This window comes from Lagierella sp. ICN-221743, from assembly GCF_037890055.1.
Classification (GTDB): domain Bacteria; phylum Bacillota; class Clostridia; order Tissierellales; family Peptoniphilaceae; genus Mediannikoviicoccus.
Window position 1 is genome coordinate 1 of record NZ_JBBKBD010000017.1, and the last position, 43,650, is coordinate 43,650.

46 protein-coding genes and 3 pseudogenes are annotated in these 43,650 nt (G+C 32.2%); all 49 read right to left on the minus strand.

Translation table 11 applies throughout. The annotated features are described in order from the left end of the window. A partial coding sequence (locus WKS98_RS07640) for a Maff2 family mobile element protein (protein ID WP_498918324.1) occupies positions 1-129 on the minus strand: 129 nt, incomplete at its 3' end. Then, positions 116-427 (minus strand): hypothetical protein, encoded by a 312-nt coding sequence (locus WKS98_RS07645; protein WP_002836679.1) that lies wholly within the window; start codon positions 425-427, stop codon positions 116-118. The genes WKS98_RS07645 and WKS98_RS07640, both read right to left, overlap by 14 nt. Before the next feature lie 238 nt (positions 428-665). Further along, positions 666-986 carry a DUF2651 family protein gene (locus WKS98_RS07650; protein ID WP_489610877.1) on the minus strand — a complete coding sequence of 107 codons (321 nt, stop codon included), beginning with the start codon at positions 984-986 and terminating at the stop codon, positions 666-668. An 81-nt stretch (positions 987-1,067) separates the two neighbouring features. Beyond that, positions 1,068-1,537, minus strand: a pseudogene (locus WKS98_RS07655) (TraM recognition domain-containing protein); the annotation flags it as partial. A 37-nt stretch (positions 1,538-1,574) separates the two neighbouring features. Continuing rightward, positions 1,575-1,850, minus strand: coding sequence for a hypothetical protein (locus WKS98_RS07660; RefSeq protein ID WP_498918265.1), 276 nt, complete (start codon positions 1,848-1,850; stop codon positions 1,575-1,577). Between the two features lie 18 nt (positions 1,851-1,868). Further along, positions 1,869-2,684 (minus strand): annotated as a pseudogene (locus tag WKS98_RS07665) (VirD4-like conjugal transfer protein, CD1115 family); the annotation flags it as partial. Between the two features lie 11 nt (positions 2,685-2,695). Further along, positions 2,696-2,881, minus strand: coding sequence for a transposon-encoded TnpW family protein (locus WKS98_RS07670; protein ID WP_156702901.1), 186 nt, complete (start codon positions 2,879-2,881; stop codon positions 2,696-2,698). Positions 2,882-3,039: 158 nt separating this feature from the next. Continuing rightward, positions 3,040-3,753: a replisome organizer gene (locus WKS98_RS07675; protein WP_498918267.1), complete on the minus strand. Its 714-nt coding sequence runs from the start codon at positions 3,751-3,753 to the stop codon at positions 3,040-3,042. A 106-nt stretch (positions 3,754-3,859) separates the two neighbouring features. Further along, positions 3,860-4,933 carry a PDDEXK nuclease domain-containing protein gene (locus WKS98_RS07680; protein WP_498918269.1) on the minus strand — a complete coding sequence of 358 codons (1,074 nt, stop codon included), beginning with the start codon at positions 4,931-4,933 and terminating at the stop codon, positions 3,860-3,862. Positions 4,934-5,084: 151 nt separating this feature from the next. Then, complete coding sequence (locus tag WKS98_RS07685) at positions 5,085-5,228, minus strand: hypothetical protein (protein WP_498918271.1); 144 nt, start codon at positions 5,226-5,228, stop codon at positions 5,085-5,087. Between the two features lie 148 nt (positions 5,229-5,376). Further along, entirely contained in the window at positions 5,377-5,904 is a 528-nt protein-coding gene (locus WKS98_RS07690; protein WP_498918273.1) for a PcfB family protein, read from the minus strand. A gap of 180 nt (positions 5,905-6,084) precedes the next feature. Continuing rightward, entirely contained in the window at positions 6,085-6,258 is a 174-nt protein-coding gene (locus tag WKS98_RS07695) for a hypothetical protein (RefSeq protein ID WP_498918275.1), read from the minus strand. Between the two features lie 73 nt (positions 6,259-6,331). After that, positions 6,332-7,972, minus strand: coding sequence for a MobQ family relaxase (mobQ, locus tag WKS98_RS07700; protein ID WP_498918277.1), 1,641 nt, complete (start codon positions 7,970-7,972; stop codon positions 6,332-6,334). 344 nt (positions 7,973-8,316) lie between these two features. Then, entirely contained in the window at positions 8,317-8,607 is a 291-nt protein-coding gene (locus WKS98_RS07705) for a DUF3847 domain-containing protein (RefSeq protein ID WP_498918279.1), read from the minus strand. 265 nt (positions 8,608-8,872) lie between these two features. Next, positions 8,873-9,289 carry a sigma factor-like helix-turn-helix DNA-binding protein gene (locus WKS98_RS07710; RefSeq protein WP_316716328.1) on the minus strand — a complete coding sequence of 139 codons (417 nt, stop codon included), beginning with the start codon at positions 9,287-9,289 and terminating at the stop codon, positions 8,873-8,875. Positions 9,290-9,571: 282 nt separating this feature from the next. Beyond that, positions 9,572-10,954, minus strand: a complete 1,383-nt coding sequence (locus WKS98_RS07715; RefSeq protein WP_498918281.1) for an MATE family efflux transporter — start codon at positions 10,952-10,954, stop codon at positions 9,572-9,574. 1 nt (position 10,955) lies between these two features. Next, entirely contained in the window at positions 10,956-13,430 is a 2,475-nt protein-coding gene (locus WKS98_RS07720) for a PEP/pyruvate-binding domain-containing protein (protein WP_498918283.1), read from the minus strand. Between the two features lie 23 nt (positions 13,431-13,453). Then, positions 13,454-14,050: a TetR/AcrR family transcriptional regulator gene (locus WKS98_RS07725; RefSeq protein WP_498918285.1), complete on the minus strand. Its 597-nt coding sequence runs from the start codon at positions 14,048-14,050 to the stop codon at positions 13,454-13,456. A gap of 126 nt (positions 14,051-14,176) precedes the next feature. Then, complete coding sequence (locus WKS98_RS07730) at positions 14,177-16,018, minus strand: DUF4368 domain-containing protein (protein WP_498918287.1); 1,842 nt, start codon at positions 16,016-16,018, stop codon at positions 14,177-14,179. Between the two features lie 96 nt (positions 16,019-16,114). After that, positions 16,115-17,110 (minus strand): annotated as a pseudogene (locus tag WKS98_RS07735) (type IV secretory system conjugative DNA transfer family protein); the annotation flags it as partial. Then, positions 17,103-17,837: a BRO family protein gene (locus WKS98_RS07740; RefSeq protein WP_498918289.1), complete on the minus strand. Its 735-nt coding sequence runs from the start codon at positions 17,835-17,837 to the stop codon at positions 17,103-17,105. The pseudogene WKS98_RS07735 and the gene WKS98_RS07740, both read right to left, overlap by 8 nt. Further along, positions 17,834-18,319 (minus strand): PcfB family protein, encoded by a 486-nt coding sequence (locus WKS98_RS07745; RefSeq protein ID WP_000606600.1) that lies wholly within the window; start codon positions 18,317-18,319, stop codon positions 17,834-17,836. Before WKS98_RS07745 ends, WKS98_RS07740 begins: the two co-directional genes overlap by 4 nt. Beyond that, positions 18,312-19,139, minus strand: coding sequence for an ATP-binding protein (locus WKS98_RS07750; RefSeq protein WP_498918291.1), 828 nt, complete (start codon positions 19,137-19,139; stop codon positions 18,312-18,314). Before WKS98_RS07750 ends, WKS98_RS07745 begins: the two co-directional genes overlap by 8 nt. Further along, positions 19,136-19,909, minus strand: a complete 774-nt coding sequence (locus WKS98_RS07755) for a replication initiator protein A (RefSeq protein ID WP_498918293.1) — start codon at positions 19,907-19,909, stop codon at positions 19,136-19,138. Before WKS98_RS07755 ends, WKS98_RS07750 begins: the two co-directional genes overlap by 4 nt. A gap of 378 nt (positions 19,910-20,287) precedes the next feature. Next, complete coding sequence (locus WKS98_RS07760; RefSeq protein WP_019124342.1) at positions 20,288-20,980, minus strand: MBL fold metallo-hydrolase; 693 nt, start codon at positions 20,978-20,980, stop codon at positions 20,288-20,290. Then, positions 20,971-21,360, minus strand: a complete 390-nt coding sequence (locus WKS98_RS07765) for a cytidine deaminase family protein (protein ID WP_001041171.1) — start codon at positions 21,358-21,360, stop codon at positions 20,971-20,973. The genes WKS98_RS07760 and WKS98_RS07765 overlap by 10 nt, the downstream gene beginning before the upstream one ends. A gap of 45 nt (positions 21,361-21,405) precedes the next feature. Continuing rightward, positions 21,406-21,930 (minus strand): phosphotransferase, encoded by a 525-nt coding sequence (locus tag WKS98_RS07770; RefSeq protein ID WP_001176020.1) that lies wholly within the window; start codon positions 21,928-21,930, stop codon positions 21,406-21,408. A 216-nt stretch (positions 21,931-22,146) separates the two neighbouring features. Beyond that, a complete protein-coding gene (erm(A), locus tag WKS98_RS07775) occupies positions 22,147-22,878 on the minus strand; it encodes a 23S rRNA (adenine(2058)-N(6))-methyltransferase Erm(A) (RefSeq protein WP_094398249.1) in 732 nt (243 codons plus the stop codon). Between the two features lie 57 nt (positions 22,879-22,935). Continuing rightward, the gene (locus tag WKS98_RS07780; RefSeq protein WP_017771940.1) at positions 22,936-23,061 is read right to left on the minus strand and encodes an erythromycin resistance leader peptide; all 126 of its coding nucleotides are present in this window, start codon (positions 23,059-23,061) and stop codon (positions 22,936-22,938) included. An 809-nt stretch (positions 23,062-23,870) separates the two neighbouring features. Beyond that, positions 23,871-24,530 (minus strand): dihydrofolate reductase family protein, encoded by a 660-nt coding sequence (locus tag WKS98_RS07785; RefSeq protein WP_000802831.1) that lies wholly within the window; start codon positions 24,528-24,530, stop codon positions 23,871-23,873. 110 nt (positions 24,531-24,640) lie between these two features. Continuing rightward, positions 24,641-24,997, minus strand: coding sequence for a WYL domain-containing protein (locus tag WKS98_RS07790; RefSeq protein WP_000374054.1), 357 nt, complete (start codon positions 24,995-24,997; stop codon positions 24,641-24,643). A gap of 23 nt (positions 24,998-25,020) precedes the next feature. Continuing rightward, positions 25,021-25,593 (minus strand): helix-turn-helix transcriptional regulator, encoded by a 573-nt coding sequence (locus WKS98_RS07795; protein WP_001079938.1) that lies wholly within the window; start codon positions 25,591-25,593, stop codon positions 25,021-25,023. Between the two features lie 242 nt (positions 25,594-25,835). Continuing rightward, positions 25,836-26,630 (minus strand): aminoglycoside O-phosphotransferase APH(3')-IIIa, encoded by a 795-nt coding sequence (gene aph(3')-IIIa / locus WKS98_RS07800; RefSeq protein ID WP_001096887.1) that lies wholly within the window; start codon positions 26,628-26,630, stop codon positions 25,836-25,838. A 92-nt stretch (positions 26,631-26,722) separates the two neighbouring features. Continuing rightward, positions 26,723-27,265: a streptothricin N-acetyltransferase Sat4 gene (gene sat4 / locus WKS98_RS07805; protein WP_000627290.1), complete on the minus strand. Its 543-nt coding sequence runs from the start codon at positions 27,263-27,265 to the stop codon at positions 26,723-26,725. After that, a complete protein-coding gene (locus WKS98_RS07810; protein WP_001255866.1) occupies positions 27,262-28,170 on the minus strand; it encodes an aminoglycoside nucleotidyltransferase ANT(6)-Ia in 909 nt (302 codons plus the stop codon). The genes sat4 and WKS98_RS07810 overlap by 4 nt, the downstream gene beginning before the upstream one ends. 32 nt (positions 28,171-28,202) lie before the next feature. Then, a complete protein-coding gene (locus tag WKS98_RS07815; RefSeq protein WP_012775604.1) occupies positions 28,203-28,886 on the minus strand; it encodes a class I SAM-dependent methyltransferase in 684 nt (227 codons plus the stop codon). Positions 28,887-28,917: 31 nt separating this feature from the next. After that, a complete protein-coding gene (locus WKS98_RS07820; RefSeq protein WP_498918302.1) occupies positions 28,918-29,787 on the minus strand; it encodes a nucleotidyltransferase domain-containing protein in 870 nt (289 codons plus the stop codon). A 703-nt stretch (positions 29,788-30,490) separates the two neighbouring features. Beyond that, positions 30,491-32,062 carry a recombinase family protein gene (locus WKS98_RS07825; RefSeq protein WP_498918325.1) on the minus strand — a complete coding sequence of 524 codons (1,572 nt, stop codon included), beginning with the start codon at positions 32,060-32,062 and terminating at the stop codon, positions 30,491-30,493. Then, complete coding sequence (locus WKS98_RS07830; RefSeq protein ID WP_498918304.1) at positions 32,055-32,471, minus strand: recombinase family protein; 417 nt, start codon at positions 32,469-32,471, stop codon at positions 32,055-32,057. Before WKS98_RS07830 ends, WKS98_RS07825 begins: the two co-directional genes overlap by 8 nt. Further along, positions 32,464-34,026 (minus strand): recombinase family protein, encoded by a 1,563-nt coding sequence (locus WKS98_RS07835; RefSeq protein ID WP_498918305.1) that lies wholly within the window; start codon positions 34,024-34,026, stop codon positions 32,464-32,466. The genes WKS98_RS07830 and WKS98_RS07835 overlap by 8 nt, the downstream gene beginning before the upstream one ends. A gap of 59 nt (positions 34,027-34,085) precedes the next feature. After that, on the minus strand, positions 34,086-34,295 hold the full coding sequence (locus WKS98_RS07840) for an SHOCT domain-containing protein (RefSeq protein ID WP_498918307.1): 210 nt from the start codon (positions 34,293-34,295) through the stop codon (positions 34,086-34,088). Between the two features lie 364 nt (positions 34,296-34,659). Further along, positions 34,660-36,396: an ABC transporter ATP-binding protein gene (locus WKS98_RS07845; protein WP_498918309.1), complete on the minus strand. Its 1,737-nt coding sequence runs from the start codon at positions 36,394-36,396 to the stop codon at positions 34,660-34,662. Further along, a complete protein-coding gene (locus tag WKS98_RS07850) occupies positions 36,389-38,107 on the minus strand; it encodes an ABC transporter ATP-binding protein (RefSeq protein ID WP_498918311.1) in 1,719 nt (572 codons plus the stop codon). The genes WKS98_RS07845 and WKS98_RS07850 overlap by 8 nt, the downstream gene beginning before the upstream one ends. Before the next feature lie 4 nt (positions 38,108-38,111). Next, on the minus strand, positions 38,112-38,702 hold the full coding sequence (locus tag WKS98_RS07855; RefSeq protein WP_035109033.1) for a TetR/AcrR family transcriptional regulator: 591 nt from the start codon (positions 38,700-38,702) through the stop codon (positions 38,112-38,114). A gap of 176 nt (positions 38,703-38,878) precedes the next feature. Continuing rightward, positions 38,879-39,688: an N-acetylmuramoyl-L-alanine amidase gene (locus WKS98_RS07860; protein WP_498918314.1), complete on the minus strand. Its 810-nt coding sequence runs from the start codon at positions 39,686-39,688 to the stop codon at positions 38,879-38,881. Then, positions 39,689-40,090 carry a phage holin family protein gene (locus WKS98_RS07865; protein ID WP_498918316.1) on the minus strand — a complete coding sequence of 134 codons (402 nt, stop codon included), beginning with the start codon at positions 40,088-40,090 and terminating at the stop codon, positions 39,689-39,691. A gap of 1 nt (position 40,091) precedes the next feature. After that, positions 40,092-41,471: a hypothetical protein gene (locus WKS98_RS07870; protein WP_498918318.1), complete on the minus strand. Its 1,380-nt coding sequence runs from the start codon at positions 41,469-41,471 to the stop codon at positions 40,092-40,094. Continuing rightward, a complete protein-coding gene (locus tag WKS98_RS07875) occupies positions 41,458-43,329 on the minus strand; it encodes a hypothetical protein (protein ID WP_498918320.1) in 1,872 nt (623 codons plus the stop codon). The genes WKS98_RS07870 and WKS98_RS07875 overlap by 14 nt, the downstream gene beginning before the upstream one ends. Further along, positions 43,329-43,650, minus strand: a 322-nt coding sequence (locus WKS98_RS07880) for a hypothetical protein (protein WP_498918322.1), incomplete at its 5' end; no start/stop codon positions are given. The genes WKS98_RS07875 and WKS98_RS07880, both read right to left, overlap by 1 nt.

Here is a 43,650-nt window from a genome sequence, read left to right on the forward strand (position 1 = left end):
GTTATCATTACCATAACCTTCCATTAAGTTAATAACTCCCCATGCTCCTAAACCTGCACCAATTGCAGTTACAAGTGTCTTTAAAACTCCAACTCCAGCTGTAAAAAATTCCATATTATTCCTCCTCATTTTCTTTCTTATTTTCTATTTTGTTTAGTGATTTAACTATAAAATTCTTGTAGACCTTATCTCCTTTTTTATTTTCTTTGAAATATCCAAAGACATGGATTAGATCTCCTTTTTCAAATTCTTTTGCAATTTCTACCTTTTCTCCATATACTGAACAATTTGTATATTCTTTGCCCTTTCCATAATTTTTAACAAGAGCAAAATTTGCTACTTGAACATTTTCTCCATCTTTTTCAAATTCTGAAAATTCAGCTTCCTTAACTAAATTTGCATTAATATTTATCATTTCTCTATCCATTGATTTCTTCTCCTTAATCTAAAAATTTCAATTAAAAAAGCGACTGAACTTATATTTCAATCGCTAAATGTCTTATATATTAAATTGTTTTAAGTGGGACTTCTTATCCTTACCATCTTAACCTCCTAATTTTGAGTATAAAAAAAGACGATAGAATAACTTTACGCTTTTCTATCATCTATTGTGTTTATTGAACGTTTATTTAATTGTTTAACTCTGCAAGCTGGAATTTTTTAATCTATTGATTTTTCTCAAAAAGCAAACTTCCTATAAAGTTACCAATTACTGAAATTATCCCATATGCCAATATATAAATAGCTGCACTATCGTTGTAAAAGATAAATATAGTCGGTATAAATAACAACATAACAAACAAAGAAAATAACCAATTAAACGAATTTTTCATTCCATAAATCAATGAAACAATTAAGCATATAATTGGAGTTGCAATTAATAAAATGAACATACCACTTCCAGTATCTATAATAAGAAATGGCGCTAGATAAAATGCAAGACTGATTATAATCAAATATATTAACATTTTTCTAAATTTTTCCATAAAAACACCCTCATAAATTCTAACTTATATAGCTCTATTATATTAAATATACCCTCGTCCGTGTAGTTATAACAGTAAATATTACAATCTTGTAATCACTGTATTTCCATTTAATTCAGTCCTACCTTTTTGCTTTAAATTACTCTTCCACATCAAATAAGTTTCTCTTATCATAATCTTCCAATAACTTGTAATTCTTATGCTTTGTAATATCAAATTTATCAGACAAGAAAGGTATTACTTCTCTTAGCTGGTATTATACACTTACCACCATCCATTACAGTTATTTCATCTTGGCTCATAAGTTCCTTACCAGTCTTTTGGTAATTGAGTCCAAAAGATTTTTGATTTGACCTTGTTTCTGATGTGTTATACAAGTCTATGGTTTCTTTTCCTAATGTTTCTGATAATTCTTTTACTGTTGTTTTTTCTTTTCCTCCTAGAAAAAGTATGGAATCACAGTTCCCAACTATTGTATCTGCATGGTCTTTGTAGATTGCTTTTAATTGAGATTGTGCTTGTAGTACTATGCTTGCTGATTTTTCTCTTGAGAGTTTTTAATTTATATCGCCTATTAATACCTTATTTCTAGTCTTCTAAAATCGATACTTCAAGGTCTATCGCTTTAAACGTAACAGTTATTCCTACTTCGTCCCTTACTGTTTTTTCAAATAGCTCAGCTATATCATATGGGGACATATCGTATATATCTTCATACCATTCATTACTTTCATCGTACATTGTCTCACATATTGCTTCAATATAATTTTTCTTATCCCTTGTGAGTTCTGTATCACTTTCCAAAATAAACTGCTCACCGTTTATATTTAATATAATTAAAGATGATTTTCTATTTTCACACATTTTGCTTTCTCCATATACTCAAATGTTTAACCTATTTATTTTATAACTTGATTTTAACTTTACCTTATCTCTATTTGTTAGATACTCTTCCACATCAAACAAGTTTTTCTTATCATAATCTTCCAACAACTTGTAATTTTTATGCTTTGTAATATCGAATTTATCGGATAAAAAAGGTCTTACTCCTCTTAACTGATAAATACACTTACCACCATCCATTACAGTTATTTCATCTTGGCTCATAAGTTCCTTACCAGTCTTTTGATAATTTAGTCCAAAAGATTTCTGGTTGGATCTTGTTTCTGATGTGTTATATAGGTCTATGGTTTCTTTTCCTAAGGTTTCTGATAATTCTTTTACTGTTGTTTTTTCTTTTCCTCCTAGAAAAAGTGTTGAGTCACAGTTACCAACTATTGTATCTGCATGGTCTTTATAGATTGCCTTTAATTGAGATTGTGCTTGCAGTATTATACTTGCTGATATTTCTCTTGAACGAATTGTCGCTATTAGTTTCTCAAATTTAGGAATTAAGCCAATATTTGCAAACTCATCAAGTAGACACCTAACATGAACTGGAAGTCTTCCACCGTAAACATCATCTGCCTTATCACATAGAAGATTAAATAGTTGAGAATACATTATTGAGACTACAAAGTTAAAGGTATCATCAGTATCTGATATTATTACGAATAGAGCAGTTTTCCTATCTCCAATTTTATCGAGTTCTAATTCATCTTCGCTCATTAGTTCTCTAAGCTCTCTTATATCGAAAGGTGCAAGTCTTGCTCCACATGATATTAGAATTGACTTTGCAGTTTTTCCTGTAACAACTTGTCAAGGACTTTCTAATCATTTTTATCGACTTTTTGATGTTTTTCTCTCTCCATTTCTCTAAGAATTATGCGTTTTAATTTGTCTTGCATTGTTTCTGTTGCATTTTCATTAAAGTGAACAACAACCTCATAGGTTGCTTTACCAATTTTCTTGATAGTTTTTGTTCCTGTATTCTGTTCATTTTTATTTTCGTGCATATATTTTTTCTCCTGTTTGTTTCAATAAAAAAGGCGATTAGATTTTTAATTTTCTAATCGCCTTTTAAGTGTCATATTTACATTTTTATTATATCTTGCATACTTTGATACCTTTTTAGACTTAAAGTCTTTAATAGTGGCTTTCCACCTCTTTTTACCTATAAAGATTCTCCTACGTCATAATTCATTTTTTTATTTAAACCTCTCTGTGTTAGTTTTTCTTTATCTTCTTCATACCATTTTAAGATTGTCGCATAGTGGTTTTGATAGGTCTTACCACTGCTTTCCATGTATCTTGATAGTTTATTTATCATTATTTCTGCGTGTGAGTTTAATTTTTCTTTAAGGTTTTTATATTCTTCTTTGCTTAACCTTACATTTTTGAATTCTCCATAAAAAGAAACTGGGGCTGTTTGGTTTTCTTTTTCTCCTCTCCCCTTATCTATACTAACCTTATCTAATCTATCCTTACCTATACTATGCGGACAAATGGTTGACACTTGGTTGTCATTTGGTATACCAAGATTTTCAAGTTTTATATATGCTCCATTTTCTGTTTGTGTTAAGCTTTGTTTTTCTGTAATATACATCGTTTCTTTTCGCCTGTCATTCCTGATGTAGTTATTTATCTTCCAATGAGTAATTACAATAATTCCCCTTTCAAAGACAATTACAAAGCCTTTTGTTATTAGGATTTTTAGGTCATCTTCATTTGCTCCTATGATTTTTATTATCTTCTTTGGATTGTCCACAAAACCATCATCATCTGCCCTCATTGATAAATGAAAATATAGGCATTGACTACTTAGTGGCATATCCAAAAATAAGTCGCTATCTACTATCTTTAGTGAAAACATTCTTTTATCTGCCATGCTTTCCTACCTTTCTTCAAATAAAAAAGACGATAGTTTTTACTTCTACCGCCTTTTGTAAGTGTATATGGCTATTTATTTAATAACTATTTGCCATTTTCATATTTTATTTTTCTGAATCTAATTCTTTTATAGACTCTTCTATTTCTTCAATAGATGGTAAGCTACTTTTATATTCCTGCTCAAGTAGTTTGCTAATTTCATACTTACTTATTCCTATTGGCTGTGAGATATTTTCAAGCGAATATTCAGCAACTACATTATCTTTATCTCTGCAAATTAGTATTCCTATGGTTTGATTATCACTATTTGATTTCATATTCTTATTTACAGCTGTTACATAAAAATTGAGTTGACCTGCAAATTCCGGCTTAAATTTTTCTGTCTTTAATTCTACTACAACATAGGAGTGTAGTTTAACATGATAGAAAAGTAAGTCCATATAAAAATCACTTTCTCCAACCTTGATATGGACTTGCCTACCCATGTAAGAAAATCCTGTCCCAAGTTCCAAAAGAAAAGAAGTTATTTGATTTACTAATGCTTCTTCCAACTCTCTTTCATCATATTTATCCCTTATTGTTAGAAAATCAAAGTTGTATGGATCTTTTATTGTTTGCTTAGCTAATTCAGATTGGACAGCCGGTAATCTATTATCAAAATTAGTAACTGCATTCCCAACCCTTTTATATAAATCTCCATCAATCTGATGTTCCAAAACCGTCCTGCTCCAACCATTTTCAATAGTCTTATCTATATAAAACAAAGCCTCTTTGACATCTTTACACTTATACATAATCCTTTGATTATGTCCCCAAGGAATACTTTTTATCCTTCTTTCAATATCCGATAATTGGGTTACAGCTTGTAACCCAATTAGATAATCATTATAAAAGTTATACCAATATCTTATGTGTTTTAAGTTTACGGCTGAAAATCCTCTCATGTCTGGAAATTCTTTTCTTAAATCACTACTCAATAATTTTAGAAAACTATCACCCCACGAATATTGCTTTTGTTTTTCAACAATTTCTTTCCCCAAGTTCCAATACAAATCAAGCAACTCATAATTAACTTTTACTGCTGCTTTTAATTGACTGCGTCTAACTTTTTCTTTTAAATCTAAAAGTAGTTTTTTATATTCACTATCTCCTATAAGAGATAAATCTTTTTTATCCATTCTCATCACTCCAATCTGATTTTCTTTATTTTATTCTATTTCTTGCACCAATGGTGGGAGTTTTAATCTTTTTATCACAATCAGCTTACGGTAAACAAGCTCATTTTATCATTATACATTTAGTTTAATTAATGTGATTATACCAAAAATGTTAAATCTTTTCTATCTCTCCCTCTCTCTCTCTATCTATCTCTATATCTATCTCTATCTCTTGTCGGACATGGGTTGGACTCATTAAGGACAATGTCCTCTGTTTATTTTGTCTGTGAAAAATTCTTCTTTTAATTTTATCCAATAATATCTTTTGTTTGTTGTCATATCTGCTCCTTTCTTGATTTTCGATAATCGAAATTCTTGATTTCCGATTTTCGGAAGTCTGGACTTCTGCTTTTCGGAAGTCTTGTTATTATGGTTATTTAAGGGTGTAACTTTTCGTTACTCCCTTAGATTTCTCTGGTCATATCTTTTTTATTTGGTTTTACTTTTTCTTTTACTTTCCTTTTTACTTTCTCTTTTGTTTTATCCTTGTTCTTGGATAAATCTTTGTATTTCTTTATTTGTTTTAGGATACTTTCTTTTTCTTTTTTATTTTCCTTGGCTATGACTTGTTTAAAGGCATATTCCATTACTTTTATGTCTTTGGCTTGGAAAAATACTTCATAGTTTTTGCTTTCTTTGTTTTTCATTACTGAGAAACTTACTCCAAGTTTGTTTAGTTCTTTTTTTAAGTCTTTGAGGTTGCTTTGATCTATGCTTATATTTTCTAGTTGTCCTTTTTTGTAGAGGTCTTTTAGTTTCATTTCATCGCCCATAAGACTTTTTAGGTTTCCATTTGCTTTTTCTAAAGTTTCATTCATCTTTTTTCTTATTTCTTTGTCTAAGTTGATTGATTCTTTTGCTGCCTTTATTGTGTATGTTATTATGGTTTGTGCTGCTTGACCTGCTTCTTTGCTTATTTCTTCGTTTATCATGTTTTATCTCCTTTGTTTGAATTAAAAAAAGGGAAGTATAGGCTTTAATTTTTCTATACTTCCCTTTGATTGTTTTTATTTGGTTGTTGGTGGTGGAATACTTTATTTTGATGTTTTTATATATTTCTTAGGTATTTGTACCTTTTATACTTTAAAATAGCTTACAATACCTTTCCACCTTTAGTAGTTTATGTGTGTTTTTTTGTCTGATAGATAGTTTTTCATGTTGGAATATATTATCTGTATTTCTTCATTGTTCATTGCTTTTATTTCTTCTGTGCTTTTATATGTTTTGTATGTTCCATCTTGATCTGCTTTTATGAGTTCATCTATTAGCTCTTGTCTTTTATTCATCTCTATTACCTCCTAGAACGGTCTTTATTTTCTTGGTCATATTATAGCTTGGATAAGATATTTTTACCAGGTCTTATCTTTCTTGATCCATTTTCTTGTTTTTCATCATTTCTCTGTATTCATTATCTTTATTAACTTGGTCTTGGAATTTTTTAATCTGTGCTATTACACTTGGTTTTTCTCCTTGTTTTATTAGCTTATCTATTTCTATGGATAAATCTATACCTAATTCTTTGTTTACAAAATCTACTGAATATTTTATATGATTAATTTCCTGGTATTCATCTTTTATCTTGTCTTTTTCTTTATTTATTTCTTCAAGATTTGCCATTAAAAGATTTTTTTCTTCATTCCACTTTTTAGGACTTAGTTTTTCCTTATCTGATAGGAGTTTTTTTAATTTCCCACTTACTACTTTATATTGGTCTATGTCTTTCTTGTGTTTGTTATAGAATGTGTCTTTTGTGAATACATTTTTCTTTTGATATTCTTCATAAACTTCTTTTTTGGCTTTGTAGATTTCATAGTATAGAATTTTCTTTTCTACATCTTCTATTTCTTTATGGATTGTCTTTGCTTTTTTATTTAGCCTATAGCTATTAGACTTTAAACTTTCTATTTTTGTTTGTAACTGACCTATGGTTTCTATGTCATTTTTTCTTAAATAACTATATGCACTTGTTAGCTTTTTGAAGTCATATTTTTCTTTATTGGTTTTGGCATATCCTTTTAGGTATTTACTTTTTTCTTTTTGAATTTCTGAATAAGTTAATAGATAATTTGTTAGATTGAAAAGTTTAGGGTTGTCTATTATCTTATCTCTTTCTATCTCCTTAAATTTTTCATAAGCAGTAGATAGGTTATCTAATAAATTCCCTATCCAACCCTTTAATGTTTTTATCTCTTCTTTTATTGTTTTTACAAGGTTATTATATTTTCTTATTTCTCTATTATAGTTTCCTTTGTCAGTTTCTATTCCTTTTCTTTCCATTGCACTTGCTGCTGATCCTAAATGGATTGTCGGTAGATAATCTGAATTTTGTCTTTTAAAACTCCTATGGTCTACTCTTTTTTCTATCTTGTTTTTTGCTAGATATTCGTTGCAAAGGTCTGAAAAATTTTCTCTCCATTTTTCTACATTGCCTTTATCGTTCCAGCTTGTTAGTTCTACTTTTCTTGTTTTAGGTTTTCCATTTTTGTTTAAAATCTTTTCTCCTTTTTCATCTAGGATATATTCTTTTTTTGACTTTGCTAAGAACTCTCCTTTTTCGTTTATGGGTCGCATTATGGTCATGATATGACAATGAATATTTCCATTTTTATCTTGACTCTCATCATGAATTGCATAATCTACTATCATTCCTTGTGATGTTAGATTTTCTTTTATAAATCTTTCAACTAGGTTTTTATTTTCACTTAAAGTTAATTCTTTTGGTAGTCCTATTATGAATTGTCTTGCTAGTTGTGCATTAGAATTTTTTTCTGCCATTTCTACTTTATTCCATAAGGTAGACCTATCATTAAATTCTTTTGGTATATGATCAGGCAATATTATATTTTTTACTAATACTTTTTCTTTTCTTGTATAGTCATGGGTTACTCCGTCCCATTCATTTTTTATTTTTTCTCCACTTATATATGCTGCACTTGCTACTGCACTTTTGCCTTTTCCTCTTGATATTATGTTTACTGAAAAATGAAAACTGTCTGCCATTTTTATCACTTCCTTTCTTTCTTGTTGTTTTAGGTGGAGGCTTAATAGTTTTTTATATCCACTTTGTGAATGAGCGTTTTGAAATGATAGAATAGAAAAAGCCGACTACTGAATTAATTTTTGTTGTTTCAGTATGTCGGCTTAATTGTTTTATTCATTTCAAATTTTAAAAGTCAAGGGCGAGCGTTAGCGAGTTTATTTACCCTTGACTTTTAAAAAGCGAATGGTTGTTGCTCCCTGCAAGGGTTTGGCTCCGCAGGACGCAAGCACCCTTTAGGGTGTATAATTGCGCCCTTAGAAAATCTAAGGGAGATTTGGTTATTTACAACCCCCTTTATTTTTTCTTAATTTCCTCTTATTATTTTTAGTGTTTCTTTAAATTCTTTTGTCTTTGTTGCTTCTTCTAGTAGGATTTTTATTTCTTCATCTGTTAGTTCTTCTGCATTTTCTATAAGGCTTTCTAAGATTGCTCCTCTTGTTATGAGCCTACGAGTTCTTTCTTTTCTTTTTTTCACTATGTCTTGTTTTAATATCTTTTTTTCTTGATTTTTTAGTTGCCTTAATCTTTCTTCTGTATCATCAATTTTATCTTTTATTTCTTTTGATTCTTGTCTTATTTGTTCTAGTTTTTTCATACAAAACTCCTTTCTTGCAATATAAAAAGAGATAACATTTCTGCTATCCCTTTTACAGTTTCATTATTAGAATTTTATGTCTTTTGAAATATCATTTATGTTTCTATAATGATTTTCTATTTCTTCTTGCTTCTTTCTTTTTAATTGTTCTTCTCTTCTTCTAAATTGTTTTTCTTCTTCATTTTATGTTCCTCCATCTAATATTTTTCTGTTCTCTAAAGAAAGGCTAAGCACCTTTCTTTGATATTTAACCTTTCATCATTTTTTAGATTTTATCTTCTAAAATCTTTCTTAGTTTTTCTAAAATTTTATCCCTCCTTTGTCCGATTGCCTGATGTGTAACTTTCTCTTTCCTGCTAATAAATCTTAGAGTTTCTTCTCTGTAGAAGATGGCTTCCATTAACTCTCTTTCTTCTTTTGTCAGTGTAGCTAATGCCTTATGCAGTTCTTCAATTTGCATTTTGACTTCTACAATTTTTTCTAAGTCTATTTTTTCATCTATGATGTTATCTACAAAGTATCCGTCATGGTCTAATGCTGAAAATAGTGTTACATTGTTCCTCCAATCTTTCTTAATAATATACTTTTCATGCTCTGTTATCTTCCAGTAGGCTTTGTAGACTTCTTCACTTACGGGTATAGCTTTCCCTTTGACATAAAGGTAATATTCCTTATTAGCCATTGTGTTATCCTCCTTTTTATTTCTCTGTTTTGGTTTTCTGAGAATAAAAAGGAGGACTTCTACACTTTGGCGTAAAAAGTCCTCTCGGCTCAAAAACTAATGTTTTATATGATTTATTATTTTGTTGATTTCGATAAAGAGTTATTGCTATGTGTAAGCAATTCCAACCATAAAAAAGGATAAATGTATCTTATGTGAATAACAGAATTTAGCGTTCCCATTATTTATCCCTCCATTACTTAGCTTACATATTTTTCCTCCTGAATAAATCTTTTATAAACTTTAAATGCCATCTTTTTTGCATTTATCATTAGCAAATTTTATTTTTACAACTACGATAACAGCTAAACCAAATGATAAAACATCTGCCACTGGTTGAAGCAAATATATCCCAAATTTCCCATATAAATTAGTAAGTAAATATAATAACGGTATGTAGAAGATACCTTGCCTCGAAATCGAAATTATCAACGACCAAAAATATTTACCTGTGTTTTGCATCAACATGCTACTTATCGCATAATAGGCTAAAAATGGAATTGTTATACATTGCATTCTAAGTATTTGCACTCCTATAGAAATAACTTCACTATCTTTAGACATTGCAATAACAAAATGTTCCGAAAAAATATATAGCACCATTGCTGATATAATCAAAAATATAGTTCCAACAACAACTGTCAAATTAAATGCCGATCTAACTCTGCCATATTTTTTTGCACCATAATTCATTGCACAAATAGGTTGAAACCCTTGCCCCCATCCAATCATAATCATATAAGCTATGGCAACTATTCTTGAACTTACGGTTAATGCTGCAATAACACTGTCCCCAAAGCTTGCTGCAACTCTATTCAATAAAATGAGGGAAACACTTGTAATTGCTTGCCTTGAAAAGTTAGGCATTCCTCCTACAAGAATATGGTATATACGTTCTTTACTACATTTGACATTTTTCAAAGAAACAGGAATATTACCATTTCTGTTCGCCAATATAGTAAGTGAAATACAAGCAATTATTTGCCCTGTCAAAGTTGCAAATCCAGCTCCAACAAACCCGAACTTGAATATAAACATAAATACAGGATCAAGAATCATATTGCTAAACATTCCTAAAAGCAAACCTATCATTCCATCTTTTACATTTCCACAAAGTCGTAATTGATTATAAATAGTAATTGAATACAGACTAAACGGAACGCTTATTATAATCACCTTTAAATACTGAGTAGTAAATTCAAATAAGTTAACAGAAGCATTCCCACCAATGAACTTTGTCAAGTCTGATATAAAAATCCATGACATTATAGCTATCAAAAATCCACTTATAATAGAAAATGCCATTCCTATGGAAGAAATAATTGTCGCCTCTTCTTCATCTTGTTCTCCAAGTTTTTTAGACATAATATTACCGCTACCATATCCAAACCAAAAACCAATAGCCTGAATAATACTCACGAAGCTAAAAACAACACCAATAGCGGCTGTCATCGATTTATCATTTAAAAGTCCGACAAAAAATGTGTCTGTCAAATTATAAATAACCATAATTAGCATACCAACAATTGTTGGAACAGACATTTTTACTATCAAAGGTAAAAGTGGTTCACTTAAAATCTTTTGCCTTCTCAATTCTTTTTGATCTATTTGATTTTTTGATTTCATATCAGCAACCTTTGACCTCGCCGGTATTACCATCTACTTGTATGGTATCTCCATCTTTGAATTTGGTAGTTGCAAGACCAACTCCAAGAACTGCCGGTATATTATATTCTCTTGCAACAATTGCAGCATGGCTCAAAGCAGAACCTGTATCTGCCACAACAGCACTCGCTAGCTTAAATAATGGAGTCCATTCAGGATCTGTAAGATGACAAACTAATATATCTCCTTTTTTCATTTTATAAAATTCTTTGGGACTATTTATTAGACACACCTTTCCAACTGCAATGCCAGTGCTTCCACTTACTCCCTTTAAGACATCACCATCTGTTTTAAAAATCAATAACTTTGAAGCTTCCCATACTTTCACTGCTAAAGGAAATTTTTCGTTTCTCCTTTTTATTTTTTCCTTATCTGACTCATTTAGATTACCTCTGTTAATTGCTTTAAGCAGTTCTTTATGAAAAAGATTAGCCACTCCAGTTTCTATGTTTTCATCACCCAAGAGTATAAAGTTAATTCTTCTAACACACTTTCTCACATAATAAAATAGTGTTTCCCACAAATATTGACTTTCTTCACGAACCACATGAAAATATCTAAAATATTTTATCTGTTTTTCTACATCCTGATACTTTCTACCATAGATTTCCTTTACGCTCTCCATAAGTTTAGAAAAATCCTTTATATCGTTACTTTCATTACTATTTTCATTTAATATAGGTCGTAATATATTTATAAGCCTATCAGGATCCTCAAGAAATGTTTTTGCAGATAAACAATAACAGTTATAATCCGATTTAAAGCCATTATCTTTCATAAACTCATCTGATATATTCTTAAAATCATTATACTTTTTATATAATTCCTTAAAATTATTTCCGGAAATTATTGCTTGTTTTAAAGCTTCATTTTTTCTTATCTCACGAGCCATTTTATAGACATCATTTGTAACCACTGATGTTTTATTATCTAAGTCCCAATAAAAATCAAATGATGAATAATTGCTATTTACTTTTTTTATTATTTTGGTAAATTTCTTGCTATTTAAAACTGATGGAAATAATGCATATTTGAATCTATCATAAGCAAGCTTTTGCAAAAGAACATAACTTTCTTCTAAGAAATTTCCACACTCCGTTAATGTCATATTTTCAAAATTTAAGTGCTTGATTTCTTCTATTTCAACTTCATATATATTCATAAAATCTTTGCACTTCTTATAACAGAACTCAAAATCTTTCATGTTCTTTAAAATATTAAAAAAATTAAAAATATTCTTTCCAATTCGCTTTCCGTCATCAGAAAAAGTTTGTATACCATCATCATCTATAATTGGATTTCTTGGTAAAATAATTCCACCTTCTGATAAAATGTTTACTTTCTGATCATTAATTGCCATCAAATAATCGAAATCAAGGACTCTATGGGCAAAAGGCATTTTTTCTAAAAAGAATGACATTACTTCTCGTGTATCCTTTTTGATTTTTTTACCCTTTATATACTTCTCTATTAAATCATTGCCAGTTATATCATTTTCAGAATTTTTTAATGTGGTGATCGCTCTCGCCTGTAAAATATAGACAATATCATTTTTGATAGCCCATTCAATATCCATAGGCATACCATAGTGTTTTTCTATCTCTAAACCGCACTTCATAAGTTCAAGTATTTCTCTATCATTTAATGCACGAGTTTTTCTTTTATCAGAGTTTACCGATACTTCAACAGTTTCCTTATCCCCGTATATAATCTGAGTTTCCTTGCTTCCAATATTTACTTCAATTATATTTCCTGATTTGTCAATAATGTAGCTATCCGCTGTAACTCTTCCGCTTACAACGCTTTCTCCTAAGCCAAAGCTTGCATTTATTTGCATCTCATTTTCTTTTTTGTTTACTGGGTTTACAGTAAATAAAACTCCTGATTTTTCACTCTCTATCATTTCTTGAATAACAACTGCAATAGAAACTGAAGTTTGATCATAACCTTGATGAAATCTATAGCTTACAGCTCTATTCCCCCAAAGTGAAGCATAACAATTGCGCACCCCATTTAATACACTTTCAATACCTTGAACATTTAAATAAGTTTCTTGTTGCCCTGCAAAACTGGCATCCGGTAAATCTTCTGCCGTTGCTGAAGAACGCACTGCAACTCTTGTATTATTTCCAAGATTAAAATATTTTTCTCTTATTGCATTTTCCAATTGCTCAGGAAATTTCCCAGACTTTATCTTTCCTCTAAAATACTCAGCTTCATTTAGAAGTGTTTTTTCATCATCTGCTGATTTTTTAATTCCATTTTCAATGAGGCTATCAATATCATTTACTTTTAAAAAATCTCTATATGCGTCTGCTGTTATAACAAAACCACTTGGAACATTTATTTTAGCCGAAGTCATTTCTCCAAGATTAGCTCCCTTACCTCCAACAATTAATACATCTTCCTTTTTTATCTCATTAAAATCCAGAATCATTTCTATCACCTTCCTTTTTACAATTAAATTTCTATATATTTAAAAACAATGCTTTGTATATAAATATTAAGTACTTCCTCAAATGTATCTTCATTAAAATGGAAATAATTTGAACATAGAACAAAGCTTCCAACAAAGGCATTTGATAAACCTTGCTTATCTACACTTTTTACTACATTGTTTTTGTACCAATAATCTATTAACCTATCCAAAAAATCCCCATATAGATTTTCTACTCTATTCACTTTCTTTGAATCTTCACTCGCAAATATTCTAAATGCCTCTTGATAAATTTCCTGATTTTTAATTTTCTCAGTCATGTCTATTGAATACTTGAAAATTACCTCTGAAAGGTATTTTTTAGGATTCGTAAGTGAATTTGAAAATTCTTTTTCAATGTTCTCCAATTTTTGTATTGATCTATATGCCATTAAATCAATGACAAGAGATTCTTTATCTTTCCAAAAATTATAGAAACTCCCTTGAGCTATTCCGACTCTTTTTGTCAATACCGAAATGCTAAGTGATTTTGTCCCTTTATCATGAAATAAATCAAGAGCAGTTTCCATAATACTTTCTTTAATTTTTATCTTTTCTTCTTCTGTAAATGCTTTTGCCATTTTAAGCCTCCAAATATTATAAATATATCTATGAATTTTCTATTTTTTATTCATAGATATCATAGCATAAGCAAACACAGAAGTCAATGAATATTTTATTTTTTATTCATTGACTTCCGCGATATATTATTTAATTAAAATGTTCTGCATTTCACATACCGGTATCCCCGCTCTTTTCAAAACCTTTAACTTCTCCTGTTTTTTCTGCTTTCGCCTTGCTTTATACCTTTCCTCATATTCCTGTTGTTTTCCATTTGCTTTACGCTTTAGATAATTTTGATGAAGCCTGTCCCTTCTCTCATTAATTTTTCGTTCTTCTTCCTCAAGTTTTGATTGTTCTTCTTCGCTTAATTCTTCTTTTGGCACTTCATAATTCCCTATGAAGTTAAAATATATTTCTATCTTTTGCTTTGATGTTTGACTGCCTTTCCTATCTCTTTCATGAATTATTATCTTCTCTACAAACTCATTTATCATTGTGTTTGTAAGTTCATCAAAGTTTTCATAGCGACTAATAAGGGATATGAATTTTCTTGTCTTGTCTGTTTCTTTTTCATATCTTGATATTGCAAGATCTAAGTCTTCAATCTCTTTGCTTAGGACTCTTTGCTCTGTTTCGTATTGGCTATTAAGTATCTCATATCTACTACTTGGTATTTTTTCTAGTATCATATCCTCGTAAATACGGCACATAAGCCTTTCTAACTCTTGTATCCTCGACTTATTATTAATTAGCCTTACTCTTTGTTTTTCTATCTCTACTTTTTCCTTTTCTTCCATTTCATTTTGAATGGAGTGAATAAATGCTTCATTATCCTCATTAAGATAATTTTTTATATCTTTTAATGTTTCTTGGATAAGGTTTATGACTACTTCTGCATTTATCCTGTGAGCTGATGGACATAGCGTTCCGCAAGGCACTTTCTTGTAATTACTACAAACATAATAGGGGATATTCTTATAGTTATTTGTCCTATGAACATACATCTTGCTTCCACAATCTGCACAATACATCAGTCCTGTTAGTGGGTGATATTCTCCCCAGCCATCAGGATACCTTTTTACATTTTCTCTTATCCTTTGCACATTATCAAAGGTTTCTTGGTCTATGATGGCTTCGTGAGTATTTTCAAAGATGAGCCAATTATCTTCGGATACATATTTACTTTTCTTATCCTTGAAATGCTTTCTTGTTTTAAAGTTAACTGTATGCCCTAAGTATTCTTTTTTCTTTAAGATACTTGCAATGGTAGAACTGCACCAACGATAAGGATGTTCAAAATTTTTGCTTTGATGTAGTCCATATCCCAATTTCTGTTGATGATAAGAGGGTATATCTATCTTGTCAGCTTCCAATATTTTTGCTATTCGATACGGACCATTACCTTGCATGGTCAGGTTAAATATTCGTCTTACTATCTCGGCTGCTTTTTCATCTACAACCCACTTATCTTTGTCTTTTTCATCTTTGATGTAGCCATAAGGCGGAGTGCTTGCCGTATGCTTTCCGCTTTCTCCTTTTGATCTGAATGTGGATTGTATTTTTCTTGAAGTATCTCTTGCATACCATTCATTCATAATATTTCTAAAGGGGGTAAAATCATCTTCTCTGTAAAAGCTGTCTACATTATCATTGATAGCAATCAGTCTTACGCCCTTTTGTCTTAATATCTCCATACATTGACCGACTTTGAGATAATCTCTGCCGAGTCTACTCATATCCTTTACGATGATACAACCGATATTTCCAGTATTTACTCCATTCATCATTGCCATAAAGCCTGGTCTATCAAACTGTGTCCCGCTTATTCCGTCATCTGTAAAATGGATAATGTTGGTTAAATTATTCTTACTTGCATATTCTTCAAGTATTTTCTTTTGATTAACGATTGAGTTACTTTCTCCTTCAAGTTCATCATCTCGACTTAATCTCTCATAGAGTGCTGTTATCTTTTCAAAATTCCTCACTTTTTCCTCCTTCCTCTTAATTTCTTAAATAAAAAAGAATTAAGAAGTACATATTTCACTAAAACAGTGATTAAGTGTTCTCCTTAATTCTATTACTCCTGCTGCAAGCTTATATTTCTTGTATTGCTTAACTGCAAAATGACTTGGATCTTTCTTTTCAAGAGCTTCAAAAAGCCTATCAATTGGGTTCATATAGGTTTCGTCATCTTCTCTAACCTCACTTGCGTCAATCATATCTAAGAGTGTTTTAAAATTCTTTTCTTCTTCAGGTGCTTCATAATAAATATACCCAATAAGAGCAGTGTAATATAACTTTTCAGCCTTTACCCAAAAATCTTCTCCTGCCTTTTCTCCATCTCCCTTGGTGTTAGCAATTATGGTTTGGACAAGCTTTAAAATATCTTTTTCACTTCTCAAGTATGCAAAGGGATTGTATTTCATAGATTTTTTAAAGTTTATTGTGTTTAATATCTTTATGTCGTAACCATTTTCATAAAGCATTTTTCCACATTCTAACACAAGTGTGCCTTTAGGGTCTGTTACTACATAGGAAGAATGCATTTGCATTAGATTTGGCTTTACATAAAATCTCGTTTTACCTGATCCAGAACCACCTATTACTAATACATTTTTATTTCTGGCATATTTAGGGTTTTTAGGTCTTGAGTTCATTGTTAGTCTTTCGGTATTAGTTATGAGAACATTGTTTTCAAACTTAGGGTCAATATATGGAGCAATATCCTTACTTTCTCCCCATCTTGCAGATCCATATTCCTTGCCTTGCCTATATTTCTTTTTGTTTTTACCTTTGCTGTAAACAATTAACTTAACAAGACCAGCAACTGAAATACCTACTAACAAGTCCCTTGGATTAAGGCTTGGTATATAAGATAAAGTTCCTATATCAGAAATTCCCACCATTATTTTATCAATAATATCTCCTCCTACATAAGAATTGATGTGCTTAGAAAAGATATTTCCAATGTAGAAGAATGATAGATAGGGAATGTTTGATAATATAAATTTCTTTGGGTTGTCTATTTTAATTAAGTTTTTAATATCAGAAAGAATGGCTTCTAATATATTATTCATCGTAGAAACCTTCACTATCTAATAAAATTAGTAGGTAGTGCCTTCCTTTTGGTGTTATAAAAGTTTTTATTCCTACAAGTGTACCTAGTGGATCAACCCATTCTTTTACTTCAAAATATCCTTTGTTCTTACCAGCATAAGGTAAGAGTTTCTTTTTCTTATCTCTGTAAATTAGTCCCTTATCCATTAGAAAACTTATAAACTGATTTTGTGGTATTCCTAATTCTTTGGCAGTATTTCTAAAGTTTGTAAGTAGGTTGTAATCTACTAATTTGTCATAATAATCTGCCTTTGGTCTTAATTCTTCAATCTCTTCTTCTCTTTCGGCAATAATTCTATTGGCTACAAGAATTGCATCTGCAAGTAGCTCTTCGTTAGTTTTCTTTTCTTGACCAGCTATATATCCTCCATTTTTTCTAATACTTGGTAAGACTTCTCTAGTTACCCAAGCTTTGAATATCTTTGCTTGTGGTAGTTTTGATGAGAGGATAAGTGAATACAATCCTGACTCATTAATTATTGAAATATTCTGTATTCCTCCAGGGGTCTTCCATTTCGTTACACCCTTATCTTCTTCGTCTACATGGTCATAAATAGCTTTTCTGGGATTGACATATCCTAGCATAGTTGCTACTTCATTTGCTATAAAGAAAAACTCACCATCTTTTTCAATAACAGTGAGTTTCCCAAAATTCTTATTTTCAAATGTTTTTAAATTACTTATCATAAGCTTTGCTCCTTATGTTTATTTTTAACTTTATCTTTGCTAATGGTATCCTTAGCCATATCTTTAAACTTATTTATAGTCTTAGTTATTGAATCTTTTCTATCGGCCTTTCTTTCAGAAGCCTTAACTGCTTTTTTAAAGGCATGTTCCATTACCTTTATATCCTTAGATTGAAAAAACACAGAGTGGTTGCCAGTTTCCTTATCTTTCATAACAGAAAACTTCACTCCGTGTTTGTTTAAAATTTTCTTTAGTTCTTTTAACTCAGGATCTTTTAGATTAATTTCTTCTAACTGTCCCTTTTTAACCATATCTTTTAGCTTTACTTCTTCTCCGTTATTTTTTATTACATTTTTCAAGCCTCCTTGTTCTTCTATTTGCTTGTGTACTTTCTTTAAGGCATCAAGAATTGCTTTACTTGTTGCTTTTGCAAGCCTTACTTCAAGATTAAGGCTCGACCTAGATACTTCTTCATTAATCATCTATTCCACCTCCATATAAAAGTAACTCTTTGTATTTTCTTAACTTCTCTTGATGGATTTTTCTTCTAAAATCTTCTCCCGTAACTTTAACTGGTATTGTCATTTCAAGTATTCTTGAATATATCCTCTGATACTCAAGGTCTATATTAGGATTTTGAATAATTTCCAATGATAAGTTTGTAGTAAAAATTGTCGGCCTGCCTTTTAAGTATCTTGAGTTTATAATGTTATATACTTGTTCTCTTGCATAAGATGTATCCCTCTCAATTCCAAGGTCATCTAATATTAACAATGGAATATTTGATAGGTTATCTATAATTTCGTTTGAATCAACCTTAAATGCAGATTTTTGTATTTGATTTATTACCTGAGATAAATTCAAAATCTTAACTCTAACTTGTTCTCTTTCAATTAATTCATTTGCTATTGCACAAGCAAGGTAAGTTTTCCCACTACCAACATCTCCATAAAATAAAAGTCCAACATTGTCTTTTTTCATTTGTTCAAAGCTTTTAGCATAGTTGTAAGCAACCTTATAGGCTTGACCTTTTTCATTTAAGTATTTCTCAAAATTATATTTGTGTTGGATAGGTGATGAGAAGCAATCTCTTTTAAGTGTTGATATTTTCATTAATCTTTCTCTTTCTTCGTTTTCCTTATCTCTTTTTATTTCACATTCGCATTTAATTCTGGGAATAAACTTTGTAAATCCAAGGTCAAGTAATTCTCCATCGACTCTTTTACCGCATACCTTGCAATAGATATGTCCATTTCTTTCAATATCATTTTCTCTTAATACAAAATCTTTTAAGCTTTTCATAAACTCTCTCCTATATCGTAATTCATTTTTCTTGTTGAATTGTCATTAATGTTTTTTGCCTGATCATTAAGATACCAATTGATTATCGTTGCCTTGTGATCTTGATACACTCTGTTATTTGCTTTCATATATGACGACAATCTATCAATGTATTCATTAATTCTACTTCCTAACTCATTTGTTAAGTCCTTGTATTCTTCATCAGTCAAAAATATATTTTTATATATTCCATAAGACTTTTGTCCCTTACTAAAATCATTCTTTCTTAACTCATTATTACTAATATTGTTATAGTTACCTTCCGATTTTCGGAAATCTTGAAGTCTGTTATTCGGAGTTCTTGAATTCCGATTATCGGAAGTCTGGACTTCTGCTTTTCGGAAATCTGGATTTCTATTATTTGAATCATAGAAAACACTCATAAAATCTTTAACATATATCCTATTTGGTTTTCCAAGTCCTTGTCTTTTCTTTTCTATCAATCCAATTCCTGATTTTGTATCAAGCTCATTTATAATCTTTAAGGCTTTATCATTAGCACAGTTAAATTGCTCTTTAATAGCATCCATTGTGTAGTAAATAAAGACTTTTCCGTCTTCATCTATCCAGCCATTTTTATATGAAAGACCCATTCGATTAAGCATATATGAATACAAAACTTTAGCTTCAATAGAAATGCTCTCAAAAATTTCATCTTCCATTAATACCATAGGTAACCTAATGAAGTTATACATTTCAGATTGCCTATTATAAAAATAATCAAAATTCATCCCTACCTCCTTTCTTTGAAATAAAAAAAGAGCAGCCTTATTTAAGCTACTCTTGTAGAAAGTATAAAATGGGTTTTATCTTATTATATTTTTCTTTGTGTCTCCTCATACCAGTTGCAAAACTACTCTTACGTCCATGTAGTTTTTTTGGGTCTTTTTGATGTATCCTTCTTCATCTTTATCGAAGACAAAATGCTTATAAAACTGCTTAAAATGCAGGATTTCTAAATTTATATCTTTTGTATCAACGCTATAGTCTCCACATGGCTTGAGAGGATAGAATGAATGTCATTTGAGTGTGTCCGTTCTCGGGAACATATCCACTGCGTTTTTGGGGCTATCGGTAGACGGGAACATATCAATACACCTCATGGATTATTATTTTAGAATGGATTTTAAGTAATCTAATAAATCTGATTTAGTTAGAGGCTCTGCATGACTTAAAATACAATACTTACAGTCGAAACTTTCTATCAAATTTGTTAATGACATTAATTTTTCTTTATCCATATACCCATCATCGTAGAAATCCTCGCTTGTTGAATCTCCCAAGAACAATATTTTTTCCTCAGGAATATAGATAAGCACCGTATCTTCCGAATGGGGTGAAACCGTATGAAAAATCATTGCGGTTATTCCACCGAGATTAAGGGTAAGCTCTTTTTCAAATTGGATATCCGATAGAACGGCAATAATTCTTTTATTATCTACATATTCTCTAGCTAGGCACTCATCATCATTTATCAAAAATTTTATATATGCACTGTCAGATAGTTTGGCTCTTTCCTGTTTCAAAAACTCGTTGGTTTTATGGTGTGCAATGGACAATCCGTGAATTTTATGCATTCCAAAGGTATGGTCCCAGTGCCAATGAGTGATGACAGTAAAATCTGGCTTCTTTAGGTCCTCGATTTCTAGGGATTTATAAAATTCATCAACATGGTCTGCTGAATTTCCTGCATCAATGGCAAGTGCAATTTTATCTCCATTTAAGTATGCCAACATAGGCCTATCAGTTTCTGGTTGATGTGGATAATAAAAGACCCTGCTAGTTATCTTTTTCAGTTCCATTTGCCATCCCACCTTTCTGGTAATAAATCTTTCAGCAACACTTCTTCCATTTCAGGTAATACAATTTGGGTCTCTATATTTTGATTATCTATCTGTGCAATAAACTCTCTGCACCTTCCACATGGTGGAAGTATACTCCCATCTTCAAATACAGCGATAATCCTTTTGATTGCAGTTTCATTGTTCTTTACCATTTCAGCAATAGCTGACTGTTCAGCGCATAAGCCAATAGAACAGGGCAAGTCAATGCATATTCCTGTAAAGATGTTACCGCTATTTGTCTCCAACGCGCACGCAACATGCCCTGAAGTTCCAAAGTTCCGTAACTTTTTATGATTAATTATACTGAAAGCAATTTGATATAATTCTTGTTTATTCATTTTCTTCTCCAATATTATTTAGCTTAATAATACGTTATTCTTTTTTCAAAACACTAAGTTATTCAGTTCACCATCAAGAACTTTTATAGTTTCATTTCTTTCCTTATCCTCTTGATTGTCATATAAAAGTTGTTCAATAAACTCCCATATATCTTCTAGTTTACGTCTAATATGATAGAATAACAAAGCATCCGTATTGATTAAAAAATCTTTGTGTAATTTCAGGTATATGTTCATAAATACATCATAATATGGCTTATCAACAAAAAACATGAGATCAGCTTTTACTGGAGCCAATTTCAAGCCTTCCCAGTCAATTAGAACTAACTGCTCATCCCGTTGCATCAAGTTCCAATTATGAATATCTGTATGGCATAGGGCCATTTTAGGATTACTTCGTCTTAGAATCTCCGACAGTCCTTCAACTCTGTCAATAGATTGTTCAAGGGGTTTTATGTGTGCCCCAAGCAAGCATTTTAAGTCCATGGGAAGACTGGCGCATTCTTTACGCAATACTTGTTTTAGCTGTTTCAGAAATGGCAAGCTAAAATCTTCCCTAATTAGTTGCACATATACCTACTATATCAATAAATTTTGAGTTATCATTGACTATATTAGTTGCTATTATCAGAATAGTCGTCGATAACTATATTTTCGTGCAAATATGCAAATAAGTAAAATGATAGTTATGTTATATCATAATAATTGAAAATAATAGAATGCATTTTTCAATGTAATAAGATTAAGCGTTCTCTTAAAGTTAGAGAACGCTTAATTATTTTTAATTTATTGAAATAATTTGTAACTATTGAAAACAGACAAAAATTGTTCATTGGATAATTTATCAAGATCAGTAACATTCGCATGCTTCAGCGCCTGTCTTAATTGATTTTTAGTAAAAAGAACATGATATTCCCTGTTTACCCATTTATAAACGAAAAATCTATACTTTTTGTAGTCCTTCTTTAAAATAAATGGTTTATGCCTTTCAAGTACAATCAATACAGAATCTACATTAGGCTTAGGGTGAAAATATGCTCGTGGCACTTTTTTAAGAATTTTTATATCCATTTCCACCATTAACAGCAAACCTAAAGCTCGTTGGGTATTTTGCAACCTTTTAGCAAATCCCCTCTCTACAATAAGGTAGCTATATTTCGCTTGACTATCAAAAGCAATCTTTTTTACAATATCAGTACTAATATTGTAGGGAATATTACCAAATATTTTATAGTCTGTATTTTTAGGAAAGCTAAACTTCAAAATATCCTCATGAATAACTTTTATATTCTGAAAAGGTTCAACTGCTTTTTTCGTGGCATGACATAAACCTTCATCAATCTCTATAGCATTCACCCGTTGACTCATTTCCACAAGTTCCTTGGTAAAATGTCCTTTTCCTGACCCAATTTCTATTATTTTATCTTGTTTATTGATATTCGTATATTTTAATATTTCCTTTACATGCTTTTTAGATGTAATGAAATTTTGCGTATTTTTCGGGTTTTTCTGTTTCATTATAATCTTCTCCTTGCCGGTTATAATGAACTAATCTTAAGAGCTCATTATAACCAATTATTTTTGGTTTGGTTGATAATGAAATCTCTCAATAACAAATATAGAAAACATACCCATACCTTTACCTCCTTTAATTTTTTTCATTATAAATGAGATAAAGTAATATCTACTACTGCAATACATGTACACATATTTAACTCCTCCTTATGCAACTGATTATATCACTTTTAATTTCTCTATTCAATAAAGTTCTGTGCTAATCTACCTCACCCTATGGATTTTTAATCCCGAAACATCAAATGTCATCTGTCAAATGCCCTATTTAAAAGGGTCAAAAAACGGTATTTTTTAGCCTGTTTTTGACCCAATTTTCGTACTCAAACCACTACATGTTGTGGTTGACTCCTATTATTCCTTGTCCAAACCACAATACGTCATCAGAATTGCTGCTTCAACGTGCCTTGAGTGGGCAAAAAAGATGTCGCACCCCACTGGTATCCCCTTGGCGGAAGCCCATATTTCTGAAACAGTCGCCTGGATAGGCTATTTTTCATTGATTTGGTGCCTGCTTTTGCGTTACAATCCAAGTAATTGTAAGCAATAAAGCCTTCAAAAGCATGTTGTCCTCTTGAAGGCTTTATTCGGTACAACTTTAAAATTGGTTTACTTATCTTTATCTTCCTCTCTAAGATACTTAACTAGCCCCGGATAATTGCTTATCCTTACAGTTCGGATCAATTAGAATTAGCCGAAAACGGCGGCGAAGAAACGAACCACCGAGAAGCACCGCCGCATTGCCGAGCTTGATACCCTCATTGAACGACTGTATGCGGACCGGAAAAGGCGCGGTTGACCGCCTTGCCCTCAAAGGCTTAGGGGCATATCAACTATATATTGGGGCCGAGTGCCGTTACTTTAACACCGCCGCTAGCCATGAGCTTATGCTTCCTTTAGGACACTGTCCCAACAGACACTTTTTAAAGTATGCTGCACTAATCCTTATTTTTCACAGCATAGCGCAATGACAGACAGCCATGTTCTGCATTCTCTGTTCCCTGCAATTCCAAATTAACTTTTTCAGATAACAGAAGGTTATCAAATAGTTGTTTTTCTTTATTACCTACAAAACATGGTGATATCACAAGACTGATTTCATCAATAAGTCCGTTTTCTAATAATTTGTTGGTTAATCCACCGCCACTGTCTGTCCGCATGTATTTACACCCATATTGCTCATGCAGGATCTGAAAGGCTTTTTCATAGTCCACATGATCATTTCCTGACACAATATATGGGTAATGCCTTTCCTCCAAATAATTCAAATATTCCTTCGGAGTGGCAGTTGATACCAGAATGACAATTTCCTTCAGATATCCAAGATTTCTTAAGCAATGAAGACTTCTCAAGATACCTCTGCTGTCAGGTATGACTCCTATTGGTCTGGGGTCCTCCGGGCTTGTTATGATTTTCTCAAAATCAGCCTCTGTTTCAGCAGGATATTTTTCAAATGCAGTAAAAACAGTATTGGACCCAAACAGCACCGCATCCGAATGAATTCCCCCGGCAACCTGGTAGTAAACTTCCGGATTATCAAAGCCTTTAATGCGGCCATCAAGGCTAATTTGTGTGTGCATAATTATCTTTGGTTTCATATTTTTCAATCCTCCTTTTTGATAGTAGAATATCATAATACACTGACAGCTGTATGTCAGCAGGGGATATGAAACCTTACAAAAAATACATAACAGACCAATCGCTTTCTCTAAATCAAGTTTAGGCAGTGATTCGTAATTTGTGCCAGGTGTTTACGGGTTATGCATTTTAATTCATCAGGTTGGACTATTTCAATGCCTGATCCATATTCAATCAGCTGCTTGCTCAATATCTCAAAGGAATCTGTCTGGAATTCGATTTCCATTTTACTTCCCAAATCGGTTTCTTCAAGGAAGCCGAGAGAATACCTGTTCTTGATAGAATTGTATGTCTCCCCTTTTTCAGCTCTAAGAATTACATTATATAGTTTTTTATATGAAAGCATTTGTTTTAATATTTGTTCCAAAGAGCCATCATGGCTTTGACAGAGCTCTTCTTCTATGCAAATGCTTTTAATCCGATCCACACGAAAATTCCTATATTCATTTCTTAGCCTGCAAAACCGATTAAGTACCAGTTCTGTTCATAAAACCCCAGTGATATAGGCTCTATCATTCTGCTTTCCGGTTCTTGCCCTCCTGATGCAGGATATTGAATTGATATTACCCTTTTATTGCAGATTGCAGTCTGAATTGCTGCAATAACGTTATCCGCCAATGTATTTTTCTGTCCAGATGTGCTGTACACGTTAATACTGTTCTCCAACTCCTGTGCATAGTTTTTTTCACCATGCTTCAAAATAGATTTGATTTTATACATAGCTGAATCAAAATCCTTTATAAATGATTCATCTCCATGGCAATTTAAAAATTTCCCTGCTGTAATCAATGCACCCACTTCCGCCGCTGTAAACATTACCGGCGGAAGTAGGAAGCCCTCTACAAGAAAATATCCTTTTCCGGCCTCAGATCCAATTGGTATTCCGGCTTCTTCAAGTGTCCGGATATCTCTGTAAACTGTCCTTAAGCTTATATTAAATCGCTGTGCAATTTCTTTGGCAGGAATTATTTTTTTTGATTGCAGCTGAATAAGAATAGAGGTTACTCTGTTAATCCTGTTCAAATTTTATTCCTCCTCTGTGACTTCCATAAAAAGTATATCCTATGCGTTCTTAAGCTAGCTGCTGTTAGTGCTTCTCATTGCACCCTGGTTATAAAAGCCATACTCACAAACCTCTTCACCAAAACTCTTTACATCTCTAATATAGAACTCTATCTAGCGAACTTTTAGAAAAGATATAAAACATCAGAGTATGGACAGTTGCGGATGTACTTCAGAAAAGATTAGATGTCTAAATCTAGGTACTAAAACAATTCATCCAGTAAAATATAATATTTTATTTTCTCCCAATCAGGCTTGATCCCCAGTAAGTCAAAAAATAGCTCGACATACTGTTCTTCCCCGATATCCTCCCTGATCGAGCGGACGCAGAAGGCAATGTCATACCACTTGTCCGCCCTGCCGCTTCTCCCAAGATCAATAAAGCCACTTACTTTGCCATCTTTCACAAAGATGTTGCTGTCTCCCAGGTCGCCGTGGGAAAAGACAAGTTCCTCTTCGGGCTTTTCCGTCTTTAAAAAATCATACAGCTCGCGCGGATCTTTAAATGGAGTGTCTTCTTCCCAGTTTTCGCAATCCACATCGGCCAGATCGTTATTCAGTAAGTAATCCAATTCGGCTAAGCGGCTGTCTAAGCTATTCGTATAGGGACAATCCGATATGTCGATGGAGTGAAAGAGCCTGATGCACTCCGCATACAGCTCGATAATCTTTTCAGGGCTTTGTTCATCTTCATACTCTTCCGAGCAAAGGACGCCATCGGCCTCACTCATGAGCAGATTGCTCCAGCCATCATGCCGTTCAAAGTGCAGGACCTTTGGAACAGGCAGCTTTCCTTCCAGCCATAGCATCATGTCCTTTTCTCGTTCCACATCATAGGTGGTCCCTTTATACCGGCTGTCCGTCATTTTTAAATATAGGTTTTCATTTTCTCCCACCAGCTTATATACCTTAGCAGGAGACATTCCTTCCGTATCTTTTACGCAGCGGTATTTTTCGATCAGTTTTTTCAATTCCGGTGATATTCTCATTTTAGCCATTTATTATTTCCTTCCTCTTTTCTACAGTATTTAAAGATACCCCAAGAAGCTAATTATAACAAGACGAACTCCAATTCACTGTTCCTTGCATTCTAAAACCTTAAATACCAGAAAACAGCTTTTTCAAAGTTGTTTTCAAAGTTGGCGTATAACATAGTATCGACGGAGCCGATTTTGAAACCACAATTATGATAGAATTTACAAGCTATAAGGTTATTGTCCTGGGTTTCAAGCATTAGTCCATGCAAGTTTTTATGCTTTGCCCATTCTATAGATATATTGATAAGCGCGCTGCCTATGCCTTGCCCCCTGAAATCCTTACATACGGCGATATCTTCTATATAAGCGTACCGGTTCCAATTTTTTCGCAGTTTAACTTTTCCGACGCATTTATCGTCTTGGTAGTAAAGATATATTATCTTATCAGTATTGTCAATATATTCAAGGCAATCTGCCTCCTCATCCTCTTCATCCTCTTCGTCTTGGTAGCTTTTTAAATATGGCGCTTCATAGAGTAATTCTGTAAAGGTCCAATTCTCGTTTTCATACCTCGGTATAATCTTACCTATCACCTCAAATGGTTCGCTGGGTTTATCGATATCTTTCAGGTGCCCTGCTTTCATTTCTGTAATCACTGTTCCCGCCTCTCTTCTATATCAGCGGCATATGTGCTATCCAGGCAGCCGGTTTTACCAGTGTATTTTTTATACATGTCCCTGGTATATTTTGTTATATTCCTATCATACTCCGGATAGGCATAATGAAGCCTTTCCGCCACCTCACCGGATACCGCCCTGAACAATTGATGGCATAGAAATAATGCTTCCCATATGTTTTCATAGGAATCCATCCGGTAGGTGGACAAAAGTTTCTCCCACAAATCCTCGGATATATACCTTTCAATAAACTTATAGTTCTTGCCTACACTTAATTTAAAGCCTGTTTCGATGCCGACCTTCCATGATATCATTCTCAGCAGCTCATGGCGAACAATCTGATTAAAATGATCAATAGCAAATAAAATTTCCTTACGGCACAATCCTTTAATAACATAAGGTGTTACATTCCAAAATTCATTGCAGCAATCATCATACTCCCTTGCGCTTGGCTTTCTTACATGATAATCTATATCAGTCGGAACTATGTCCCTTTTAATTCTACAATCTTTATCAATTAGAACCTTTATTAATTTATCGCCCTTTAGGTAATTATCTAACTCTTCCAAGGGCAATAAGGTAAGATCAATTTTATTGTAATCATCAAATAGCATAAGATAGGAAAATCCCTTTTCTTCAGGTGGGAATAATTCCATATCCTCCGGCTTTTGCATCATTATTATATTCCCAAATTGATTAAGCCAGTCATCATTAGATATAAACGGTTCTATATCACTTACAAAATATGTAATATCATAATCCTGAAATTCATCTTTAGGTATATTAATATTTGCGCGTGACCCCTCAAGGGTCACAATTCGAATACGTTCATCCTGTTCTGCTAAAGAAAGTACTAAATCCATCATTTCTTTTTCTGATCTCATTTACATACTCCTCGTTTATTTTTTCTATATTATTACATCTTCTTTTTTGCCGATACAATCAGCATCATTGGGCGTCGCATTTCATCCGCCATCCCCGGAATATCCATCATGTTCTCTGGCGGCTGTGGCTCCACAATCTGATTTATTATAAAACTATTTGAAAGCAGTGTATTTAGATATGTGGTCAGTGTTCTATGATATTTTGTAACCTTTTCTTCCAAAAACATAGCTGTCCGTTTGCCCTCATAATAATAATTGTCCACCGGGAAATGCAGTATTTCTCCTTTTTCGTTATAATACCAGTCTTGTGTTCCATGAGCAGTAAAAACAGGATGTTCAACTGTAAAAACTAAATTGCCACCAGCCTTCAGCATCCTATATATCTTTTTTATTAAATTCTCATAGTCTGCTACATAATGAAACGCAAGCGAACTTAGTATTACATCAAAGCTCTCCTCTGGGAAATCCACATCTTCTATGGCACAGCATTCATATTCAATCTGTGGAAAATGGGTTTTTCCTTTTGCTACTTCGAGCATTTTATGAGAAATATCAACACCTACTACAGAGGAAGCACCGTTTTCCATCGCATATATACAGTGCCATCCATAGCCGCATCCTAAATCAAGCACACGCTTACCCTTAAAATCAGGTAGCATCTTTTTCAAAGTCTCCCATTCTCCCGCACCAGCCAGTCCTTTCTGCGAGCGACTCATTTGACTGTATTTTTGAAAAAATATATTATCATCATATTTGTTTTCTTTCATCTGAACTCTCCTCGTTTAAAAAGTTATTTATCTCCGATACAATTTCATTCACTTCATTATAAAGCTTCTCGGTCATGTCGTAGCATTCAAAAAGTGAGATACCGAGTACTTCAAAAATATGATTTACCTTCTCGGTATATTTTTCAGGTTTATGTTCAAAAGTTTCAAGCAGTTTTATAGCTTTCTTTTCGTTGATACAATAAGCATTATTACATGCAAATAACACTTGATTTAAACATGAAACTATACGAAAAACATGACCCGCAATATAATATTTATCGTCTGTTCCCGAATTTGCTTTTACAAACATTAAAGAGAACCCTGCTTCAAACATAAAAAAGTTTATCAAGTTCTTCTTTAGAGCACCAGGGTAAATTTCTGCCTGATTTTTTAATTCGCATAAGCTTTCATTCTTAGTATATAGTATCTTGCTGATCGCCAATTCTCCACGATACATAGCACTTATATATCCATGGGGATGCCCCGTCTGATAATTAGTAGTAACAATTCCTTGCTCCGTATCTTTGATTATTTGTTCCACCCGTTTTATATCACGTAAAATCAAGTCAACATGATACCCATTTATAACTAACCATCCGCCGCCATTAATCCAATCACCCCACGCTCCGGGAGGTACAACAAGGTTATTTCTATTCTCATCATCCAACTCTGTAGCAATTTGATTAATCGCTGTAATGTCAAATGATTCTGATTTGTAATAGATTCCGATATCTATATCAGAATCCTCTGTATGTGTGCCTCTTGCACGAGAACCCCCTAATACAATGCCTTCTATATAAGGCAAAGAGGATAATTTGTCTGTCACTGATTGAATAATATTATCTATCATACTGAATCTCTCCTTTCAATATCAAAAGCTATATCTCATGTTGAGAAACACTTTTTTTGCCATATGTTCCTTATGCTTTACGTATATTTATATGGAAAGGAAAGGGGGCCTTCGGAATTCATCTTGAAGGCCTTATTTTCCCTGATTAGTGATCTAAACTACTTAGTGCTTAGATAAAATCCATAATCTTTTTCACTGCCCTACTTACCATCTGTCAAATAAGAAAAGTAAAATAATTATCAGACCATGAATATACAACAAAACAATCATAATATTTCTTTTATAACGTAATGATACAGATTAATGTATTAATTTAAAAGAGCAGCCGTTAAATTGAAGTCAATATCTGTTCTATCCACTCCCTAATTGATTATTGCTACTGTTTACTCAATCTGGTTGTTTTTCTGACACTCTCGATCTGTTCTCACAAACAAAGAAACACACATTTCTCCGAGTTGATAAAATAGATGTTTCTTCTTAAAACATTGCTATATCATTATTTTCTTGACATCAAACATACCGTCTCAGCAGGCGATTTCTGCCAATCGAAGCTCCCTATTCGGTCGCTTCTCTTGGGAAATCTTTGCATGAGACCTGCCTCTACTTTTCAGCGTCGCTTCGCTCCTTGACAAGTAGGGCTAGGGCTTCAACATGGTTCGCATTGTTAAGAGGCGTGTCGGGTGCTGTTAGTTATATTGTATATTTACTTTTTATCCTTGTCAATTTCAACCTCAAGTCCAGATTTAAACACTACTTTTAAATTTTCTTCATAAATTACTATCTTATCTATAAGTTTCCTCACCAATTCTTCATCATAACTTTCTATTTCTAATTCTTGATTGTCTAAAAACTCTTCTAATTCCATTAGTCTGCTTTGTTCATTCTTCTCTTCCGCCATATTTAGATATATCTTTTCTTTTTCTTTCCTTAATTCTTCTACCTTATTTGCAAGTCCAGTGTAGTCTTTCTTGGCATTAGCTACTTTTAAAAGCTCTTCTTGAACCGCCAGCATTTCTTTGTCTATTTCTTCTATTCCACTACTTCCATCACCTGTGATGGCTTTTTCAATATTCTCTTTAATTATTTCTTTTAATTCACTGCTTTCAGATATAAGTTGATTGATTGCTTCTACGACTGCCTCTTCTAGATCAGTCTCTTTTATGGTTCTCGCATGACAGGCATCTGGTCCATGGGTTATTCTTGTACAGCATCTCCAAACGGTGTATTTTTTACCTCTATTGTTCCATGCTATTCTCCTGTAAATATCGCCGCATTTTGAGCAGTAGACAATACTTGAAAGGGCATATTTGCTGGAATAAATTCTTCTTTTTCCTTTGCCACTTACCATATTAGCTCGTCTATCCATTTCTTCTTGGACTCGCATGAAGATTTCTCTAGGTATGATGGCTTCGTGACTATTTTCTACATAATATTGAGGCGCAATGCCATCATTCTTTACCCTTTTCTTATTTAGAAAATCCACTGTATAAGTCTTTTGTAAGAGGGCATCCCCCATATATTTCTCATTAGTTAATATTTGATTGAGGTTCGATACATGCCACTTCTTATTTCCTGCTCCATTTACTATCTTGTCTTTCTCTAGCCCTCCCTTAATATCTCGTAGGCTTGCTCCTTCTAAGTATTCTTTGTAGATCCTTTTTATAATTTTTGCTTCTTCAGGAACTATGACGAGTTTTCCGTCTTCGTCTTTTGTGTAGCCTAAAAACCTATTATGATTTACTTGGACTTGGCCTTGTTGAAATCTATATTGAAAGCCTAGCTTCACATTTTGTGACAAGGACTGACTTTCCTGTTGAGCAAGAGATGCCATAATAGTTAGGAGGACTTCTCCCTTTGCATCCATAGTGTTGATGTTTTCTTTTTCAAAGTAGACTGGGATGTTGTTTTCTTTTAATTTACGAATATACTTTAAGCAGTCTAGCGTGTTTCTAGCAAACCTCGATATGGACTTTGTAATGATGTAATCGATGTTCCCTTCCATGGCTTCTTCAATCATTTTATTAAAGCCAGCTCTTTTCTTGGTGTAAGTTCCACTGATTCCTTCATCAGAAAAAACTCCCGCAAATTCCCAATCTGGATTTCTCTTTATATAATTTGTGTAATGGTCTATTTGAGTGTCATAAGAAGTTGCCTGTTCATCGCTATCTGTTGATACCCTTGCATAGGCAGCTACTCTCAGTTTCTTCTTTTCTGATTCCTTGATGGAATTTCCTTTTTTCTTCTTCGCTGGTATTACTATGACCTTGCTATTCATCATCTATCACCTCGATTAAATTGTACTTGTGGCTTGCTCGTTCAAAGGGATCTATGGGCAAAGTCTCTTCCTTTTTATATCTAAACTTGCAGGGAACTTTAATAATCTCTTCTTCTTTTTCCCAAACTCGTCCCATGGCCACTGCCCTTTCCTTTAACATTTGACCTGCCTTTTCAAAGCTTTCTTCATCTATTATCTTGGGATAGATGTCATTGCCTAAATATTTTTTGTTGGTTAAGATTCTTTTTACACTTGAGCTGTTTTTCTTTAGTCCAGCAAGGTCTGCCGACTTTATTAGGGCGTTGCCAGCAAGATAGTTTTTAAAGATTTTTCTTATATTCTCAGCTTCTTTTTCTTCAACTTCTAATCTTCCGTCTCTTATGGTATAGCCATAACATAGTCTAGACATTTTCTTTCACTTCCTCTCTAAGTACAAGTCCACACCTTAAATGAAAATCAAGGGTTTCTCTATTAATTACCTGTATGTGGTCAATGATTTCTACAAACAAGTCATCTTCAAAATGATCAAATATTTTACTTTTATCTAAGATTCCTATTAGTTTTTCAAGTTCTCTTATTTCTTCATCATTTCCAAGGATGGCTTTTTTACATCTTTCCTTTTCTTTGAGTAGATAACTTTCTTCACTTGAAATTTCACTGCTTTCTTTTGCGTAAACACTTGCATCTAAAACTCCTGAAGTTATTAGTTTGTTTAAAACTTCTTTTCTTTCCTTTAGTTTTTCTAGGTTTTCTTCTATTTTTTCTATCTTCGCAACTTCTTCCTTGCTGTCCACTCTCTTTAATGACTCTAAGAGTGGCATTAGGATATTATCTTTTCCAAAGATTAGCTTGTTTACTAAAGTCACAAAAGCTAGTTTTATGTTCTTGTCTTTAATAAACTTCATGGAACATTTATTGCTATCTCTTAAGTGTTCACTACAAGTCCAGGCTATATATTTATCTTTACCATTATAGTGATGTCTTCTTTTAAAGGTTGATCCACACTCGTCACACTTTATTTTTCCCGATAGACTATATCTATTTTGATATTTTTTAGTGTTTTTTCCATTTCCTTTTGCTATAGCCCTTATCTTTATTAGGTCTTGTACTTTTTCAAAATCCTCTCTACTTACTATGGCTTTATGGTTATCTATAATCTTATACTGGTCTTCTTCCCCATTATTTTTATGTCTATTATAATTTTCATCTGTATAAGTTTTTTGGTAGATGACATCGCCTATATATTTTTCATTTTTTAAGATTCCATTTATAGTCGACCCATGCCAGCTTGCACCTTTTTGTCCTTTAATCTTTCTCTTATTTAAATCTTCTGCAATTTTATGCGTTCCCTTACCTGAAAGATACTGTTTAAATATTTCTTTTATAATCTTGCCTTCTTCTTCATTCACTACCATCTTTCCGTCTATATTCTCATAGCCATAGGGTGGGCTTGATATAATGAACGTTCCATTTTGAAATCTTTTCTTTATGGACCACTTGTTATTTTCTGATATAGACCTGGATTCACTTTCTGCCAGGGATGAAAGTATGGATAGCATCAACTCACTTTCCATGGTTCTGGTATCAATATTTTCTTTTTCAAAATAAATACCAATGTTTAAATCAAGAAGTCTTCTTACAATTTCCAAACAGTCTGTTGTGTTTCTTGCAAGTCTTGAGATGGATTTAGTTAGGATAAAGTCTATTTTCCCGTCTTCGCAGTCTTTTAGCATTTTTAGAAGTCCATCCCTACATTCTTTCTTTGTTCCAGTGATGCCTTCTTCAAAGTATAGACCTGCAAAAGTATATGATTCGTTCTCAGATATTATCTTTTCGTAGTGTGCTTTTTGCGTTTTAAGACTTACTAGCTGAGCGTCTTCATCTGTCGATACTCTTGCATAAGCAGCGACTCTTAATATGGATCCTTCTTTTTGATTTGCTTCTATTTTTGTTATCTTTTTCATCCATTCAACCTCCTTTCTGCTAGTGCTATATTCCCGTACAAGTAAGTATTTATCAAGTCTTATATCAATAATTCTGAAAGAATAGGTCTGAATTTTTTAATGTTTTCTCTCCTAATTTTTCTATATTCTTCAAGGCTAATTTCATCTAAAAGAAAGAGATCTTGGATGAACTTATCTGATAGATAGAAATTAAGCTCTGCCTTTAAATCCATATCAGTGTATTCAGTTTTTATAATTTCTGGTCTACCTTCAAACTTTTCTACTCTCATACTCCACCTCCTATATCACAGGCAAAGACATCAGGTCTATATTTAACCCTAATTTTCTTTCCTCTATATTCCTTAGGACAAAGGAAGTGTTTTTGAGTAAAATTTATTGCCATTAATATAAATATCGAAATAGACAGATTAAATAAAAAGAGAACAACGATAATTACTTCATGAATACTAGTATTTTTTAAAGTGATCGTCCCGCTCTTTAAAGCGCGCACCTAACCCTCTCTATTTTGATGCAATTTAATTGATTGGCTTTTTAAATTAGTTTTTTATGTAAATCAACATCTCTATTAAAAAGTGTTAATAGGTCAAAAAAAAAGAGACTAGCCTAATACCAGTCTCATTATCTATCGTTTAATCAATTATTTAATTTCCATGATTCTGCCTTAGCTTTTGCATTGATAAGATCAGAATAAAGTCCATTATTTTCAATCAATTTTTCATGATTTCCACGTTCTACTATTTCTCCATCTTTTAAGACTAAAATCTGGTCAGCATTTCTAATTGTCTTTAGTCTATGGGCAATCATAATTACTGTCTTATTTTTTGTTAATGATTCTATTGCTTCTTTAAGCTTATCTTCATTTTCCGGGTCTATATTTGCAGTTGCTTCATCAAAGATAATTATATCTGCATCTTTTAGCATGGCTCTTGCTATGGAGATTCTTTGTTTTTCTCCGCCTGATAGGCTTGCTCCACCTTCTCCGATGATAGTGTTATATCCATCCGGTAAAGCTTCTATAAATTCATGGCACCTTGCCTTCTTTGCAGCTTCTACAACCTCTTCATGGCTTGCATTTTGTTTTCCAAATTTTATATTGTTTTCAATAGTGTCTTCGAAGAGATATACATCTTGAAATACCATGGAAATAGAATTCATTAAGTTTTCTATCTTATAGTCCTTAATATTCTTTCCACCTATTAAAATTTCGCCAGAATTTACATCCCAAAATCTTGCAATAAGATTACAAAATGTGGTCTTACCAGATCCAGATGGACCAACTATGGCAGTCATGGTATTTTCTTTTATCTCTGCTGATACATTTTTTAAAATTGGTCTATCATCATAGGAAAATGATACATTTTTAAAGACTATGTTGTGATTTTTTATTGGCTCTGTAATACTTCCTTCTTTCATATCTTCCATATCATTTACATAAGAATAAGAATCTATTGCATTCTCAACCATTCTTAGCATTGCAATAGCAGATCCAGATGTAATAAGTCCGTCAAATATTACAAAACTTGCTATAAGTATCATAATAGTATTGACTATTTGACCATTTTCAACAAAATATAATTTTATTGAAATAAACAACATCAAACAAATTGTTATAGCTATTATGATTTTAGCTAATAAACTATATGGCATTATAGTTTTTTCTAAATCAAAAGAATATTCACTAGCACTATCAAAGCTCTTGTCAAGTTTTTTATTATTACTTCCTCGTAGATTATATGATTTTATAATTTGCATTCCTTGCAATGTTGATAAGACTTCTTTGGTAAGTGATACCTGAATCTCATGAATCTTATCTGCATTTTTACTTGACCTTTTTTGCATACGAGCAATGATCATTAAAAATACAATAGAACCAACTATTGCTACAAGACCTACCTTATAAGAAAACAAAAATAAGGATAAGATAAAAACAATAGCATTAAGCATGCCACCGAAAACCATAATACACAAAGTTGGAACCCAAGTCTCTACATTATCTAAGTTAGTAGTTGCAATAGTTGTTAAATTTCCTAAACTTAAACTTGAGAAGAATCCCATGGGAACTTTTTTTATTTTTTCACCTAATTCAATTCTCTTGTGTCCAGCCATAAAATATCCGGCATGTGTTTGTTTGAGCATAGAGGAATTTTTTGAAATAATTACTCCGGCTATACTAATTAATAAAAATAAACTTGATATTCCTATTGTTTTAAAGCTTATATCCTTGTTTACTATCCCAAAAATCGCATAATAAATGGCTGCAAATTGTAGAGCATTAAAAATAGAACCGAAAAAATTAGCAAAGATTGATTTTTTTAGATACACTTGTTCTTCAATAGAAAAATTCCATATTTTTTTAAAAACACTAAGCATTTTCTTCTCCTTTCAAGGCAGTTTCCCAAAGATTGTGATAATCTTTTGATTCCTTCAAAAGATCTTCATGACTTCCTTTACATGCAAGTTCTCCATTTTTAATTACAAATATATTATCTACATCTGTTATTGTCTTTAAACGATGGGCAATTATAATTAGAGTTTTCCCTTTAACAAGCTCTGATATTGCATCTTGAATCAAGGCTTCATTTTCAGGATCGATATAAGAGGTAGCCTCGTCTAAAATAACTATTGGAGCATTCTTTATCATAGCTCTTGCAATTGATATTCTTTGCCTTTCTCCTCCAGACAAATGTTTACCAGCTTCTCCTACCCTTGTATCATATCCATCTGACAAGTTCATTATAAAATCATGGCAGGCTGCTTTCTTACATACTTCAATTATTTCCTCATCACTGGCATTTTTATTTCCTATTCTGATGTTATCTTTAATTGACATATCAAAAAGAAAATTATCTTGTGCTACATAGGAAACAACAGTAGATAACTTTTCAAGGGACATATCTTTGATATTTACATTTCCTATACTTATAGAACCACTATCTACGTCCCAAAATCCTGAAATTAGTTTTGCAATAGTCGACTTTCCCGAACCCGATTCGCCTACTAAAGCATTCACACTTCCTTCTTCTATATTTATATTTATATTGTTTAGGACTTGCTTATCTTTTTCATAAGAAAAATCTACGTTTTTTATCTCTATATTATAATTTTTTATATCCAAATTTTCATTTTTATGAGATAATTCTCTCGCAGAAAGTATATTTTTAATCTCCTCGAAAATAGTTGACATTCTTCCAATATCATCTTCAAAAGTCATTACTCTCATAATATTTTGGATAGTCCCGAAAGAAAGAATTATCAATGTTAAAAATACACCACCATCTAGTGAACCATTCATACAGAAATATAAACCAAATGGTATAATTGTCAAAATACCAACTGGAGCAATAGACATACTTATCGCATAGTCTCTTGTATTTTCTCCCATCCAATCATAATAGTAATTTGCCTTTTTATACACATTGTCCCTGTATTTTCTATAAGATTTTTCGCCTTGATTAAATGTTTTAATAACCTCTATTCCATTTATATATTCAACCACGGAATTATTCATATCTTGACCAATTTTAACTGCTTGTGGAAACTTTACCTTCATTCTTTTCATCGGTCCTGCCATAAAAAATCCACCAATAACTAATGGAATTAAAGATATCAAACTTAGTCTATAATCTAAAATTAACATGTAAACAAATAATATTATAGGTCCTACTAAATTAGCTGTCATCTCAGGTATCATATGAGCCAATGTTGTTTCAGTATTATCAACTTGATTTACAATTATGTCTTTTAGCTTACCAGTAGATTCATTCAATATATCTCCTAATGGCATATTAAATAATTTTTCCATAAGGCTTTTTCTTATATCTCGTATTATTTTATAGGCTGTTTTATGAGAAATCATTGTTGACAAAAACATAAACACTTCTTTGATTATAAGACATGAAAGTATCAAGAAAATTTTATTTATATAGTAATGAAAATCTTGGCTACCATCAATCAATGATATAATCATCTTACTTAGAATAATATATACAAAAAGATTTGAAATTACTCCAAGTATTGCAAACAAGACAGAAATAAAATATGGTGCTTTATTTCTCTTAATGTATTTTTTTAATAGATCCATAAATTTAACTCCTTTCATCATCTTTTTTCATAACATTTGTAAAATAAGTCTCTATCATTTCAGTTAGATATTTCTTATTTTTTACAAAATTCTCACGTGTGTTCAAAATTTCGCAAGCCATCAATCCAGAATTCATAATATTAATCATAAATTCAAATGTATCATCAGAAGGTAACTCGTTAAACAAAGTAGAAAACAATTCTTTAAATGCTTGTATGGACTCTTTTTTTATTTTCACATATAGTTCTTTCAAATCATCATTTTCTTTTAACTCACATAAAAACATAACATAAAGCTTTACATAATCATTATCTGCAAGTATCTTGTCTATAATCATTCTCGAAAACAACTTCGGACTTAGTATTAAACCTTCATCATAAATTGATTTTTGAATAATATCCCTTCTATTTAAATTACCTTCTACCATAATGTCATATAAGATTTCATAGGTAGAGCCATAATGATGATACAAACCACCTCTAGAAAGCCCAGTAGCTTCCATAATGTCATTCATAACTGTATTTCTAAACCCTTTGTCCAAAAAGACTTTCATAGCCGCTTGTCGTATTTCTTTTTTTCTATCTTCTTGAGACATTCTTTGATTAATAAAACCACCTCCTACCGACACTTATGTCGGTTAATTTGATTATACATTATATGATAAAGATTTTCAATGTCAAAACGCAAAAAAGAAAACAATACATAAAATTTATGTAAAAAAGCCTGATAAATTCATCAACTAAGAATCTATCAGGCTTATATCTTAATCTATTAAATTAATTCATTTACTCTTCTCTGAACTTCTTTATAATCATATCCAGCATTAGTTAATCTTCTTTTTCTATCTTCTCCATTCCCCCATTTTCCACTTATAACTTCTTTTGCTAACTCATCGATTGTCTTTCCAACTGGATATACTATCTTGCCATTTGCATCGAATACTTTTAATCTAAACCTATCGGCACATCTTTTGGCATTCTCTAAATTCTTAAATGCACCTTTCTGGCTTTTTACATCAGACCAAGATTTTCTAACTCTATATAGTCCACCTGTTGGTTTGCTAACAGTCTTATTTCCTCTTAGTCTTTTATTTACTTCGTTTGCTATATATGGAAATTTACTGCCAAGATATGGACCTGGACAATTAGTGTTTGAATACCACTCGTGTTTTTGAAGAACGCCATCCTTGCCTCCAGTATAGGTACAAGGATAGATTCCATTTCTCCTACAGATGTCTGCTACTAAATCAATTAGTCTATTTAAAACGTAATCAGAAACCAACCACTGAGGTCCTCTAGTAGAGTTTCCTACTTCAATTGTTACTGCTCTATTGTCACACCAGGAAGATGAGGTTGTCCATGCTCTGTTAGATTCATCAACCCCTAAAACAATTACTCCATCGGATCCTAAATTGTAGTTAGCTGATGCTCGTCTTGCTCTTGGCACAAATACTCCAGCAAGATTCCTACCATTTATAACTCCAGCTGCGTGGTGTATTGCTATTTTAGTAATCTTTTGATTTCTTCTTCCACTATGGTTAGGTGAGAGAATTGTTGCTTGTACTAATGGGCTATTACTCATTTATTTTTCCTCCTTGAATTGTTTTAATATATCTTTTAATTTTTCTGGTACTGGCAAACCTAAAGCTATAGAATTTTCTAAGATAGAAAGCCCTTCATTTGCTATATAAAAAAAGATGATGGCCGTTCTTATCATGGTTCCATCACCTTTAATTAAATTTACATCACATAGGTTTGCTATGCCTACAACTATAAAAATCATAATCTTTTTAGCTATTCCTTTAAATCCTATAGCTGAAGATAGTTTTCTTTCTACTCCCGCTCTTAAAACTCCAGTTATATAATCAGCTATTACAAAAGCAAGTAATGTGTATATAAAAGCATCTATTTCGCCTAAGTAAAATCCTATATATCCACCAATTGCTACAAATATCACCTTGATTGTTTCTAGTAATTTATTCATATTATTCCTCCTCTGTTAAGGTATATGTTATTTTCATTGTTTTATCTGCTGTTTTTAATATTGGACTAGATAAGTTATTAATTGTTCCAAGATAGGGAGTGTGAAGAAATAAAAGTTTATAAAATCTTTCCTCATAACCTCCAAACCCTATTGCAAATGGACCAATTGTCTGTGCCTCCATCATTAAGTTATCTATTCCACTACCATTAAAATCTTTGACATTATTTACTATCACTTGGTCATTTTTATCAATAACAAACTCATAACCTAGTATATAATCTCCCCATTTGTATAAATAGTTGTATTCACCACTATACCTACTTGTATTGACTTTTTTACCTAATTCAATAATAGATATATCCACAGGATTATTAATATTAATTTTATAGATTTTATCTCTATTAAATATATTAATTGAATATAGGTATCCATTTTTTATACAGCTATATTTATATCTATGGCAATAACTTCTATCTTTTTCATAGTAATTTCCTAAGTCATCAAGTCTTATTCCATTTAATGACCATTCATCTGTCTTCGTGGTATAATCACTTTTATTAATCTTTAATCTTATTAGCTTATCTCTATTAGTCCCAAATCCATACCAATACCCATCCTCTCCATCATAAAAGCAACATTCATTCCAAGTGCCTATCTTGCTGAAAAACTCTGATACATCAATAGTAATTCTTTCCTCAGCTTTGTAGCCTTTAGTATAAATAGGATCATTTAATCCTATGCTTGTTAATGGCTCTTTTAGCTTTACCAATTCAATCGATTTATTATTTAGTGGCCATATTGATACTATTGTGTTCGACTTAAAATCTATCTCAACACATCCATTATAACAATCTGAAACCTCACGCTTTTTATATAAAGATGTACTATTTAATAATAAAAAATGGTCTTTTCCATGAGTATCTCCATAAAAGTATTTACCACCTCTGTAGTGTGTAAGTGCTATTGATGATATTCTTACATTAGCTTGAGAGGTTGAAAAGTCCCATACAAATTTATATCCATTTTCAAGTGGAGTTGTTTCTGTTAAATTAGCTGAGCCTCTTCTTGGAGCATCTGTCTGATTTACGTCATTTGACGCATACCCAATTATCTGATTATCAGATGGGGCAAATATCTTTTCTGGATTTTCTTCCAGTTTATCTTCAAAAAGAAGAACTCCACCATAGCATTTATTAGCTATAGGAAATATCTCCTTCCAAAATTCTACTTTCTTACCATCATCTATTGGATACATAAGCCCCATAGGATTTAATCTTAATAAATCTGGCACAGCATTCGTAATTAAGTTTTCATCTTCATATATTTCTTTCTTATTAGTAATCACATCAGTTAGTTCAATGACTGATTTACCCTTGAGCATTTTCTTCCTCCTTATCTTTAAATTCTGTAGTGATTCCTTCCTTGTATTTTCCAAGTATCAATCCTTGATATTTAAATCTTCCTACCTTTTCATTAATTACTAGTGGTCTTGGGACTTGTCTTTCTACTTTGTATTCAGACTTCAACTTTCTAATCAGGAATGAATGACTAAGTTCTATTAACTTCCAAGATTCATCAATCATAATCTTTCCATCCCATGATGCTGTAGAACCAAGCGACTGACCAGATATAGCTGCTAGAGCGTTATCTTTTCCAATCATAGCCTTACCTGATTCAAGCCTAATCAGTACCGAGAAATTGTTCATAGTCTTTTCCTGTAGTTTAGTTAGTGGATAGAAAAGATTTAGAATGTGGTCACCACTTAAGTAGGTTTCTTTTGGAATGTGATGTTCTATTTTCGTATCATTGAAAACATAAGTAATAACTATCCTTGTTGGTATTTCTGTGTTTTCAATAAAGTCTAATTCCTCTACTTCTTCTTTTTCTTCAAACTTTGGAGGAACAGACGATTTTCCTTCTTCATTTAAAATCTCTACTTGTTTCTTAACCTTCCTTGATATCTTTCTAGTTTTTTCTTCAGTATCACAAATTATATTTAACAAGATAGATGCATTAAAAATTGCCTCCGTTTCTTTATTGGAGGCAAATTCTATACGAATTATTGGTGTATCTGTTATGGAAAGATTAAAGGCAGAATAGTTTGAATAGGCATGAACTACTAATTTTTCAGATTCAATTTGATTTAACAGTCCTACTATATTCTTATCATTCTTACTCTTAGCTTTAGATAAATAGGGATTTTTTCCTACACCAAGAATTCTATGCTTGCTATTTATCTTGTATTCTATGTCAGTGATAAGCCCTTCAATCTTCTCTTCTGCATATGAAATAGCTATTCTATCTCCTACATCCATGCTTGGATCTCCTATGGTTACCATATCAAAAGGTGTATGATGAATCTTACAAATTTCTGTTAATAGGCTTTCACACATTCTTTTTCTTTTTTCTGGAAGTCCTAACTGCATCAGTGGGTTTATTCCAAGATTCATAGTTAGTCCATCGTCATTTTCTAAAGAGTAGTATTCAGCTATTTTAGTCTTTGCATTTGTTGAGTTAATAGCTGTATATCTTGTCTTAAAATCTGATATTGATGAAGAAAATCTTTCTCTCGTTTTGACTTCGGTTGATATGTTTTCTGCATACTTTTTTAAAACCAATTTACCATCACGAGAAACTTGTGCAAAAGCCCCAAGGGTCGATGATATATAGTGTATAAAGTCCCTGTATGTTTCTATATCGTGGTCTTGATAAATAGCTAGGACTTCCTCACCATTTTCAAAAGCTTTTACCTCTTCTTCCGTCATTCCTAATTCTACCTTACACTTCTCACATGATAATTTAAGTAATTCAAAAGCCGTACCAAAGGTATCCGTAACTGGGAAGTTCTTATCAAACCTAAGCATATAGTCATAGCCTTTTAGTTCTAAAATTTTCTTAGACCTATTTGCCTCAGTAACATCAAAGATTCCCATCGGTATGGTTTCAATCTTTTTATTTTCTAATTCTTGGTGGTAAAAAAGTTCTAGCTTTGAATCCTCTAAAGAATACCTATCTATATCTGAAAAAAGACTGATTCCAAACTCTCCAGCATAAACTGTACCTATTTCAAGTTCAGAAGATCCAGAGCATGAACGATGAATGTATCCAGACCCTTTAAGAATATCTTTATTGGTAAAGGGAATGATTGTTTCATCTTTTAATATGATATTCCCCGTCCAGTAAAATTTACGAGAATTCTTTTTGATTGCTGTTTTATATTCATTGCTTGTTAGATACATCAATATTCCTCCAATGAAAAAGATACTTCCCACAGTCCTTTATAAGAAGTATCTTTTATTAGTTTAACTTGAAACTTGTCTATATACATTTGTGCCTCTTTTAGTTCCAACGTTTCTGTATCTAAGAATTTAACTTTAAGATTAGACTTGTTAGCAAGACTACTCAATGTCTTTACAAGTTTAGGGCTACAAGAAAAACTTACAGATATACTCGCTACTTTGTTTCTAACAATATCTCTCTGAATAGTCCCTGCCTCTGTCTCTCCTCCAGTATCTGCCTCTATATCTCTAAACTCCAAATCATAAGTATTTGGTAGTGGC

What these genes read in the sequence shown, in the direction of transcription:
- WKS98_RS07720 (WP_498918283.1), bottom strand. Translation starts at nt 13,430, where the DNA reads ATGATTCTGGATTTTAATGAGATAAAAAAGGAAGATGTATTAATTGTT.
- WKS98_RS07680 (WP_498918269.1), bottom strand. Translation starts at nt 4,933, where the DNA reads ATGGATAAAAAAGATTTATCTCTTATAGGAGATAGTGAATATAAAAAA.
- WKS98_RS07765 (WP_001041171.1), bottom strand. Translation starts at nt 21,360, where the DNA reads ATGAATAAACAAGAATTATATCAAATTGCTTTCAGTATAATTAATCAT.
- WKS98_RS07760 (WP_019124342.1), bottom strand. Translation starts at nt 20,980, where the DNA reads ATGGAACTGAAAAAGATAACTAGCAGGGTCTTTTATTATCCACATCAA.
- WKS98_RS07830 (WP_498918304.1), bottom strand. Translation starts at nt 32,471, where the DNA reads ATGTCTAGACTATGTTATGGCTATACCATAAGAGACGGAAGATTAGAA.
- WKS98_RS07725 (WP_498918285.1), bottom strand. Translation starts at nt 14,050, where the DNA reads ATGGCAAAAGCATTTACAGAAGAAGAAAAGATAAAAATTAAAGAAAGT.
- WKS98_RS07875 (WP_498918320.1), bottom strand. Translation starts at nt 43,329, where the DNA reads ATGTATCTAACAAGCAATGAATATAAAACAGCAATCAAAAAGAATTCT.
- WKS98_RS07710 (WP_316716328.1), bottom strand. Translation starts at nt 9,289, where the DNA reads ATGGCTAATAAGGAATATTACCTTTATGTCAAAGGGAAAGCTATACCC.
- WKS98_RS07850 (WP_498918311.1), bottom strand. Translation starts at nt 38,107, where the DNA reads ATGGATCTATTAAAAAAATACATTAAGAGAAATAAAGCACCATATTTT.
- WKS98_RS07740 (WP_498918289.1), bottom strand. Translation starts at nt 17,837, where the DNA reads ATGATAAGTAATTTAAAAACATTTGAAAATAAGAATTTTGGGAAACTC.
- WKS98_RS07645 (WP_002836679.1), bottom strand. Translation starts at nt 427, where the DNA reads ATGGATAGAGAAATGATAAATATTAATGCAAATTTAGTTAAGGAAGCT.
- WKS98_RS07820 (WP_498918302.1), bottom strand. Translation starts at nt 29,787, where the DNA reads ATGATAGATAATATTATTCAATCAGTGACAGACAAATTATCCTCTTTG.
- WKS98_RS07835 (WP_498918305.1), bottom strand. Translation starts at nt 34,026, where the DNA reads ATGAAAAAGATAACAAAAATAGAAGCAAATCAAAAAGAAGGATCCATA.
- WKS98_RS07745 (WP_000606600.1), bottom strand. Translation starts at nt 18,319, where the DNA reads ATGATTAATGAAGAAGTATCTAGGTCGAGCCTTAATCTTGAAGTAAGG.
- WKS98_RS07825 (WP_498918325.1), bottom strand. Translation starts at nt 32,062, where the DNA reads ATGAATAGCAAGGTCATAGTAATACCAGCGAAGAAGAAAAAAGGAAAT.
- WKS98_RS07855 (WP_035109033.1), bottom strand. Translation starts at nt 38,702, where the DNA reads ATGTCTCAAGAAGATAGAAAAAAAGAAATACGACAAGCGGCTATGAAA.
- WKS98_RS07755 (WP_498918293.1), bottom strand. Translation starts at nt 19,909, where the DNA reads ATGAATTTTGATTATTTTTATAATAGGCAATCTGAAATGTATAACTTC.
- WKS98_RS07675 (WP_498918267.1), bottom strand. Translation starts at nt 3,753, where the DNA reads ATGGCAGATAAAAGAATGTTTTCACTAAAGATAGTAGATAGCGACTTA.
- WKS98_RS07870 (WP_498918318.1), bottom strand. Translation starts at nt 41,471, where the DNA reads ATGCTCAAGGGTAAATCAGTCATTGAACTAACTGATGTGATTACTAAT.
- WKS98_RS07695 (WP_498918275.1), bottom strand. Translation starts at nt 6,258, where the DNA reads ATGAATAAAAGACAAGAGCTAATAGATGAACTCATAAAAGCAGATCAA.
- WKS98_RS07650 (WP_489610877.1), bottom strand. Translation starts at nt 986, where the DNA reads ATGGAAAAATTTAGAAAAATGTTAATATATTTGATTATAATCAGTCTT.
- WKS98_RS07785 (WP_000802831.1), bottom strand. Translation starts at nt 24,530, where the DNA reads ATGAAACCAAAGATAATTATGCACACACAAATTAGCCTTGATGGCCGC.
- WKS98_RS07780 (WP_017771940.1), bottom strand. Translation starts at nt 23,061, where the DNA reads ATGTATTGCAGTAGTAGATATTACTTTATCTCATTTATAATGAAAAAA.
- WKS98_RS07660 (WP_498918265.1), bottom strand. Translation starts at nt 1,850, where the DNA reads ATGTGTGAAAATAGAAAATCATCTTTAATTATATTAAATATAAACGGT.
- WKS98_RS07705 (WP_498918279.1), bottom strand. Translation starts at nt 8,607, where the DNA reads ATGAAAAAACTAGAACAAATAAGACAAGAATCAAAAGAAATAAAAGAT.
- WKS98_RS07840 (WP_498918307.1), bottom strand. Translation starts at nt 34,295, where the DNA reads ATGAGAGTAGAAAAGTTTGAAGGTAGACCAGAAATTATAAAAACTGAA.
- WKS98_RS07860 (WP_498918314.1), bottom strand. Translation starts at nt 39,688, where the DNA reads ATGAGTAATAGCCCATTAGTACAAGCAACAATTCTCTCACCTAACCAT.
- WKS98_RS07750 (WP_498918291.1), bottom strand. Translation starts at nt 19,139, where the DNA reads ATGAAAAGCTTAAAAGATTTTGTATTAAGAGAAAATGATATTGAAAGA.
- WKS98_RS07815 (WP_012775604.1), bottom strand. Translation starts at nt 28,886, where the DNA reads ATGAGTCGCTCGCAGAAAGGACTGGCTGGTGCGGGAGAATGGGAGACT.
- mobQ (WP_498918277.1), bottom strand. Translation starts at nt 7,972, where the DNA reads ATGGCAGACAGTTTTCATTTTTCAGTAAACATAATATCAAGAGGAAAA.
- WKS98_RS07845 (WP_498918309.1), bottom strand. Translation starts at nt 36,396, where the DNA reads ATGCTTAGTGTTTTTAAAAAAATATGGAATTTTTCTATTGAAGAACAA.
- WKS98_RS07810 (WP_001255866.1), bottom strand. Translation starts at nt 28,170, where the DNA reads ATGAGATCAGAAAAAGAAATGATGGATTTAGTACTTTCTTTAGCAGAA.
- WKS98_RS07715 (WP_498918281.1), bottom strand. Translation starts at nt 10,954, where the DNA reads ATGAAATCAAAAAATCAAATAGATCAAAAAGAATTGAGAAGGCAAAAG.
- WKS98_RS07670 (WP_156702901.1), bottom strand. Translation starts at nt 2,881, where the DNA reads ATGCACGAAAATAAAAATGAACAGAATACAGGAACAAAAACTATCAAG.
- WKS98_RS07865 (WP_498918316.1), bottom strand. Translation starts at nt 40,090, where the DNA reads ATGAATAAATTACTAGAAACAATCAAGGTGATATTTGTAGCAATTGGT.
- WKS98_RS07690 (WP_498918273.1), bottom strand. Translation starts at nt 5,904, where the DNA reads ATGATAAACGAAGAAATAAGCAAAGAAGCAGGTCAAGCAGCACAAACC.